At 72.4% G+C, this 54937-nt stretch carries 57 protein-coding genes (2 of these 57 running past the window's edge); 36 read left to right on the top strand and 21 right to left on the bottom strand.

Annotation, left to right across the window (positions count from 1 at the left end; all coding sequences use genetic code 11):
• On the top strand, window positions 1-135 hold the final stretch of the coding sequence (locus ACIRPH_RS10330) for a phytoene desaturase family protein (protein WP_402912044.1). 1329 nt of this gene lie to the left of the window's left edge; only the last 135 of its 1464 coding nucleotides appear in the window; its start codon lies off the left edge, out of view; its stop codon occupies window positions 133-135.
• A 74-nt stretch (window positions 136-209) separates the two neighbouring features.
• On the opposite strand, the gene ACIRPH_RS10325 is transcribed toward ACIRPH_RS10330, so the two are convergent.
• The 3 genes from ACIRPH_RS10325 to ACIRPH_RS10315 form a co-directional block, all read right to left on the bottom strand.
• On the bottom strand, window positions 210-1127 hold the full coding sequence (locus tag ACIRPH_RS10325) for a cupin domain-containing protein (RefSeq protein WP_402912041.1): 918 nt from the start codon (window positions 1125-1127) through the stop codon (window positions 210-212).
• Between the two features lie 70 nt (window positions 1128-1197).
• Window positions 1198-2106, bottom strand: coding sequence for a zinc-binding dehydrogenase (locus tag ACIRPH_RS10320; RefSeq protein ID WP_402912038.1), 909 nt, complete (start codon window positions 2104-2106; stop codon window positions 1198-1200).
• 709 nt (window positions 2107-2815) lie between these two features.
• A complete protein-coding gene (locus tag ACIRPH_RS10315) occupies window positions 2816-4048 on the bottom strand; it encodes an MFS transporter (protein WP_402912035.1) in 1233 nt (410 codons plus the stop codon).
• A gap of 120 nt (window positions 4049-4168) precedes the next feature.
• Between ACIRPH_RS10315 and ACIRPH_RS10310 the strand changes: the two genes are divergently transcribed.
• Window positions 4169-4726, top strand: coding sequence for a helix-turn-helix domain-containing protein (locus tag ACIRPH_RS10310; protein WP_402912032.1), 558 nt, complete (start codon window positions 4169-4171; stop codon window positions 4724-4726).
• Window positions 4727-5090: 364 nt separating this feature from the next.
• Here ACIRPH_RS10310 and ACIRPH_RS10305 read toward each other — a convergent pair whose 3' ends face one another.
• Entirely contained in the window at window positions 5091-5828 is a 738-nt protein-coding gene (locus ACIRPH_RS10305; RefSeq protein WP_402912029.1) for an NADPH-dependent F420 reductase, read from the bottom strand.
• 150 nt (window positions 5829-5978) lie between these two features.
• Between ACIRPH_RS10305 and ACIRPH_RS10300 the strand changes: the two genes are divergently transcribed.
• On the top strand, window positions 5979-6827 hold the full coding sequence (locus ACIRPH_RS10300) for a LysR family transcriptional regulator (protein WP_402912026.1): 849 nt from the start codon (window positions 5979-5981) through the stop codon (window positions 6825-6827).
• Between the two features lie 204 nt (window positions 6828-7031).
• Here ACIRPH_RS10300 and ACIRPH_RS10295 read toward each other — a convergent pair whose 3' ends face one another.
• The 3 genes from ACIRPH_RS10295 to ACIRPH_RS10285 are packed head-to-tail and all read right to left on the bottom strand — an operon-like array spanning window position 7032 to window position 9684.
• Window positions 7032-7691 (bottom strand): response regulator, encoded by a 660-nt coding sequence (locus ACIRPH_RS10295; RefSeq protein WP_402912023.1) that lies wholly within the window; start codon window positions 7689-7691, stop codon window positions 7032-7034.
• The gene (locus ACIRPH_RS10290) at window positions 7688-8851 is read right to left on the bottom strand and encodes a sensor histidine kinase (protein ID WP_402912020.1); all 1164 of its coding nucleotides are present in this window, start codon (window positions 8849-8851) and stop codon (window positions 7688-7690) included. The genes ACIRPH_RS10295 and ACIRPH_RS10290 overlap by 4 nt, the downstream gene beginning before the upstream one ends.
• Complete coding sequence (locus tag ACIRPH_RS10285) at window positions 8848-9684, bottom strand: lysostaphin resistance A-like protein (RefSeq protein WP_402912018.1); 837 nt, start codon at window positions 9682-9684, stop codon at window positions 8848-8850. Before ACIRPH_RS10285 ends, ACIRPH_RS10290 begins: the two co-directional genes overlap by 4 nt.
• Window positions 9685-10103: 419 nt before the next feature.
• On the opposite strand from ACIRPH_RS10285, the gene ACIRPH_RS10280 reads away from it, so the two are divergent.
• Entirely contained in the window at window positions 10104-10931 is an 828-nt protein-coding gene (locus ACIRPH_RS10280; RefSeq protein WP_402912015.1) for a helix-turn-helix transcriptional regulator, read from the top strand.
• A gap of 172 nt (window positions 10932-11103) precedes the next feature.
• Window positions 11104-13155, top strand: coding sequence for a HelD family protein (locus tag ACIRPH_RS10275; protein WP_402912013.1), 2052 nt, complete (start codon window positions 11104-11106; stop codon window positions 13153-13155).
• Window positions 13156-13233: 78 nt separating this feature from the next.
• On the opposite strand, the gene ACIRPH_RS10270 is transcribed toward ACIRPH_RS10275, so the two are convergent.
• Window positions 13234-14241, bottom strand: coding sequence for a helix-turn-helix transcriptional regulator (locus tag ACIRPH_RS10270; RefSeq protein WP_402913276.1), 1008 nt, complete (start codon window positions 14239-14241; stop codon window positions 13234-13236).
• A gap of 89 nt (window positions 14242-14330) precedes the next feature.
• On the opposite strand from ACIRPH_RS10270, the gene ACIRPH_RS10265 reads away from it, so the two are divergent.
• On the top strand, window positions 14331-15578 hold the full coding sequence (locus ACIRPH_RS10265; RefSeq protein ID WP_402912010.1) for an FAD-dependent oxidoreductase: 1248 nt from the start codon (window positions 14331-14333) through the stop codon (window positions 15576-15578).
• A 60-nt stretch (window positions 15579-15638) separates the two neighbouring features.
• Here ACIRPH_RS10265 and ACIRPH_RS10260 read toward each other — a convergent pair whose 3' ends face one another.
• Both ACIRPH_RS10260 and ACIRPH_RS10255 read right to left on the bottom strand, forming a co-directional pair.
• Entirely contained in the window at window positions 15639-16496 is an 858-nt protein-coding gene (locus ACIRPH_RS10260) for a maleylpyruvate isomerase family mycothiol-dependent enzyme (protein ID WP_402912007.1), read from the bottom strand.
• A 243-nt stretch (window positions 16497-16739) separates the two neighbouring features.
• A complete protein-coding gene (locus ACIRPH_RS10255) occupies window positions 16740-17606 on the bottom strand; it encodes a hypothetical protein (protein ID WP_402912004.1) in 867 nt (288 codons plus the stop codon).
• A 192-nt stretch (window positions 17607-17798) separates the two neighbouring features.
• Here ACIRPH_RS10255 and ACIRPH_RS10250 point away from each other — a divergent pair, with 192 nt between their 5' ends.
• Both ACIRPH_RS10250 and ACIRPH_RS10245 read left to right on the top strand, forming a co-directional pair.
• Complete coding sequence (locus ACIRPH_RS10250) at window positions 17799-17987, top strand: hypothetical protein (protein WP_402912002.1); 189 nt, start codon at window positions 17799-17801, stop codon at window positions 17985-17987.
• A 165-nt stretch (window positions 17988-18152) separates the two neighbouring features.
• Window positions 18153-18539 (top strand): hypothetical protein, encoded by a 387-nt coding sequence (locus ACIRPH_RS10245; protein WP_402911999.1) that lies wholly within the window; start codon window positions 18153-18155, stop codon window positions 18537-18539.
• A gap of 342 nt (window positions 18540-18881) precedes the next feature.
• Here ACIRPH_RS10245 and ACIRPH_RS10240 read toward each other — a convergent pair whose 3' ends face one another.
• Window positions 18882-19511, bottom strand: coding sequence for a TetR/AcrR family transcriptional regulator (locus tag ACIRPH_RS10240; protein ID WP_402911997.1), 630 nt, complete (start codon window positions 19509-19511; stop codon window positions 18882-18884).
• Window positions 19512-19581: 70 nt separating this feature from the next.
• Here ACIRPH_RS10240 and ACIRPH_RS10235 point away from each other — a divergent pair, with 70 nt between their 5' ends.
• Entirely contained in the window at window positions 19582-20454 is an 873-nt protein-coding gene (locus ACIRPH_RS10235; RefSeq protein WP_402911994.1) for a ketopantoate reductase family protein, read from the top strand.
• A gap of 107 nt (window positions 20455-20561) precedes the next feature.
• Here the strand turns inward: ACIRPH_RS10235 and ACIRPH_RS10230 are convergent, their stop codons facing one another.
• Complete coding sequence (locus ACIRPH_RS10230) at window positions 20562-21263, bottom strand: hypothetical protein (RefSeq protein ID WP_402911991.1); 702 nt, start codon at window positions 21261-21263, stop codon at window positions 20562-20564.
• Window positions 21264-21684: 421 nt separating this feature from the next.
• Between ACIRPH_RS10230 and ACIRPH_RS10225 the strand changes: the two genes are divergently transcribed.
• From ACIRPH_RS10225 to ACIRPH_RS10215, 3 genes are all read left to right on the top strand, one after another.
• A complete protein-coding gene (locus tag ACIRPH_RS10225; protein WP_402911989.1) occupies window positions 21685-22218 on the top strand; it encodes a hypothetical protein in 534 nt (177 codons plus the stop codon).
• Window positions 22219-22414: 196 nt separating this feature from the next.
• Window positions 22415-23128 carry a hypothetical protein gene (locus ACIRPH_RS10220; protein ID WP_402911988.1) on the top strand — a complete coding sequence of 238 codons (714 nt, stop codon included), beginning with the start codon at window positions 22415-22417 and terminating at the stop codon, window positions 23126-23128.
• A gap of 312 nt (window positions 23129-23440) precedes the next feature.
• Complete coding sequence (locus ACIRPH_RS10215; protein ID WP_402911986.1) at window positions 23441-24292, top strand: SAM-dependent methyltransferase; 852 nt, start codon at window positions 23441-23443, stop codon at window positions 24290-24292.
• 339 nt (window positions 24293-24631) lie between these two features.
• Here the strand turns inward: ACIRPH_RS10215 and ACIRPH_RS10210 are convergent, their stop codons facing one another.
• Complete coding sequence (locus ACIRPH_RS10210) at window positions 24632-25441, bottom strand: alpha/beta fold hydrolase (protein WP_402911983.1); 810 nt, start codon at window positions 25439-25441, stop codon at window positions 24632-24634.
• A gap of 272 nt (window positions 25442-25713) precedes the next feature.
• On the bottom strand, window positions 25714-26637 hold the full coding sequence (locus tag ACIRPH_RS10205; RefSeq protein ID WP_402911980.1) for a helix-turn-helix transcriptional regulator: 924 nt from the start codon (window positions 26635-26637) through the stop codon (window positions 25714-25716).
• 137 nt (window positions 26638-26774) lie between these two features.
• Between ACIRPH_RS10205 and ACIRPH_RS10200 the strand changes: the two genes are divergently transcribed.
• The 6 genes from ACIRPH_RS10200 (at window position 26775) to ACIRPH_RS10175 (ending at window position 32630) form a co-directional block, all read left to right on the top strand.
• Window positions 26775-28010 carry an MFS transporter gene (locus ACIRPH_RS10200; RefSeq protein WP_402911978.1) on the top strand — a complete coding sequence of 412 codons (1236 nt, stop codon included), beginning with the start codon at window positions 26775-26777 and terminating at the stop codon, window positions 28008-28010.
• A 64-nt stretch (window positions 28011-28074) separates the two neighbouring features.
• Window positions 28075-29118: a zinc-binding dehydrogenase gene (locus tag ACIRPH_RS10195; protein ID WP_402911976.1), complete on the top strand. Its 1044-nt coding sequence runs from the start codon at window positions 28075-28077 to the stop codon at window positions 29116-29118.
• Window positions 29119-29508: 390 nt separating this feature from the next.
• A complete protein-coding gene (locus ACIRPH_RS10190) occupies window positions 29509-30114 on the top strand; it encodes a hypothetical protein (RefSeq protein WP_402911973.1) in 606 nt (201 codons plus the stop codon).
• A gap of 729 nt (window positions 30115-30843) precedes the next feature.
• Window positions 30844-31056, top strand: a complete 213-nt coding sequence (locus ACIRPH_RS10185) for a hypothetical protein (RefSeq protein ID WP_402911971.1) — start codon at window positions 30844-30846, stop codon at window positions 31054-31056.
• A gap of 29 nt (window positions 31057-31085) precedes the next feature.
• Window positions 31086-31757, top strand: coding sequence for an enoyl-CoA hydratase-related protein (locus ACIRPH_RS10180; protein ID WP_402911968.1), 672 nt, complete (start codon window positions 31086-31088; stop codon window positions 31755-31757).
• 201 nt (window positions 31758-31958) lie between these two features.
• Entirely contained in the window at window positions 31959-32630 is a 672-nt protein-coding gene (locus ACIRPH_RS10175) for a histidine phosphatase family protein (protein WP_402911965.1), read from the top strand.
• Window positions 32631-32808: 178 nt separating this feature from the next.
• Here ACIRPH_RS10175 and ACIRPH_RS10170 read toward each other — a convergent pair whose 3' ends face one another.
• Window positions 32809-33336: a nuclear transport factor 2 family protein gene (locus ACIRPH_RS10170; RefSeq protein ID WP_402911963.1), complete on the bottom strand. Its 528-nt coding sequence runs from the start codon at window positions 33334-33336 to the stop codon at window positions 32809-32811.
• Between the two features lie 49 nt (window positions 33337-33385).
• On the opposite strand from ACIRPH_RS10170, the gene ACIRPH_RS10165 reads away from it, so the two are divergent.
• From ACIRPH_RS10165 to ACIRPH_RS10155, 3 genes are all read left to right on the top strand, one after another.
• The gene (locus tag ACIRPH_RS10165; protein ID WP_402911961.1) at window positions 33386-33979 is read left to right on the top strand and encodes a TetR/AcrR family transcriptional regulator; all 594 of its coding nucleotides are present in this window, start codon (window positions 33386-33388) and stop codon (window positions 33977-33979) included.
• A 184-nt stretch (window positions 33980-34163) separates the two neighbouring features.
• Window positions 34164-35177 carry a hypothetical protein gene (locus tag ACIRPH_RS10160; protein ID WP_402911958.1) on the top strand — a complete coding sequence of 338 codons (1014 nt, stop codon included), beginning with the start codon at window positions 34164-34166 and terminating at the stop codon, window positions 35175-35177.
• A 419-nt stretch (window positions 35178-35596) separates the two neighbouring features.
• Window positions 35597-35806 (top strand): hypothetical protein, encoded by a 210-nt coding sequence (locus ACIRPH_RS10155; protein WP_402911957.1) that lies wholly within the window; start codon window positions 35597-35599, stop codon window positions 35804-35806.
• Window positions 35807-36711: 905 nt separating this feature from the next.
• Here ACIRPH_RS10155 and gltS read toward each other — a convergent pair.
• The 3 genes from gltS to ACIRPH_RS10140 are packed head-to-tail and all read right to left on the bottom strand — an operon-like array spanning window position 36712 to window position 39592.
• The gene (gltS, locus tag ACIRPH_RS10150; protein ID WP_402911955.1) at window positions 36712-37911 is read right to left on the bottom strand and encodes a sodium/glutamate symporter; all 1200 of its coding nucleotides are present in this window, start codon (window positions 37909-37911) and stop codon (window positions 36712-36714) included.
• Entirely contained in the window at window positions 37908-38855 is a 948-nt protein-coding gene (hutG, locus tag ACIRPH_RS10145) for a formimidoylglutamase (protein ID WP_402911953.1), read from the bottom strand. The genes gltS and hutG overlap by 4 nt, the downstream gene beginning before the upstream one ends.
• A complete protein-coding gene (locus ACIRPH_RS10140) occupies window positions 38852-39592 on the bottom strand; it encodes an IclR family transcriptional regulator (protein WP_402911951.1) in 741 nt (246 codons plus the stop codon). Before ACIRPH_RS10140 ends, hutG begins: the two co-directional genes overlap by 4 nt.
• Window positions 39593-40297: 705 nt before the next feature.
• Here ACIRPH_RS10140 and ACIRPH_RS10135 point away from each other — a divergent pair.
• From ACIRPH_RS10135 to ACIRPH_RS10120, 4 genes are all read left to right on the top strand, one after another.
• Entirely contained in the window at window positions 40298-41347 is a 1050-nt protein-coding gene (locus ACIRPH_RS10135; RefSeq protein ID WP_402911949.1) for an STM4015 family protein, read from the top strand.
• A gap of 335 nt (window positions 41348-41682) precedes the next feature.
• Entirely contained in the window at window positions 41683-42435 is a 753-nt protein-coding gene (locus tag ACIRPH_RS10130) for a class I SAM-dependent methyltransferase (RefSeq protein WP_402911947.1), read from the top strand.
• A 536-nt stretch (window positions 42436-42971) separates the two neighbouring features.
• Window positions 42972-43547, top strand: a complete 576-nt coding sequence (locus tag ACIRPH_RS10125) for an isochorismatase family cysteine hydrolase (protein ID WP_402911945.1) — start codon at window positions 42972-42974, stop codon at window positions 43545-43547.
• Complete coding sequence (locus tag ACIRPH_RS10120; protein ID WP_402911943.1) at window positions 43544-44470, top strand: FAD-dependent oxidoreductase; 927 nt, start codon at window positions 43544-43546, stop codon at window positions 44468-44470. Before ACIRPH_RS10125 ends, ACIRPH_RS10120 begins: the two co-directional genes overlap by 4 nt.
• A gap of 488 nt (window positions 44471-44958) precedes the next feature.
• On the opposite strand, the gene ACIRPH_RS10115 is transcribed toward ACIRPH_RS10120, so the two are convergent.
• From ACIRPH_RS10115 to ACIRPH_RS10105, 3 genes are all read right to left on the bottom strand, one after another.
• Window positions 44959-45747, bottom strand: a complete 789-nt coding sequence (locus tag ACIRPH_RS10115; RefSeq protein WP_402911940.1) for an alpha/beta hydrolase — start codon at window positions 45745-45747, stop codon at window positions 44959-44961.
• Window positions 45748-45894: 147 nt separating this feature from the next.
• The gene (locus ACIRPH_RS10110; RefSeq protein WP_402911937.1) at window positions 45895-46074 is read right to left on the bottom strand and encodes a DUF397 domain-containing protein; all 180 of its coding nucleotides are present in this window, start codon (window positions 46072-46074) and stop codon (window positions 45895-45897) included.
• Between the two features lie 12 nt (window positions 46075-46086).
• On the bottom strand, window positions 46087-46935 hold the full coding sequence (locus ACIRPH_RS10105; RefSeq protein ID WP_402911935.1) for a helix-turn-helix domain-containing protein: 849 nt from the start codon (window positions 46933-46935) through the stop codon (window positions 46087-46089).
• A gap of 376 nt (window positions 46936-47311) precedes the next feature.
• Between ACIRPH_RS10105 and ACIRPH_RS10100 the strand changes: the two genes are divergently transcribed.
• From ACIRPH_RS10100 to ACIRPH_RS10050, 11 genes are all read left to right on the top strand, one after another.
• Window positions 47312-47857 (top strand): hypothetical protein, encoded by a 546-nt coding sequence (locus ACIRPH_RS10100; RefSeq protein ID WP_402911932.1) that lies wholly within the window; start codon window positions 47312-47314, stop codon window positions 47855-47857.
• Window positions 47857-48381, top strand: coding sequence for an ATP-binding protein (locus tag ACIRPH_RS10095; protein WP_402911929.1), 525 nt, complete (start codon window positions 47857-47859; stop codon window positions 48379-48381). Before ACIRPH_RS10100 ends, ACIRPH_RS10095 begins: the two co-directional genes overlap by 1 nt.
• A gap of 405 nt (window positions 48382-48786) precedes the next feature.
• Window positions 48787-49158, top strand: a complete 372-nt coding sequence (locus ACIRPH_RS10090) for a hypothetical protein (protein ID WP_402911927.1) — start codon at window positions 48787-48789, stop codon at window positions 49156-49158.
• 344 nt (window positions 49159-49502) lie between these two features.
• Entirely contained in the window at window positions 49503-49949 is a 447-nt protein-coding gene (locus tag ACIRPH_RS10085; RefSeq protein ID WP_402911925.1) for a hypothetical protein, read from the top strand.
• A gap of 21 nt (window positions 49950-49970) precedes the next feature.
• Window positions 49971-50591 (top strand): SAF domain-containing protein, encoded by a 621-nt coding sequence (locus ACIRPH_RS10080; protein WP_402911921.1) that lies wholly within the window; start codon window positions 49971-49973, stop codon window positions 50589-50591.
• Window positions 50592-50622: 31 nt separating this feature from the next.
• Window positions 50623-51456: a hypothetical protein gene (locus ACIRPH_RS10075; protein ID WP_402911919.1), complete on the top strand. Its 834-nt coding sequence runs from the start codon at window positions 50623-50625 to the stop codon at window positions 51454-51456.
• On the top strand, window positions 51453-52775 hold the full coding sequence (locus ACIRPH_RS10070; protein WP_402911916.1) for a CpaF family protein: 1323 nt from the start codon (window positions 51453-51455) through the stop codon (window positions 52773-52775). The genes ACIRPH_RS10075 and ACIRPH_RS10070 overlap by 4 nt, the downstream gene beginning before the upstream one ends.
• Window positions 52772-53617, top strand: coding sequence for a type II secretion system F family protein (locus ACIRPH_RS10065; RefSeq protein WP_402911914.1), 846 nt, complete (start codon window positions 52772-52774; stop codon window positions 53615-53617). Before ACIRPH_RS10070 ends, ACIRPH_RS10065 begins: the two co-directional genes overlap by 4 nt.
• Entirely contained in the window at window positions 53614-54492 is an 879-nt protein-coding gene (locus tag ACIRPH_RS10060) for a type II secretion system F family protein (RefSeq protein ID WP_402911912.1), read from the top strand. The genes ACIRPH_RS10065 and ACIRPH_RS10060 overlap by 4 nt, the downstream gene beginning before the upstream one ends.
• A gap of 20 nt (window positions 54493-54512) precedes the next feature.
• The gene (locus ACIRPH_RS10055) at window positions 54513-54716 is read left to right on the top strand and encodes a hypothetical protein (protein ID WP_402911910.1); all 204 of its coding nucleotides are present in this window, start codon (window positions 54513-54515) and stop codon (window positions 54714-54716) included.
• On the top strand, window positions 54713-54937 hold the 5' portion of the coding sequence (locus ACIRPH_RS10050) for a TadE family protein (protein WP_402911907.1). 162 nt of this gene lie beyond the right edge of the window; only the first 225 of its 387 coding nucleotides appear in the window; its start codon is at window positions 54713-54715; its stop codon lies beyond the right edge, outside the window. Before ACIRPH_RS10055 ends, ACIRPH_RS10050 begins: the two co-directional genes overlap by 4 nt.

The raw sequence follows: 54937 nt of genomic DNA, 5'->3' as shown, positions 1-54937 counted from the left end.
TACCTGTGCTCGGCGTCTGCCCCGCCCGGACCCGGTGTGCACGGCATGGGGGGCCACCTGGCCGCCAGGTCGGCGCTGCGCCGCGAGTTCGGCGTGCGCACGCCCCCGGCGCTGTCGCCGGCGCCCCCGGGGTAGGGGTGCGCCGGCGCGACGCCGGGCGCGGCCGCCCCGACACCCGCGCGAGTGCCGGAGGGGGCGCCCGCCCGCGATCACCGGCGAAATCGAGAACGGTACTCCCCGGGGGACGTGCCCCGGGCACGTCGGAAGGCACGGCTGAAGGCGTGCGGAGAGGCGTAGCCGACCGCGCCGGAGATCGACTCGACCGGCTCGTCGGTGTCGCGGAGCCGGACGGACGCCAGGTCGATGCGCCACTGCGTCACGTACGCGCCCGGCGTCTGTCCGAGGGCGGACCGGAAGTGCCTGGACAGCGTCGCCCGGGAGACGCTCGTCGCGGCTGCCAGGGCCTCCGTGGTCCAGGGGTGCCCCGGTCGGGCGTGGACGCATGCCAGGGCGTCGCGCACGACCGGATCACGCATCGCTCCCGGCCATGAGCCGGACCGCTCCTCCGGGTGGCGGGCCAGCCAGGCGCGTACGAACTGGACGAGCAGGAGGTCGACGATGCTGTCGACGGCGGCGGCGGTGCCGATCTGCGGCTGTGCGAGCTCCTCGGCGAGAAGTTCGGCGGTCCTTCCGAACTGCGTGTTCTGGCGGGCTGTGACGTGCATCGGCCGGGCGAGGGAGGCGAGCACCGGGGTGCTCACCTCCGGGTCCTGCTCATAGTGCAGGACGATCACCTCCGTCCGTACCGGCGCCGAGCCCAGCCGCAGGGCCCGGCCGTCGCCGAAGGACCGGGCCGCCGCCTCACGGTCGCAGGAACCCATGGCCGCGCCGGAGCCGCCGGCTATCCCGTGTGCGGTGCCCGGCGGCATCAGGACGGCGTCCCCGGCCTGTGCCTGAAGAGGCTTCTCGCCTGAGGTGTGCAGCCACATCGTGCCGCGGGAGACCACGTGCAGTGCCGCTCCGGGTGAGGAGTCCAGCCCCAGGCCCCAGGTTCCTCCGGCCTTCACCACGACCCCGAGCGCCCCGCGCGCACCCGAGACACGCAAGACCTCCGTCAACACGTCCATGGGTCCATTCTCGTCCGCGCCGCGGGCCGCCCGTCGGCGGGCGGTGGCGCCCGTGCCCTCGTTCGCAGCCTCAGGCCACGTCGAGGACGACCTTCCCGTGCACCTTCCGCGCGAACAGCGCCTGGACGGCGTCGTCCACGTCCCGCCAGTCGCCTCGCAGTCCGACCGGCGCCGAGAGCCTTCCGGCGGCCATGAGGTCCAGCAAGTCCGTCAGTTCCCCGCTGGTCGGTGCCATGTCGCCGTAGGTGGTGATGCTGCGGGGTTCGCCGAAGCCGAACAGGACCCCTGGCGGGAACGCGGTCTCCTGCCCCGAGGAGTAACCGACCAGGTGGATGGTGCCGCCCTCGGCGAGCGAGTTCCACGCCCGGGCCACCAGTGGCCCGCCGACCGTGTCCAGGACGAGGTCGAACCGGTCCCCGGTCTCGGCCAGGTCGGTCAGGACCTGGTCGGCGCCGAGTTCACGCAGTCCGGCGGCCCGGCCCGGCGAACCGACGAGTGCCGTCACCCGGGCGCCCGCCAGCGCCGCCAATTGGACGGCGAAGTGCCCGACACCCCCGCTGGCGCCGGTGACCAGGACGTCGCGCGCCAGCAGGGAACGCTTGCGCAGCACCCGGAGCGCGGTGACCCCGGCGATCCCCAGCGCGGCGGCGTCGGCCAGGTCCACGCCCTCGGGGACGGTGCCGAGCGAGGCGGGGCCGACCGCCACCCGCTCCGCCCACGCGTGGGGGGTCATTCCCAGTGCGACGCGCGTGCCTTCGGGCGGCCCCGAGCCGTCGGATGCGGCGCGCACCACGACGCCGGCCGCGTCGTGACCGTGCACGGCGCCGGCCGGCCACTGGCGCACGTAATTCAGCTCTCCGAAGTTGAGGCCGATGTGCCGTACCTCCACCAGCGCCTCACCGGCGGACGGTACGGGCTCATCGACATCGGCGAACCGGAGGGGACCGGCCTCGCCGTGAGCGACCACGAGGGCGCGCATAGGGTGTGCTTCCTTCTGTCGTCGATAAACCGGAATTCTCGGCGCGGCAATGGATCGAATACATGAGAACCGCACTGCCGACTTCTTGAAATCCTACGCAGGATCGGGGCGGCGGCCAGCCCCGTGAGAATCAATCAGTTGACGATCTGTGTCAGTGCGACTCACGGCGCGTCGAGCCCGGCGCCTCCCGGGTGGACGGCGCTGCGAGGGGCGAGGGACGGCAGGTCGGCCTGGTGGCCGGTCCCGGGGCATACGTCCGGGGCCGGTGCTCCGGCGGGGGCTTCGCGGTCGGCGGGGAACAGGGGACGCGGGCGCGGCGGGCGATCGGGTGGGTTCGGCGTCGGGCGGTGCCCGACTTCCGGTGGATCCGTTCGGCCGCCGCATCCTTTCCGCGCCGCCACGGTCAATGCGCGCACCGTGCTCCGGCGGTCGGTATCGCCCGCCACGGGCGCGATGGCCACGCTAGGGGATCCGTCGCAGTGCATTCCTTTATTCACCGCGAAAGCGCGTTCGTGGATCGTCGGTACGCGGAAGTCCGACATTCCGCGCAGAAAAGGAATCACTGCTGCCGGCGTCCCCCGCGCCCTCACGGTGAGGCCACGGGGCCGGGTGCGGCGACTCACCGGGCTGCGGGGCGACGACCGGACCCCGGTGCGGAGTCGGCCGACCGGAAGCCTGGCGGCCCGTGTCCGTCGGCGCCCCCGCGGCCTCAGGCGATGACGTCCTCGCGGCCGTCGACATGCGTCAGGGGCCTGGAACGGCGCCCACGGCGGGCGAGGACGGCGTGGAGCGCGGCCAGGCACGACGCGAGCAGCAGGAGCGTCGCGCTGCCGAGGAGCGCGGCCGGCAGGCCCCGGAGGGCGAGCAGGCCGCTGGTGGCGATGACGCCGAGCGAGTTCGCCGTGCGCAGGAAGGCGAACATCTCCGCCCGGCGTCCGGGCGGCGCGAGTTCGTCGATGACCAGCGAGTAGAACGTCCCCAGGAGCGGCAGGAAGAACCCCAGGAGCGCCGCTCCCGCGAGGGTCAGGGCGATGTGCCCTCCGGCGAGGATCACGCCGGAGGCCGCAGTGCTCATCACGAGGAAGAAGGCGACCTTCCAGCGCTCCGGCACACGGTTGCGGAGGCTGACCCAGACGCCGCCGGTCACGGCGCCGACGCACAGGACCGAGGCGAACAGGAACGCCCAGCCCGGGGCGAGCCCGAAGGAGAGGGCGAACGACACGGCGCCGACCTCGACGGCCGCGACCGCTGCGCCCCCCGCGGCCGCACAGAACAGCCAGAGGAGCACCTCGGCGGGGATCTGTTCGCCTGTACCGCCCGGTTGGCCGTCCTGCGGTCCGCGCGCCTGCGGGATCGGGGGCAGCAGGAGCATGGGCCCCACCCCGAGCACGGTGATCGCCGCCATCGCCCCGACGGGCGAGACCGCGCCGAGCAGGGAAGCGAGCACGGGGGACAGCACGAAGTTGATCTCGTTGAGCGTCGCGGCCACGCCCAGCGCCCGGGGCAGCCCGCCCGGGGAGACCAGGTGGTTGAGGAGGAGCCGCTGGTAGCCGTAGGCGGCTCCGTTGACGAGGCCCGCGGCGACGACCGCGGCGACGAGGAACGCGAACGGCGCCCCCACGGCCGCCAGCACGGTGACCGCGGCGAGCGCGGCCGTGCGCACGGCGATCAGGGCCCGGAGGTAGTGCACGCTGTTGAACCGCCTGCCCAGGCGCGAGACGGGGACGGCGCCCAGGACCTGGGCCGTGGTCATGGCGAAGACCATCGTGGCGCCGGACTCGACCGAGCCGGTGAGGGGGAGGGCCACCAGGCCGAAGGCGATGGGCGCTGCGGCCTGCGGCACGCCGAGGGTGCCGTAGGCGAGCTGCCACCGTAGGATTCTGGCCCTGGCCTGCGGCGTGCCCGTCTTCCGGGGCGGGGGGCTCACGTGCTTGCGGGTCATTCGCGCCTCTCAGCTTCGTCTGTGCACACGGCGGACGGGCCGGCCCGGCAACCGAACAAGCACGTGTGAGCATTATAGTGCTCACCTTGGATCCGTCCCGAGACACCGGCTGAGGAGCGCATGACCGAGCAGATCCGACCCGAGGTGGTCGTCCTCCTGGGCAACCGCATCCGTGCGGTGCGCCGGGGCCAGGACCTGAGCGTGGTGAAGCTCGCCGAACTCAGCGGTGTGAGCCGGCGGATGCTCACGCAGATCGAACTGGGCCAGGCCAACCCGAGCATCGCGACGGTCGACAGGATCGCCTCCGCGCTGGGCACGACGTTCCCGGCGCTCGCCGGCGTGCTGGAGGAGGGCTCACCCGACGGGGTCGAGGTGTGGTCGACGCCGAACGGGAGCTGGGCAAGCCTCCTGCAGGCGGTCCAGACGAGCCAGGTGTTCGTCGAGATGTGGAAGTGGCACCTGGTCGGGGGCGACCGCTACCACGTCTCTCCCGCCGCGGGCGCGCCCGAGACCATGGCCCACGTCCTCCAGGGCCGGCTCCTCGTCCGTTCGGGCTCGTCGGACCTGCGCGTCGACGCAGGGGGATCGGCGCGGATCGGGAACACCGAGGACCACACGTTCGAGGCGGTCACCGACGTCGCCGTCTTCCTGGGAGTGGTGACGATGCCCCGCCTGTGACCGGTCCACCGGCATCCCCGCCGCCCGGACGGCCGTCACCTCCACCGCTCCCGACACCCGCGCCGCCCGGGACCGGGCGGCGCGCCACGCCCGGGCCCGTCGCCGTCCCGCCCGCGCGGACCGGTCAGCTCCTCGACGCGGTCGCCCTCGCGCCGACGGCCGACGAGTGAACCGCGAGGGGAGCCGGCGTTCGCACGGAACGTACGTCGGCAAGGGGGCGAATACGGCCGGGCCGGGTCGGAACGTCGCTCTCCCGGCGGGCGCTGCGCGTGGCGGCCGGGCCCGCCCCCTGCCGTAGCGCCCGCATGGGGGCCGCGGAGGGGGCGGGCGGACGCCCGGCCGTGCCGCCGGGGCTGGTCACCCGCTAGGACATCCGGAAACCCGCGGGCCCCCGCACCGTGTCGGCGAGCTCCTCGATCCGGGCGGCGGACACGGGCACACCGGGCGCCCGCTGGACCCAGGCCACGAATTCCCCGGGAGTGAGGCCGGACGGCGGCCGTCCCACGTACGGGAGGGCGTACAACGGGGTGTTGGGTTCGCTGCGCCAGCTGTCGGCCAGCGTGCCGAGGTCCACCGTGTCGAAGCCCAGGACGTCCAGCAGGTCGGCCACCTCCTCCTTGGCGTCCGGGTCGTCGCCGGAAATCGGCACCGCGGTGCGGTCGGGGGCCCCGGCCGGGCGGAACAGCTCCGACAGCTGCTTGGGGCCGATGTTGTGCAGCGCCTTCACCACCCGGGCGTCCGCGAGGTGGCGCTGCACCAGTTCGCTGGAGGTCAGCTCGTCGCCGTCGAGTTCGGGCACGGCGAAGCCGGGATGCGGCGCGTAGTTCATCGGGTCGATCACGGTCTTGCCCGCGAGCTCCGCCCGGGGCAGCCGCTCGTGGGCGGCCAGCGGCACGGAGGCGATGACCAGGTCGCCGGCGATCGCCGCTTCGGCCGGGGTGGCCGCGCGGGCCCGCCCGCCGAGCTCCGCGACGGGACCGGCCAGCGTCCCGGGGCCGCGCGAGTTGCTCAGGACGACGTTCAGGCCGGCGTCGACGGCGCGGCGGGCGGCCCCGAGGCCGACCATGCCGGTGCCGATGACGCCGAGGGTTGTGGTGCTCACTCAGTTCTCCGTTCGCGTTTCCCGCGTCGCGGCCTCCGGCGGACGGGAGGACCGCTCCGGCGGGCTCGTATCCATCACAGCCGGAGCGGGCCCCGCGAACAATGACCACCGACGCCCGGCAGCGATCACATCGTGTGATAGATCAGGCGGATGGAACTGAGGGCGCTGCAGTACTTCGTGACCGTCGCCGAGGAGCTGCACTTCGGGCGTGCGGCGCAACGGCTGGGCATAGTGCAGCCGGCGGTGAGCCAGCAGGTCGCCCGGCTCGAACGCGAGCTCGGAGCGCGCCTGCTCGACCGCACCTCGCGCCGGGTACGGCTCACCCCGGCGGGCGAACGGGTGCTCGCCGAGGCCCGTAGGACCCTCGCCGCGGCGGCCCGCGTGCGGGTGGTCGCCGGAGAACCGGCGGCCGTCCTGCGGATCGGGGTCGCGTCCTGCGTCACCCGGCGGCTCGACCGGGCCCTGGGCCGCCTCGGCGACGGCGAACGCCCCGCCGAGCCGAGGCTGGTCGACCTGCCGGTGGCCGCGCGACTCGACGCCGTCCGCGACGGCGAGCTGGACCTCGCACTGGTGCGGGGCGCGTTCACCTCCGAGGAGATGACGGTCGTGCGCGCCTGGTCCGAGCCGCTGCACGCCGTGCTCGCGCGTGAACACCCCGCCGCCCGCAAGTCCGCGGTCGGCCTGCACGACCTCGATCCGCGGGGTCTGCGGGTTCCCGCCCGCGACAGCGACCCGCCGATGCACGACGCGATCCTCGCCGCCCTGCCCGTCGCCCCGCTGCGTCCGCCTGCCGGGGACATGCTCAACGTGCTGTTCGAGGTGGGCCGGGATCCCGGGGGCTGGACGCTGACGCCGGCCGAGCAGTTCGACGGGTCGCGCTCCGAACGGCTGCTCCAGGTGCCGCTCGACCCGCCGGTGACCGTCGACGGCCACGTCGTCACCTCACTGGCCACCCCGGAGCCGTGCGTGGCGGCGTACGTGGCCGCGTTCGCGGACTGAACCCCCGCCCCGGGTGGGTAGGTCCTGCCGGGAAGGAAGGCTGCGTCCCGCCCCGGGCCGGCGGCGGCACGCCGGGCTCGTCCGCCCGGCCCTCGGTCGCGGTGCTCCACCGCCCCGGGGAGGAGCCGGCCGGGCCGGACCCGGCAGGGGCCCGGGGACCTCCGCCCGGACCCGCCCCGCCCGTGCGCAGGGTCCGGCGCCGGCTCAGGTGACCAGCCCGTGCCGGTAGGCGTAGACCACCGCCTGGACCCGGTCGCGCAGGCCGAGCTTGGCCAGGATCCGCGAGACGAACGTCTTCACCGTCTCCTGGCTGATGAACAGGGCCGCGGCGATCTCGCCGTTGGACAGTCCGTCGGCGATCAGGCGCAGGACCTCCAGCTCGCGCGGGGTCAGCGGGACGTCGGCCGGCTCGGCCCGGGAGGGCCGGATCCGGGTGGCGAACCTGCCGACCAGCCGACGGGTGACGTCGGGGTCCAGCAGCGCCGCCCCGGTGGCCACGGTCCGGATGCCGTGCAGCAGCTGGGCCGGGGGCGCGTCCTTGAGCAGGAACCCGCTGGCGCCCGCGCGCAGCGCCTCGTAGACGTACTCGTCGAGGTTGAACGTCGTGACCACGAGGACCTTGACGGGATGCTCCACCCCGGCTCCGGCCAGGCGCCGCGTGGCCCCGATGCCGTCGAGCACGGGCATGCGCACGTCCATCACCACGACGTCGGGGCGCAGCCGCTCGGCGAGCTCGACCGCGGCCCCGCCGTCCCCGCACTCACCCACGGTCTCGAGGTCGGGCTGGGCGTCGATGATGGTGACCAGCCCGGTACGGATCAGCACCTGGTCGTCGCAGACCAGGACCCGGATCGGCGCGCTCATGCCCGGCCGCCCGCCGGGGCGCGGGCGGGGATGCGCGCGTCCACGGTGAACCCCCCGCCCTCGCGCGGACCCGCGGAGAACTCGCCGCCCAGGACCTCGACGCGTTCGCGCAGGCCGGCCAGGCCGCGCCCGCCGCCCCCGGCCGGGAGGCCCGAAGGCCCGGTGCGGTCGGTGGTGACGTTCACGGTGATCTCCTCGGGGCGGTGGCGCACGCGGACGGCGGTGGGGCTGCCGTGCGCGTACTTGAGGGCGTTGGTCAGGGCCTCCTGCACGACACGGTGCGCGACGAGGTCGGCGCTGCCGCGCGAGGAGGCGGGGACGCCCTCCTCGGTGAACTCCACCGGCTGTCCGGCTCCGCGGGTGCGCTCCACCACGGACAGCAGCCCTTCGTCGGTCCCGGGGGCGGGGGCGGAGTGTCCGGGGTCGAGGACGTCGAGCAGGTGGCGCATGTCGGTGATGGCCCTCCGGCCGGTGTCGGTGACCGCGGTCAGGGTCTCGTCCAGCCGCTCGGGCGCGGCCGTCAGGTAGCGGGCCGCCTCGGTCTGCACGACCATCGCGGTCACGTGGTGGGTCACGACGTCGTGCAGCTCGCGGGCGATGCGGGTGCGTTCTGCGGTGCGGGTGGCCTCGGCGACGAAGCGGCGGCGTTCGGCCTCGGCGGCGCGGGTGGAGCGCAGCCACGACCCGGTCCCCCAGAAGAAGGCCAGCGTCGCGTAGAAGGCCAGGTGGGAGAGGAGGGGCTCACCCGTGCCGACCTGGGACAGCGCGACAGCCAGCACCACGTGGGCCGCCGAGCCCACCACCACGGCGGTGAGCCGGTACCGGTGGAGGTGGGCGCCGGCGCTCAACAGTGCGACGGGCAACGCGGTGCCCGCGACCAGGTGGTAGCCGCTCAGCTGGTCGAGGGCGAAGCCGCAGGCCACCAGGGCCAGGGACAGGGCCGGCCACCGGCGCCGCCCTGCCAGGGGCAGGCACTGCAGGGCGGCCGCGAGCAGCCCCAGGGCGTCGAAGGGGCGGTCCGCCACGCCGCCGAACTCGGTCCCGTGGCCGTGCGTCGACGGGACGAGGGAGACGGAGAGGATCAGCAGGGCCAGGGGCAGGTCCTGGAGGGTGACGTCGAGCCGCCGCCACAGGCGGGAGAGCCGCTGGAGCGAGGTCACCGGGGAGGTGCGGCGGTGGTGGCGGGCCGCGCGTCGCGCCGACGCAGGGGGACGATCCGGCCGCGGCGGCGGGCGATCCACATGAACACCACGGTGGCGATGACGCAGAACACCACGGAGTACATGCTGCCCTCGGGGCCGAACCCGCCGCCGGTGATCAGGGTGTGGCCGGACATGGTGGCGTCCAGCAGCCCCGCGGGCGTGCCGTTGCCCGAGACCTCGGTGCCGAAGAGGGCGGATCCGGCGATGTTCCAGCCGAAGTGCAGGCCGATGGGCAGCCACAGGCTGCGGGTGGCGACGTAGGCGGCGGTGAGCATGCCGCCGGCCTCGATGGCGATGGCGACGGCACCCCACAGGGTGGCGTGCGGGTTGGCCATGTGCACGAGGCCGAAGGCCAGGCCGGTCAGTCCGAGGGAGATCCAGGTGCCGGCGCGCTCCTCGATGACGCGGAACAGCACACCGCGCCACATCAGCTCCTCGGTCACCGCGGCGGCGCCCATGAAGCCGACCAGGCCCAGGGCGCTCATCGGGGAGCCCAGACCGTGGACCTGGTAGCCGCCGAGGAAGGTGATGTTGGCGATGACCAGGGCGAACAGGCCGACCCCGAGGAGGGTGCCCCAGCCGGTGGCGGCGGTGGCCCCCTTCCAGGCCAGCTCGGTCACCTCGCGCTTCTCGGTGCGGCGCACCACCCACCGGTAGACGAACACCGAGACCACGGCGGTGAGGAGGCCCAGGGCCAGGGTGAGCCAGGTGTCGTCCTGGACCGCGAAGGCCGCCTGTCCGCCGAGGAAGGCGACCGCGGCGACGGCCAGGAGCTGCCAGAGAAGTCTCATGGGGGTCTTTCATGACATCGGTGCGGCAGGGGAGCCGCGACTGGTGAGAACGCTACTGACCTGGACGGGGCGGGGTCGTCACCACGGGGTGGACACCTGCGCGTAGCTCTTCCGGGGGACACGGGCCGCGCAACGGACCCGTGCCGTCCGACCCCGGCGGCGACGGGAGCGGTGCGCGGGCGCCTCGACCGGGCCTCACCCGGCGCGGGAAGCCTCTTGGCCCCGCAGATCCCGGACGGGGCGCCCGACGTGGTGAAGGGCATGCGGTGCCGCTCCGGGGGAGGGACTTCTCCCGGCGGCCGAGACGTTGGCGACTGCGCAAGATCGCGCAAACCGATCGGGGCGTCCCTGGCTAGCCTGGAAGGCACCGGCGGGTCGAACACCTGCTCACGCCGGGAGGAGGCCCACGCGAGGAGACCATGCGTTCCACCGATCACGCGGCGGCGGTCGATTTCATCGAACGTTTCCTGCACGCCGATCTGCGCCTGGACCGTGTCGCTGCGGGGGTCGGGTACTCCGCCCACCACCTGCACCGTTCGTTCCACCGCGGGCTCGGACTGACCGTCCACTCCTACGTCCGGCGCAGGAGGCTGACCGAGGCGGCGCGGGCGCTGGCCACGACGCCGGCCCCCGTCCTGGACATCGCGGTGGACCACGGGTTCGCCGGCCAGCAGTCCTTCACCCACGCCTTCTCGTCGTTCTACGGCCTGCCGCCCGCCAGGTGGCGGCGCACCCGGCGGTTCTTCCCGCTCCTGCTGCCGTACCGGTTCGACCGGGCCGAGTGGGGCTTCGGGCGCGAGGCCGACGGCTTCGAGGTCACCGACCGGATCGGCGCCGGCCGGCTCCTTCCGCTGTCGCTCGCGGCGGTCGACATGCTTCCGGTGTTCGACCCGGAACAGCACACCGCCGCCCTGGACGCACGGTCCGGTTCGCACCACGTGCTGACGGCCCACCGCGGGGGCCGGCCCGCGGCGGCGATGATCATCGATCCGGCGAACGGCCACATCGACTACCTGGCCGTGCACCCCCTGGCGCGCGGATCGTCGGCGGTGCGCACGCTCCTCCAGGAGGCCGGGGAGAGCCATCCGCGCCTGTCGGTGACGACCTTCCGCGAGGGCGACCGGGCCGACCTCGGCCACCGCCGAGCCCTGCTGGATCTGGGGTTTCGGCCCGCGTCCCTGAGCGTCGAGTTCGGCTACCCGACCCAGCGGTTCGAGCTCGTCCACACTCTACCTACCGATAGGTAGACTGGAGTTCGGGCGTGGTACCGCCGCCCGACCAGAGGACGCGAACCCTCCGCACACACGACACGGCGGCCCTCCGACGGGACGGCCGCCGCCCCGACCCGTGCCCGTGGCGCACCGCCACAGGTGCGGGCCGTCCCGCCTGCCATCCGCACCGAACCCCAGGAGCACCACTGTGACCCCAGCACCACCGGACCCGTATTCCGAGGAACGCGACCGCCTCGCCGCCACCCTGCACGGCCTGGAGGGCAGGATCGGGGCGCTGGCCGAGTCCCTCGGCTCCCACGACTCCGACTACCGCGAGGTCAAGACCTACATGGCGGAGAACCGGGGCGAGATCGACCCGGCCGAGATGTACCAGAACGAGATGATCCTGCGCGACATCGACGCCAGGGGCGCCCACGCCGTGCGCCTGCGCGAACGGCTGGAGTCGATGCGCAGCTCGCCCTACTTCGCCCGGCTCGACTTCACGGCGGACACGGCCGGCGCACCCGAGGCCCACTACATCGGACGCCAGGGGCTGCAGGACTCCGGCGGCACGGCGGTGGTGGACTGGCGCTCACCCCTCGGCGGGATGTTCTACGAGGCCGAGCCCGGCCGGGCCGAGTACGAGGCGCCTTCCGGACAGATCACCGGACGGATCGAGCGCAAGCGCCAGATCAAGATCGAGGACGGCGAGCTGCGGTTCGTCGTCGACACGGCGGACGCCATCCGCGACGACGTCCTGCTGGAGGAGATCGGGCGCACGAGCGACGCCCACATGCGCTCGATCATCGCCACGATCCAGCGCGAGCAGAACGCGATCATCCGCAACGAGTCGGACAGCACGCTCGTGATCCAGGGGGTCGCCGGCTCCGGGAAGACCTCCATCGCGCTGCACCGCATCGCCTACCTGCTGTTCCGGCAGCGCGGTCGGCTGAAGGCGCACAACATCGCCATCGTCTCCCCCAACGGGCTCTTCGCCGAGTACGTCTCCGAGGTGCTTCCCGAACTGGGCGAGGAGGCGGTCGTCGCCCTCGACCTCGCCGGCATCGCGCGCCGCCGGCTGGAGGGGCACCGGATGGGCTTCACCGACCCGGTCGACCCCGTCGAGCCGGGTGACGGCGCCGCGCACGAGCGGGCGCGCGCCAAGTCGACCCTGGCGTTCCACCGGTGGCTGGAGCAGGCCGTGGCCGAGGCGGTCCGGAACTGCTTCGTGCCCCGCGACCTGCGCGTCAGAAGCTTCCGGGTCGAGGCCGAGGAGCTGCGCACCCGGTTCGACCACATGGCGTCCGTGCCGGTCAGGGCGCGCCTTCGCGGGATCGCCGAACACCTCTGCCAGCGGGCCCGCCTGGAGGACCCCACCGCCGCCTCCCTGCCCAAGGTCGGGGAGGTGAACAAGGAACTCACCTCCATGCTGACCGTCAAGAGCACGCGGGCGCTCTACCGCGACCTGTACCGGCGCGCCGACGCTCCGACGGTCTTCCGGGCGCCGTCGGCGGGAACCCTGGAGTGGGCGGACGTGTACCCCTACCTCTTCGCCGCGGCCGCGTTCACGGGACTGGACACCGACAAGGAGATCCGGCACCTGGTGATCGACGAGATGCAGGACCACTCACCCACGCAGTACGCGGTGCTCCGGAAGCTCTACCGGTGCAACATGACCGTTCTCGGCGACGTGGCCCAGGCCCTGGGCAACACCGAGGACTACGCGCCGGAGGACCTCGGGGGGCTGTTCGAGGACGCACGCGTGATGGAGCTGAACCGCAGTTACCGCTCCACGAGCGAGATCATGGGGTTCGCCTCCGGCATCCGCGGCACCCACGTCACGACCATCGACCGCCACGGCGACGAACCCGGGGTGCTGGGCTTCGACACGTCCGTGGCGGAGGCCGGGTGGCTCGCCGAGGAGGTCGGCCGGTTCCGCGCCTCGCGGGAGGGACGGCTCGCGATCGTGACCCGGTCGCGCTCGCAGGCGCAGGACCTGCACCGGCTGTTGTCGGAGAAGCTGGAGGACCTCGCCCTGGCGACCGGCGGATCCCGGGGCGTGCTCGGCAACGACGTCACCGTGCTGCCCGTGGGCCTGGCCAAGGGGCTGGAGTTCGACGAGGTGATCGTCGCCCGGGCCTCGGCCGAGGAGTACGGCTCCGAGACCGACCGGTCGCTGCTCTACATCGCCTGCACCCGTGCCCTGCACCGGCTCACGGTGACCCACAGCGGTCGGCCGAGCCCGTACCTGCCGGTCTGAGGGCCGTTACCCGCCCGGACGTCCGGCCGGCCGGGGGCGGGCAAGGGCTTCGCGCACGCCGGGGTCCGTGCCCGCGCCCTACGCGGTCGGCCCCGTGACGGCGGACCACCGTTCGGCGAGGCGGTGGCAGGCGTCGACCAGCTCCGCGGGGGTCACCTCGGTGATCCCGGTGTCGAAGGTGGAGAGGATCCCGGCGACACCGGCCCACGACCACGCTCCCAGTGTGAGCCGGCAGTGGTCGGCGTCCAGGTGCTCGATGACCGACCCGCCGGGCGCCCAGCGGGCGACGACGCGGGCGGGCAGGGCGAGGCGCGCGGTTCCCATGCACGGCCAGTCGGTGGGGACGTCGCCCCGGTCGTGGCTGGTCATGACGAACCGGGCGACGTCACCCCCGGGGAGGGCGCGGTCGGTGAAGGGCTGCGTCGTCGGGCGGGGGACCAGCTGGTCCACACGGTGGACGCGCCAGGCCTCCTCGGCGAGGTCGTAGGCGACCAGGTACCAGCGCGCGGCCCACACGACCAGGTGATGGGGTTCCACGCGCCGGGCGGGGAGGAAGTCCCCGTCCCCGGGCAGGGCCCGCGACCCGTCGGCGCGCAGGGTCCGGACGGTGAGCACGTGCCGGTGGCGTACCGCTCGGCCGACCGCGGTGAGCGCGTCCGGGTCGACGGGCGGGGTGGGGAACTCCCAGTAGTTCTGCAACCTGGTCAGGTGCAAGGCCTCCATGGACGCCCGCACGCGGGCCGGCATCACCCGGGTGAGCGTCTCCAGCGCCCTGGCCGCGTCCTCGGCCAGGCCGAACACCGTGCTCGGAGCGGTCTGCAGGGCCACCGAGACCGCGAGCGCCTGATCGTCGTCGAACAGCAGAGGGGGGAGGGTGTGCCCGGAGCCGAGCCGGTACCCCCCGTCGGGGCCGCGGACGGTGGTGATCGGGTAGTCGAGTCCGCGCAGGGTCTCGATGTCGCGCCGTGCCGTGCGTTCGCTGACGCCGAGCCGGGACGCGAGTTCGCCCAGCGGCCACCGGCGCCGGGCCATGAGCAAGGAGAGGAGCCGCAGCGCCCGCCGTGAAGTATCCGCCACACGCCCCATTATGGGCAGTAGTGGACATTCGGTGGCCACTACATGGCCCATCCTCCTGCCTGACCGGGACCACCCCGGAACGGAGAAGGAGCGGAACCATGGTGCGTGTCGTCGTTGTCGGTGGCGGAATCGGCGGGCTCGCGGTGGGGGCCGGACTGCGCCGCCACGGGATCGAGGTGGCGGTGTTCGACCGCGACACCGACGTCGCGGCCACGGGCGGATACCACATCACACTCGACCAGCGGGCCCAGACGGCGCTGCGGGAGCTGCTCCCGCCGGAGGCCTTCGAGCGGCTGCTGGCGTCGTCCTCGGCGCTGCGGCTGCGCGACCGCGACGCGTTCTGGGACCGGCGCGGCCGCCTGCTGGGACACGGCCCGGACCTCGGCGCCGACCCGGGCGTGGACATCGACCGCATCACCCTGCGCACACTGCTCGCCGAAGCGGTCGGCGACGACCTCCACCTGGGCCGGACGGCGACCGGGGTCGGCCACGACGACCACGGGACGCCGCGTGTCGAGTTCGCCGACGCCGCACCCGCCACCGGCGACCTGCTGGTCGGAGCGGACGGCACCCACTCCCTGGTGGCCCGGCACCTGGCCGGCGGCCCCACGAACACCCCGGCGGGCATCATCGGCTTCTCCGGACGGACACCGCTCCCCTCGCTGAGCCGGAGCGAGCGGGAACGGCTGGGGCCGCGATCGGGCCTGGCGCTCGGCGGCCACGGCGCCGCACTCTACGTGGGCTACCTCGACCCCGTCGGCAAAGCCGCACTGGACAGGCCCGAACTGTGCATGGCGCTCACCACGGGCCCCACCTACATCTGGGGGGCCATGCTCCCCGAGTCCCCCGCCACCGACGCCCTGCGCGGCCTGCACGGCGAAGACCTGCAGGCGGCGCTGAAGGCCCGGTTCATCGAGCTGGGCTGGAGCGAGCACGTGCTCGAGGTCCTCGACCGCGCCGAGCCCGGCACCGTGGCCGCGTTCCGCTTCAACGCCGCGTCACCGCGGGCACGGGAGCTCGCACCGTGGCCCGCCGGCCGGATCACGGCGCTGGGGGACGCGGTCCACGCCACCCCGCCGACCGCCGGCATGGGGGCCGGCGCCGCCATCCGCGACGCGGCCGACCTGGTCGGGAACCTCGGCGGGACCGGATCCGACCCCGCCGAGCTCACTGCGGCCGTCGACCGGTTCGAGGCGGCCATGCGCCGCCGGGGCAGCGAGGTCATCACCCGGGGGATGATGACCGTCCGCTGGATCCTGGCCACCGACACCGTGCTCGGCGCGGCCGCCACCACCCTCACCACCCCGCTCCTGGCCGCCGCTGCCCGGCTGTTCCACCGCCGCTGAGGACCGGCCTGCGCCGGCGGACGGGCACCCTCGTCTGTCCGCCGGCGTCGGGCCGGGACGTCAGTGGACGACGGAGACGATCCGGCAGGCGGCCCCGGCCAGGCGGGTGTCGCCCTCGACGCGGGCGCGGGCCAGGGCGGTGTCCGGCTCGATGCCGCGGGTGCAGAGCCGCCAGGCGGTCTCGGCGTCCAGGTGGAGGGTCGCGGCCGGGTTCCGGGCGCCGGGCTCGGCCAGGGACCAGCGGTCCCCGGTGGCCGTGGCGGTCCACAGGCCGCCGGCCGGTCCGTCGACGTCCACCCGGACCTGGGTTCCCACCGGTGCGTCGACCTCGCGCAGGGTGTGGGGCAGGGCCCGCATGAAGGTGTCCAGGACCAGCGCCAGGGACCGGGGCTCGGGATCGGTGTCCTGGCCGGCGGCGTGGCGGATCTGCTGGCGGTGGGTCCAGAACTCGGTGAGCTCGCGGGCGCTGTCCAGCCACATGGGCGCCGGGTCGACACCGGCCCAGGACACCCCCGTCGACGGGGCGTCCGGGTCCGCCGCCTCGAAGAAGCGGACGACCTGGTGGCCGATCAACCCCAGGGTGTCCGTGAGCGCGGCCGGGCTCACCCGGCGGTGGGCCTCCACCCATTCCTGGTTGATGCGGTGGATGAACGCCTCCAGCGTCTCGCTCGCGGAGGGGGAGGGCCCCTCCCGGTGGCCGTCGCGGCCGCGGGCGAGACGCCCGTAGCAGTCGCCGAGCAGGTGCGCGGCGAGATCGCGCACGGTCCATCCCGGCACCGCCTCCGCACGCCAGTCGGCGGGCGTCAGCCCCCGCAGCGTGGCCGTCAGCGCGGCGTGCTCGGGGGCGAAGAAGCGCCGTGCGTCGATCGGGGCGCCGAACCAGGAGTGGTCCGGCAGGCCGCTGGGCTGGGAGGTCATGCCCGTAGCCTGCCACGCGCGGGGCCGTTCCTCCATCGGATATCCCGCCGTCGCGCCATCCCTGGAGACGTCGGGCCCCTACGGGGCCGGGGAGGCTCACGACAGGTTGTGGCGGTGTATCGACCGGTTCTGGCCTCTGGTAAATGCAGTTAACAGTGCAGTCAGATCGCCCCCGGTCGTCGCCGGAGAGCCTCCGTTGCCCTGGATATTTCCGATCACCATGCGAGTCCCTGGATGGCGCATTCAGTTTGGCCAGTCGGGTGTAATCCTCGAAATTTCGCTCAAGGGGGTCATCCATGCGAACGAGTCGATAGATGGGCCTCCTTGAAACAACCCCAATGCGAATCCTGAATCACTATATACAGCCGCACCGCCAAACCCCCAACCATTCTCGGTTGATGGGATTTCCAATTGCCATGACCCGTCTTCACTCCGGGGTCCCACTACGGTCCCAGTCTTCCACAGGCCGCCAAACTCGGGGAAGCCGTAGATCCTTACACGCTCTCCCTCTGTTGGATTCTTCCAGCTTGCGTATGGTCGCCCGATCGACACACCGACAGGCTGGAGGACAGCCAGGCCATCCAGGTCAGAGGAAGAAGTCCACGCCAGATCCGCATGGAATTCGACTTTGTGATCGATTGAGTGAACCCGAATTGTTTCACTCTCTTTCGTTATTACGTCTACGACGAATTTGGCTGTGAGAACTCTCCCGTCTCTCAGGACGACCCCTGCCCCTATGGGATCGTCCCCTATTGATATCCGAGCGCGTGAAATCGACGGAGGGGACGACCGCAGGGTGCCGTCGAATTCAGCTGTTCGGTACCTCTTGAGATGCTCCCCTACTTCATTCTCCACATCGTCAACACCCATTGCCCGTTCTCCGAGCCAGCGTGCAAGGCTCTCAGCCTGCCAGAGCGTTGGCCAGACGCGTCCGTTCAGAACTTTGGAGACGAGATCCCGGTTCATCGTGGCTCGGAAATCGCCCTCAGACAGGCCGTGGCTGATCATGCGCACACTCGGCCGGTCAGCTTCTCGGTACAGCGCATGGAGGCCTTCGAGGAAGGTCCGGCGAGGCCCCTCGGGGAACTCGCCGACCGACGGTAGCTCCACGCCCCGCGCACCTCTACCCGACATGTTCGCTCCTCCTGTCACGATGTGTCAGAAAGTGTCATTCCCACAGTAGGCGCATCGGACTCCCACGCCAGGTCATCGCCCTGTGTTCGGCCATGTGTCAGAAAGATGTGAGGCACTCCTCGTGTGACCCCTTAATGAGAGCGACGGATGACCGAAGAAGGAGGGGACATGATCGAGATGCGCGCGGCGCTGATCCTGGTGGCCAGCATGGGGTGCGCGGCCCTGGCGGGGGCTTTGCGATTGGCGGCGGGGGCCTCCTGGCCCGACGCGCTGCTCGCGGCCGGGGCCGCATTCGGTGCGGCGCTGGGCGTCCTGGTACTGGTCGTCAAGCACGACCGTTCACCGGGAGAGCCGTGAGGAGCCCTCGGGGTCGAGGAGGATTGCTGCAGGATTAAGCGGTAGAGCCGTGACCTGCCCATTTAGGCCCCAGCCGAAGGCTGTTGCCAGCCCGCGATCGTTGTACGGAAGATGTGACCGTCACATCGATCCCGGTATCTCCTGCCCTGTGGACAAAGGATTCCCATGCGAAAAACTCTGGTCTCACTCGTCACGGCCACCACCTTCCTCGGCGCCTTGGTGGCCATTTCCCCCGCCTCAGCGGCAGCACAGGCAGCAGGACCGAACCGGGTCCAGGTCTCGGCTACCTGCTACACCGCCAACACCGACCTCTACTGCGACAACCGAGCTCCCTCGAATCTGTACCAGCACCGCAGGACCACCAGTGCGGTCGTCGACGTCCTGGAGACCTCCTTCAGCTGGTTCCAGTGCTGGGGACGCGGGGACAGCCACGCTGGTGGCAACAATGTCTGGTACTGGACCCAGGGCGACCGAAACGGTCGTTTCGGCAATATCCCGGCAGTCAACGTATTCACCACGGTCGACCCGCCCGCCGGAATCAACCAGTGCTGAACAAGCTGTCCGGGCCGAGTTCTTCCACGACAGCAGGTGTGGTTGAGGTAGCGCGCGTTGTGGTTCGGAAGTTCCCCACGCCCTCGGCAACAGGCGCCGGGGGCGTGATTTTCCTCAACCTCACCTCTGATAAGTGAACCTTGCCGGCAGGTCGGCAACCCAGGACGGCTGGTTCGGGCGCGCGGCGGCCCCTGTGCCGTGCCACGTGGCACGGGGGGCGTCGTGGTCGGTCCGTGGCCTTCGGCGGGGTCTGCCGCCAACGGCGGCGGCAATCCCCGCCGCCCCTCGGTGCCGCCCCGGGGCGCCCCGGTGGCGACGGTCGGCCGCGGCCGTTCCTGGGTGTCAGGTCCCCGTCGGTGGTGCGCTCATCGCCGCGGTCAGGAACGTGATCGCCCAGTGCCGGGCCGCCTCACCCGCTGCCGGGGACGCGCAGCCGGGGGAGGGCCGCTGGTAGACCTCGGCGCGGTCCACGGCCGTCACGGCGAGGATCCCCCGCATCCGGAACCGCAGTTCCTCGGGGGAGAGGCCGGGCAGTGCGCGTCCGAAGGCCGCCAGGTAGCGCTCGCGGACCGTGTCCTCGGCCGCGCCGGTCCAGCCGCGCACCTCCTCGGCGGGGTCACCGAGGATCGTCACGATCAGCCGGGACGTCCGGGCGCCGCCCTCGTCGCCGGCCTGCATCTCGTCGAACAGCGGCCCCGCGAACGCCTCCACCAGATCGGCGACCGCGGGGTCGGGAGTCCTGGCGAGCAGTCGGTCGAGCCCGGCGCCCTGCGCGGCGTTGATGGGCTCGACCACGCGGCGGGCGACCGCGGCCATGAGTTCCGCCTTCGAGCCGAAGTGGTACCCGACGGCGGCCAGGTTCGCCCCGGCGAGGTCGGTGATCGCGCGGACCGAGGTGCCGCGGTAGCCGCGCTCGGCGAAGAGGTGTTCGGCCGCGTCGAGGAGCTGGGTGCGGGTTTCAGGTGACGCCATGTCTGCGTACACTACAGACGTTTGATTCAAACGAACGTTTGATTGAAACCTGAGTGCGGAGGAGACCGCCATGAAACTGCTCGTGTACGGCGCCGGGGTTCTCGGCAGCCTGTTCGCCGCCCGTCTGCATGAGGCCGGGCACGACGTCGCGCTCCTGGCGCGGGGCGAGCGCCTGGCCGCCCTGCGCAGACACGGCGTGCAGCTCGCCGAGGAGGACGGACCGGCCGTCAGGCGGGTGCCGGTGCCGGTGGTCGAGCACCCGGACGGCGGGTACGACCTGACCGCGGTCCTGGTCCGCGCCCATCAGGTGGACGCGGTGCTGGAGTCGCTCGCCGGTCTCCAGGGCGACGTGCTGTTCCTGCACAACTGGGCGGGCGGCCCGGAGCCGCTGGGCTCGGTGATCGGCCACGAGCGGGTGCTGCTCGGCTTCGGCACGGACGGCGGCACGATGGACGGCGACGTGGTCCGCCACCGCGCCGACAGCTTCATCACCCGCCGGGTGGCGATGCCGATCGGTGAACCCGACGGCCGGACCACCCCGCGACTCGAACGGATCGTGCGGACGTTCCGCACCGCCGGGATCAACGCCAGGGCCGAGCCGAGGATGGATGCCTGGCTCAAGACACATGCCGCGTTCGCGATGCCGCTCGAACAGGCGGTGTACACGGCGGGCGGTCCGGCGGCGCTGGCCGACGACCCGGACGCGGTCCGCGGCATGCTCCGCCTCATACGGCAGAACCTCGCCGCCATGTCGACGCCGCCGGTCCCTCGCGGGTTCTCCGCGTTGCGAGTCCTGCCGGAAGGACCGCTCGTGGCCGTGCTGCGGCGCTTCCTGCGAAGCCCGACGGCCGTGCACAGCGGACTCAGCAACGCCTCGCCCGCGACGGCGGCCGAAATCGCGCGGCTGGCCGAACAGATCCGCGCCCATGCGAAAGACCGGTAGGCGGCTGCGTTTCTTCCGTCGGATCACATGCGCGGGGGCGGACCGAGTGCGGTGGAAGGGGGCGACGGCGCGCTCGAAGGGATGGATATCGGCGGGCGGGACGGCGATCAGTCCCCGCCGCCCCCGCCGTCGCCCCCGTCACCGGAGCCGCCGCTGTAGCCCGCGCCGCCGCTGCGGTCGATGCCGTGCTTGCGCTTGTACGCCCGCCACTCCCGCTGCTGCCGGTTCCACACCTGCCTGCTCATCCCCTTGGGACGCCGGGGAGTGTTCTGGTCCTCTCCGCCCACGAGGATCATGAACCCGAGTGTCACGACGATCGTCACGACCACGGCTACCAGGGTCAGGAGACCCTCGAGAATCGCGCCGACCGTGCCGACCACGGCGCCGACCACCTCCTGGGCGTCTGGATGGGTGACGGCCCCGATCAGGGACAGGAACGCGGCCCCGGCGGCAGCCCACAACGCGATGGTCAGGAGGTCGCGGATGCGGTTCCGGTGGCGGGCCCCGTCCAGGTAGTCGGTCGCCCAGACACATCCGACGCAGACGAGCGCGTACACGGCCAGTATCGCCAGGAAGCCCTTCGTGCCGGTGCTCTCCGGCTGCGCGTGCGCGTGGCCGAGCAGGATCAGGGTCATGGCCGCGCTGCCGCCGGAGGTCGCCGCCGCCACCTGCGTGAGTGTGTCGTCGCGGTCCTTGAGGAGCTTTTCCTGGGAGGCACTGACCATCTTGCTGTAGGAGCCGACCACGACCCACAGCAGCCAGGCGGACGCGAGCGCGCACCCGGTCACGATCAGCAACATCTCCGGCATGGCGGTCCTCCGCGGAGTGACGGTGGTCCGCTCCCTACCCGCCCCCGCCCCGGCGACGACCGACGGCGGTGGCCGGATCAGGACACCGGCCGACCCCGAGCCGGGGCCGCGTCGGCGATCCATGCCGACGCAGGCAGGCCGAACAGGCTCGGAGGCCGGTCCCGGCGTTCGCACGGGACCGCCGCCTCGCCGACCCGTGTCGTCCGGGTCGCGCCGACGGAGGACGCGCTGGTGTACCCGGAGGCGAGGGCCTCGGCCGCGCCGCAGGGCGGTGGCTCCCCCGGAGGCGTGAGGTCGGTCCGCGGTTCTCCTTCTCGAGAGGGAGGCACCGACGACGGGGTCCGTGTTGGCTTGGGCAATGACCTCCTCCGCTGCGCCCACAGCTGATCGTTCCCCTGTCCCTCCACCACCCGGCGCTGCCGTGACCGCGATCGGTCTGCTGATGGCCCTGTGGTGCGTCGGGTTCGCCGTCTTCAACGTCGTCTTCGAGATCACCGACCGTTTCGATGACGGCGCCTATGCCGACTACAGCTCCGCGATCACCGTGATGAACTGGCTTGTCGTCGGGCTGAAGGCGCTGGGGGCGGCCGTGGCGCTGCTGTCGGTCGCCAAGCGCCCGACGTTCGTCCCTACCGCTCTCCTGGCCGTGTCGGTGTGGGCGGTTTTCGCGACGCTCGGCCTGTACGCCACGGGCAGTGTCGTACAGGTGGTCGGCATGGTTTCCGGTCTGGCGGGCGGGTCCGACCTGATCGACGCCGCCGGTGTCGGCTACGTGCTCCTCTTCCTGCTGGCCGCGGCCGGTTTCGGGGTCCTGGCGGTCTCCCACTCCCGGCGGCACGGCCTCCGGAAGGGGTTCGCCGTCCTCGGAGTGCTCGGCGCACCCGCCGTGCTGGGCCTCGTCCTGCTGGCCGTCCCGGCGCTGCTGGCCGCCCTCGGCCTCATGCCGGCACCCTGACGACCCCTGACCGGCTTTCACCGTCCGAGGACGACCGGGACGGGGAGAACGCGAACCCGCGTCCACCGGGCGGCTGCGCTCGACGCGCGGCCCCGGCACGGATGTCCTCGCCGGGGCCGTCCGGCTTGCGGGCGGCCCCGCACTCGGTGACACTCTTCTCTTCTGGCCGATACCCCACCGAGGACGGACACACGAGATGATCACCAGCCGACGGCACCGGGGACTCTGGGTGGCAGCCGGCCTGGGGCTGGCACTCACCGGCTGCCTCCGTCCGGCTCCGCTCGAACCGTCCGGCCCCAGCGCCTTCCCACCGTGCTCGGACATCAACGGCCGGCTGATCGCCGATGTGGACAACGACGGCCACCCCGACCGCATCTCCGGCACCGAGGGAATGGGCGCCGACCTGGCCATCGCCTTCGGCGAGGAATCCGGGTTCGCGGAACCGCGGACCACGGGAGTCCTGCTCGGAAGCGCACGTGAGGAAGAGGAGGAGGTCGTGGCGGCGGTGGCCGACTTCGACGGCGACGGGTGGCTCGACCTGGCGATCGCGGCGACCGCCCCCGTCCTAGGAGACGACCCGGTCCCCTCCAGGGTGGCCGAACTGCGCCTGGGGCCCTTCTCGGACCGGGGGACCGGACAGCGCACCGACGAACTGGACCTGGGAACCACGTTCGGCCTGCGCGTGGTCGACTTCGACGACGACGAACACCCCGACCTCGCCTCGTACCACTACGACGGGGACGGCGTGTACGGGACGGGCGCCCTGCTGGGCGGTGAAGACGGGCTGAGCGACCAGGACGCACGCTTCGCCGACTTCGACTTCCCCGGCTACAACCTTCCCCGGGCAGGACCCGAAGAACACCTTCCCCCCTCGGCCTCGGACCGGTTCCACCCGGCCTGCGACGCCTGACCAGGGCACGCTCACCATCTGACCCACTGCGGCACCGGCCTCGCCACCAGGCCTGGCGAGGATCGACCGGCGGCCCGGCGGCCCGGCGGCCCGGCGGCCCGGCGGCCCGGCGGCCCGGTGGCCCCGCGGCCGACCAGGTCGAGAGCCCGAGGAACAGTCCGGACCGTCACCGGTCCCCGTGGGGCTCATCCGCTGGGTACGATGACCGGCATGTCCTCCTGAACGTGTGCACAGCCCTTCTCCACCGCCGGGCCCGGGTGAGTCGCCCCGGTCGTCCCCGCCGGTGGTCCCACACGTACCCGGAGGAACCCCGTGAACTCCCTCTTCGCCGCCCTGTCCGCCATGGCCGAGCGCCCCGCTCCCTACGCCCGCCTCACCACGGCGGACCTGTGGACCGACCCGCACATCTCCGAGCGCATGCTCGCCAACCACCTCGCCCCCGAGGTCGAGGCCGCCTCCCACCGGGGCGAGTTCGTCGACCGCGCCACGGAATGGATGGTCGGGCACTTCGGCCTGGGGGCCGGTTCCCGCGTGGCCGACCTCGGCTGCGGCCCGGGTCTGTACACCACCCGCCTGGCGCGCGCCGGAGCGCACGTGCTGGGGGTGGACTTCGCCCGGCTCTCCGTCGACCACGCCGAGAGGACCGCGCGGGCGGAGGGCCTGGACGCCCACCACCTGTGCCGCGACTACCTGTCCCTGGACCTGGGGGAGCGCTTCGACCTGATCGTGATGGTGATGCGCGACTACTGCGCGATGGCGCCCGGGGACCGTTCCCGGCTGCTCGGGGTGGTTCGCCGACACCTCGCCGACGGAGGCGTCTTCCTGTTCGACGTGGACGCAGAACCGGCACTGGACCCGGTCCGCGAGGAGGCTGTCTACGCCCCCGACCTCATGGGCGGGTTCTGGGCGGACCGTCCCTACCACGGCTTCCGACACACCTTCCGGTACGACGGCGAGCGGGTGGGCCTGGACCGCTACGACATCGTCACGGCGGATGACACGAGGGTCTTCTACAACTGGGTCCGCTACTTCACGCCCGACACGCTCGCCGCCGAGCTGGCCGACAGCGGATTCGGGATCGCTGAGGTGCACGGCGACCTGGCGGGCGCCCCCCACGATCCGGCTTCGGGGCAGTTCGCCGTGGCGGCCCGCCTGTCGTCCTGACCGCCCAGGGGGAGGACCGGTCCGGGTCCTGGCGGTAGGACCCGCCTGTGTCGGGCCCCGGCCGGAGGTTCCGGGCGGGGCCTGCCGCGCCCTCTGCGGTCTTGGCGGGGAGGGCCGGGACCGAAGGCGGCGCGAGCGCCCACCCGGCGCCGCACCACGTGCGGCCTGCCTGGAACCTCTCGTTCCCCGGAGCCGCACTCCACCAGGGCAGACGGCCCGGACCGCCGGTCCGCTCCGCACGGCCGGACCGGCCTGCCCCCGCACAGCGGGAACGTCGCACCACGGCCCTTCCCCGGCTCGCTCGGCGAGGAATCGTCCGCCCTCGCACCGGACGGAGCGTCAGGCCCGCGTCGCCTCCAGCACCTCGTCGAGCGCCTGGAGGACCGCCTCGGGCTGCTCGTGGGGGATCTGGTGGCCGGCCCGCTCGGCGACGGCCACCCGGCCCTGCGGGGACTGCTCGGCCAGGGCGCGGTGGTCGGCGTCCAGGTGCTCCAGGTGTGCCCGGGGCATACGCGGACGTCTGCCCGCCGTCACGACGCGCACGGGTACCGGTGGCAACCCGACCTCCCGCCGTACCCGGGCGGTCTCCTCCATGGCCTGCGGCATCCCGGCCAGGACGGTCGCCAGCTCGCGCAGCTCCTGCGCGTTCGGGCCGCCGAACGCGGCACGCAGGCGCAGCGTCCGTGACACCGCACCGAACGACAGGCGGCGTACCGGGCCCGGGCCCGGAGGGGTTCCGGCGGCGGTCGGGTCCACGAACACCAGCCCCGACACGTCCTCGGGGTGGCGGGCGGCGTGGACCTGGGTGACGAGCCCGCCGTAGGACCAGCCGAGGAAGACCGCGGGCAGTTCCAGGCCCAGGGCGTGCACGAGCCGGTGCAGGCCGTCGGCCGCCTCGGTGACGGTGGCGGCCTGCGTTCCGCCGGACCGGCCGACGCCGGCGCGGTCGTAGGTCACCACGGTGGCCCGCTCGGCCAGCATCCGTTCCAGGTCCCGCCCCCAGGCGCCCACGCCCTGGCCGGAGCCCCCGCTCTCCAGGACCACCGTGGGGCCCTCGCCGACGATGCGTACGCACAGCGCGTGCCCGCCCACGTCGACGGTGATCGGCGTCGGTGCGCCGCTGTTTCCGGAACCCTCGCCGTCCGCCATGGAGTCAACCTATGTTGACTCGCGCCAGTGGTCAATTCCAGTTGACTTCCTTGGGCGTGCGGAGGCCCCGTGCGCCGGAAGACGGCGGGGGAGAACCATCAGGGGGCGCGGCGGCCCCGCTCCGCCCCTCGGCCGACGGCGGGACCGGCCGCCAAGCAGGGCGGAGACGCGGTGCGGCCGCTCGGTCCGTGTGCCCCCGGAAGCCCCCGGCGGTCCGCTTCCGCGAACGAAGGACTGCGGAAACTCGCCCCGCCCCGAGGACCTCCCGGGCGTCAGTTCCGGCCCGGGCCGGTCTCGGGAGCGGTCAGCGGATCCCGGCTCTCCCGCCCGTGGGCCGTGCGGGGCGCGGACCAGCTCGCGAGGAGCTTGAGCCGTTCCTCGTGCGCGGTCCCCGGCTCGGCGGTGTAGAGCGACAGGTCGTGCACGGCCTGCGGCGAGGTCGGCAGGTCCAGGGACCGGAAGGTCAGCTCCAGATCGCCCGCCTGCGGGTGGTGCAGGCGTTTGACGCCGTCGTGGCGGATGCGCACGTCGTGCGAGGCCCACAGGGCGCGGAAGTCGTCGCTGAGGGTCGACAGCTCCCCGATGAGCTCCCGCAGCGCCCGGTCGTGGGGTTCGCGTCCGGCCTCGGCGCGCAGCAGCGCCACGGTCATCGCGGCCCCCGCCCGCCAGTCCGCGAAGAAGTCGCGGGAGGCCGGGTCGAGGAAGTGGTAGCGGGCGAAGTTGGCCCGCCCGTGGGCGGCCGTCGTCGGGCTGGCGAACATCGGCGCGTGCAGGGCCCTGGCGAGGGCGTTCGTCGCGACCACGTCGAGTCGGCCGTTGCGCACGAACGCCGCCGACATCGTGACGGAGTCCAGCATCCACTGCACGGGCGGCGCGAGGGCGACCTCGCGGCGGCGGGTCGCCTTGCGGTGGGCCGGACGTGCGGCGCGGGCCAGGTCGAACAGGTGGGTGCGCTCCTCGTCGTCGAGGCGCAGCGCGTGGGAGACCGCGTCGAGCACCTCTTCGGACACACCCGCGATGTGGCCCTTCTCCAGACGGGTGTACCACTCGATGCTCACACCGGCCAGGACGGCGACCTCCTCACGACGCAGCCCGGGGACACGGCGGCGGGTACCGGGGGGAAGCCCCACCTGTTCCGGGGACAACTTGGCCCGTCGACTGGCGAGGAAGCCCCTGATGTCCGCGCGATTGTCCATGCCGTCCACGATAGGCGCAGGTGAGCGCCTCAGGGGGGTTGAGGTTGTACCCCCATGAACGCAACCTTCTCCGTGTCGGCGGCGGCCGGTGAAGTGGGTGGTGACAGCGAAGGCACCACCACGACACGAGGTTCGCCATGCACGACGAAGCCACACGGGTCTCCCGTCAGAGCCGTTCGTCCCGTCTCCCCTTCGTCGTCCACGCCCTGGCGCTGGGAACGTTCCTGATGCTCACGACGGAGTTCGTCGTGGCCGGGATCCTGCCCGACATCGCCGCCGACGTGCGGGTGAGCGTCGCCCGGGCGGGCATGCTCATCACCGTTTTCGCGGTCGGCATGATCGTGGGCGCACCGCTCATGGCCATGCTGACCCTGCGGATGCCCCAGCGGGTGACGCTCGTGCTCGCCCTGGGCGTGTTCGCCCTCGGGCACGTGATCGTCGCCGTCGGCTCCGACTTCGGGGTACTGCTCGCCGCACGCTTCCTCACGGCGCTGGCGACCGGTGCGTTCTGGGCCGTGGCCGCGGTGGTCGCCACCCGCGTCGCCGGCCCGGGCGCGGGCTCGCGGGCCGTGGGCGTCGTCAACGCCGGAGGGATGCTCGCAACTGTCCTGGGCGTTCCGCTCGGCGCGTTCGCCGGACAGCTCGTCGGCTGGCGCGGCACGTTCTGGGCGCTGGCGGTGCTCGCGGTCGCCGCGATGCCGGTGATCGCCCGCCACGTCCCCCGCGGCGGCGCCGGGCACCGGTCGGTGTCGATCCGCTCGGAGCTGGCCGCCCTGCGCTCCGGACGACTGTGGCTGGTGTTGGCGGCCTGCGCGGCCACGACCGGCGGTGTCCTGGCCGCGTACTCCTACGTCACCCCGCTGCTCACCGGGCAGACGGGCGTCCCCGCCGACCTCGTTCCACTGGTGCTGGCCGGTTTCGGCCTCGGCTCGCTCCTCGGGTCCGTCCTGGGCGGCCGGCTCGGCGACACCCGCCCGCACACGGTGACGATCGTCGCGCCGGCGGCGACCGCCCTGATCCTGTTGACGCTCTGCCTCGTCTCCAGCGCGCCGATCCCCACGACGATCCTCCTCGTCCTGCTCGGACTGTTCGGCCTCGGCGCGAACCCGGTGCTGATCTCGCTGGCGGTCCGCTACGCCGCCCACGCGCCCACCCTGGGGTCCTCCCTCGGCGTCGCGGCCTTCAACTCCGGCACCGCGGCCGCCTCCTGGATCGGCGGCATCGCCCTCGGCACCGGCCTGGGCACCACGGGCCCTCTCGCCGTCGGAACGGCCATCGCCGCCCTGACGCTCATCCCCGCGACCGCACTGGCCGTGCTCCATCGCCGCCGTGACACGGCGGCGCGCCCCGGGGCCGCGAACGCCCTGTCCTGACCCGCACACCTCCGCCGCACCCGGCGGTTCCCGGTGAAGAGCACCACCGAAAGAGAGAGCGACCATGCGCGCCACCCTCATGTACCGAGCCGGAGACGTCCGCGTCGAGAACGTGCCCGACTCCCGGATCAAGCACTCCACCGACGCCCTGGTCCGCATCACCGCGTCCTGTGTCTGCGGCAGCGACCTGCACCCCTACCGCTCCATGACCGCCGCCGAGGGCCCCGCCCGGATGGGGCACGAACTCATCGGCGTGGTCGAGGAGGTCGGCCCGGACGTGGCCACGCTCACCCGGGGCGACCTGGTCGTCTCGCCGTTCGCGGTCTCCGACGACGTGTGCGCGTTCTGCCGGGAGAACCTGCAGACCTCCTGCTCCCACCACGAGGCCGGCTTCTGGGACGGCATCCCCGACGAGGGCGGCCAGGCCGAGGCGGTCCGTGTGCCGCTGGCCGACGGCACCCTGGTGAAGCTGCCGGTCGCGCCCGACTCGGCCCTGATCCCCTCGCTGCTCACCCTGGCCGACGTGCTGGGCACCGGCTACCACGCAGCCAGGGCCGCAGGCGTGGCCCCCGGTCAGAACGTCACCGTGATCGGTGACGGAGCGGTGGGCCTGATGGCGGTGCTCTCGGCCAAGCGCCTGGGGGCCGAGCAGATCGTCCTCATGGGCCGCCACACCGACCGCACCGACCTGGGCCGGGAGTTCGGCGCGACCGACGTCGTCGCCGAGCGCGGCGAGGAGGGCATCGCCAGGGTCCGCGAGCTCACCGGCGGCCACGGCTCGCACGCCGTCCTCGAAGCGGTCGGACACATGCCCGCCTACGAGCAGGCGCTCGGTGTGGTGCGCCCCGGCGGCGTGATCAGCCGTGTGGGCGTCCCGCAGTACGAGCAGGCGCCGGTCGGCTTCGCGAGCCTGTTCCGGCACAACATCCGCCTGGCGGGCGGGCCCGCACCGGTACGCGCCTACATCGAGGAGCTGCTGCCCGACATCCTGGACGGGACCATCGAGCCGGGCAGGGTCTTCGACGCCGCCACCGACCTGGACGGCGTGCCCGCGGGCTACAGGGACATGGACGACCGCAGGAGCCTGAAGGTCCTCATCAGGCCCTGACGCACAGCTCGCCGGGTCCGCCCACGGCCGTGGGCGGACCCGGGCCCTGCCCTGTCCGGTCCCCGACGGGAACCGGACGGGGCGCTCCTGTCGGCCGCCCCGGCGGGGCCATGTTTGGGGGTTCCACGGCCTCGGGGTGAGTTCTCCGTTCTGTGCCGCACGCCTTGAGCCACTTGTCCGTAGCGTCCCGGGTGCGGCGCACTCCCACCCGTGGGGGAGCCCTATGCCCGGAAAGGTGGCCCACGGGGCCGGGAAGAGCCGCGGTCGCGGGGCGACGGTGCGCAGCGCCGTCCCGGAGCCGGCGATTCCGGCCCGCTTTCGTGTGACGGGGAACGGACACCGGCCACCGTGCGTCACAGAGGTCATCAGAACTGAAGAAGGGTGACGCCCGTGAGTCAGGTGCCCAGCGAAGTCGTGCTCAAGACCAACCGGGGCAAGGCCTGGATCATCCTGGGCCTCGTCGCGGCCTCCTCGGTTTTCGCGACCGTCAACATGGGCGTCGAGCTCGGGGCCGGGGCGGCATGGTTCACGGGAGTCGTGTGCGCCGCGATCATTCTTTTCGGGATCGGGCAGCTGTTCCTCGGCAAGACCGCCGTGACGGAGCACGAGCTCGTGACGCGGGGGCTGTTCTGGCACCGGCGCATTCCGCGGGAACAGGCCGTGCGCGTGGTTCGGGTGACCATCAAGGAGCCCAGTACGTCGGCGTGGGACAGCCTGTACGTGCTCGACGCGCGCGGTAGGAGGCTGTTCTACGTCAGCGACGCCATGAGCACGACCGCGGAAGTGGACCGAGTCGTGGAGGTCCTCGGTCTGCCCTGTGAGCGTCTGGAGGGACAGCGCACCTTCGCCGAGCTGGCCCGGACCCACGGCCACATGATGTCGTGGGTGGAGCGCAACCAGAAGGCGATGGTGCTCATCGTCATCGGTTCCCTGTTCCTGCTCTGCGTGGTCATCTTCCTGGTCATGGCTGTGCTGGACGCGCTGGGCTACGTGTAGCCCGATCGGAGGGACGGCAGCTGCCCGGACGGTCGCTGACCGAGACCCCCGGCGCTCCCTGCGGGACGGCGGACACCCAGACGAGGCCGTGTTCGGCGGCGGCCGTACCGGGCCGCCGCGCTCGGGGCAGACGCTTCCGAACGTGCCCGCGAGCCGTTGCGTGCCGAACCGCGGACCGACCCCGACCGGATCGCCGCCCGCGGCTACGGCACCGGCGGCGACATCGGGCTGGAACTCGGGCGCGACGGCGTCGACCTGCTCGCAGAGTGCCTCGCGCTGAAGGGGCGACCCGGTCGGCGGCGGAGGGCGTCCCCGATTCCGCCGGCGGGCAGGGACGGGCGCCGGTGACCCTGGGGCAGGAGGGGCGTCCTCGGGAACGGTCGCCAGGCCGAGGAGCAGGCGGATCCACATGGTGCGGTGGGGCTTGACGACGAGTTCGCCCTCCACACGGGCCACAGGGGATACCGCCCTTCTTCAGTTTTAGACGTCTTTGTGGCGCACGGGGCCCGGTTTCCGTTCCCTGTGGACCGATGTGTTCCGGGGCGAGGCGGACGGGGTTCGGCCGTCGGGGGCGCGCGGTCCCGGGGCCGGCCTCTCTGCTCTATGCTGTCCGTCATAAGTTACTTGCCGGTAGCATCCCGGGTGCGGCGCATACCCACCAGCGGGGGAGTCCTACGCCCGGAGAGGTGGCACATGGGGCCGGGAGAGAGCCGCGGTCGCGAGGCGACGGTGCGCAGTGGCGTACTGTCCCCGAGCTGCGGGCTGCCCGCGCCGCGCAGCGAGCGCCCGGACGCCTCCGCCGCCGTCGAGGGCGCAGCGGTCATGCGCCGCGCCGGGCACGACACCGCGCCGCTCCGAGCCTCCGGCGAGGAGGGCCACGACCCGCCGACCCGTGTTCCGCACCCGCACCGGACCACCGGTGAGGGGCGGTCCCGCCCCTGACACCGTCCGCCACCACGACAAGGAGCACCATGCCCACACTCGAACGCCACGACGAGGTCCTCGTTCTGGACCTGGGCGACGGCGAGAACCGCTTCCACCCGGACTGGATCGCCTCGGTCAACGCCGCCCTGGACGAGGCCGAGCAGGTCCAGGGTCCCCGCGCCCTGGTCACCGCCGCCACCGGGAAGTTCTACTCCAACGGCCTGGACCTGGACTGGCTCATGGCCAACGCCGACCACTACGAGGGCTACGTCGCCGACGTCCACCAGCTGTTCGCGCGCATGCTGGCCCTGCCGATGCCCACGGTGGCGGCCCTGCAGGGCCACACCTTCGCCGCCGGCGCCATGTTCTCCCTCGCCCACGACCTGCGCGTGATGCGCGCCGACCGCGGCTTCTGGTGCCTGCCCGAGGCCGACATCAACATCCCCTTCACCCCGGGCATGTCGGCGCTCATCCAGGCGCGTCTGGCTCCGCAGACCGCCCACGAGGCCATGCTGACCGCCCGCCGCTACGGCGGCCACGACGCCGAGGCGGCCGGCATCGTGGACCGGGCCGTGTCCGAGCAGGACGTGCGCCCCACCGCCGTCGAACTGGCCCGCTCCCTGGCCGCCAAGGACGCCGCCACCATGGGCACCATCAAGACCCGCATGTACGCCCCCGTCCTGGACGTGCTGAGGGACAGGAACGCCCCCCTCAGCTGAGGCCGCAGGGGAGGACGCGCCCGGCCCCGGGACCGCACGGCACGGACCCGGGGCCGGGGCCGGGGCGGGCGAGCGGCAGCGCACGGCCGCGCCGACCCCGGGCCCCGGGGCGGGTTGCCGGAACCCGCCGACACGGGCCTGTCGCACGGATGCCAGAGTGGGACCACCACGACCGCCTTCTCTGGAGACCGATCCGTTCACATGCGCTTGCTGCTCGTCCGCCACGGCCAGACCCCGTCCAACCTCAAGCACCTCCTGGACACGGCAGAACCGGGTCCGGGGCTGACCCCGCTGGGCCAGCAGCAGGCGGCGGCCCTCCCCGAAGTCCTGGCGGGCGAGGAGATCGACGCCCTCTACGCCTCCACGCTGATCCGCACCCAGCTCACCGCCGCACCGCTCGCGGCCGGCACGGGGCTCGAGGTCCGGGTGCGGGACGGCATCCGGGAGCTGGCCGCCGGAGATCTGGAGATGCGGGGTGACGAGCTCGCCGCCGAGACGTACCTGAGCACCGCCTTCGCCTGGTCCGCGGGGGACACCGGGCTCCGCATGCCGGGCGGGGAGAACGGGGTGGAGGCCCTCCGGCGCTTCGACGCCGTGGTCGAGGAGGCCGCGGCCACCGGGGCGCGGACGGTGGCCATGGTCAGCCACGGCGCCGTCATCCGCATGTGGGTGGCGGCCCGCGCCGAGAACGTCGACGTCGCGTTCGCGTCGGCCCACGTACTGGAGAACACCGGTGTCGTCGTCCTCTCCGGCACCCCCGCCGAAGGGTGGCGCGCGCAGACGTGGATGGGCAAGACCGTCGGTCCCGACAGCAGCGTTCCCGGAGCGGACAGCGGTCCCGCCGGGGAGGCCGTGGACGGCGTCGAGGCCTGACCGGCTTTCCGGAGGGCCGCCGGCCGGGGCTTCCGTGCGTTCCGACTGCAGCGGTCCTGCCGGGGCCGGAGGCTCTCGCCGCCCTTGCCCCGGCGGACACTGCTCCTGCGCCGCCCGTTCGCGGTCGCACCGTGTCCGTCACGCGTCCCGCGGAGCGGCGGTGCGGGGTGTCCGCCCGTCAGCTGCCCGCGTGGGCTCGCGCGGGCTCGGCCTCCGGGGTCAGGGCCGCCTGGAAGACGCCGAAGTTCCCGGTCATCCACAGGGCCGTCAGCTTGACCCCGCAGATCCGCCAGCCGTCCGGGGTCCGCTCGAACCGGTTCGTGTAGTACCCGTAGACGGTCTGGTCGCTGTCGCCGGTGCTGTTCGGCAGGTGGTGGCCGGCCCGGACGTAGGCGACGCACGTGGCGTGATCGTCGTCGTCGAAGGTGACCACGTGGTTCGTGATCATGTGCTGCGTCGCCGTGAACGACTCCATCCTCGGCGCGGTTGCCCCGACCCAGTCGTCGGCCGCGAGGCGGACGGCGGGTTGGCCGAAGCCGTCGCTGAAGTCGACCTCGACCTCGTCGGTGAAGCAGCTCCGGAACAGCTCCCAGTCGCGGGAGTCGGTCCCCGTGGCGTAGCGGAGCTGGACGTCGCTGATCTCGGCGCGGTCCAGCAGACGGCGCAGGCGGTTCCCGTCGACGGGCAATTCGTGTGACTGTGTCATGCGAACACTGTGGGACATTGATGTGACGCTGTCAAGTAGAATGTGCCCCATGGTGACGCGAACCGAAGCAGCCGCGGCGACCCGCAGCGCCCTCGTGCGCGCCGCATCCGAACTGCTCGACGAGGGGGGACCCGACGCGGTGACGCTCCGGGGGGTGGGGGCCCGCGCCGGGGTCTCGCGCGGCGCCCCCTACGGGCACTTCGAGAACAAGGAGCACCTGCTGACCCGGCTCGCCATCGACGCCTGGAACTCCCTGGCGGACAAGGTGGAACAGCTGCGGTCCGCCCCGGACGCGAACCCGGGCGAACGGCTCGAGCTCGCCGTGCTGGAGCTCATCGGGGTCGGCCGACGCCAACCGCACCTGTACGCGCTGATGTTCAGCGCCCCGGTGGACGACCCGGAGGCAGCCGGGGCCGCGAGCCGCCTGGAGAACGCGTTCCTCGCCATCGTCGCCGACGTGGTCGGCGAAGCGGACGCCCTCCGCTACAGCGCACTGCTGATGGCGAGCGCGCACGGCATCGCCGGGCTGGAGCTCAGCGGCCACCTGGCGAAGGAGAAGTGGAAGACCGACGGGGACCAGCTCGTGCGCATGATGATCGACTCCATCCGGTCCGGCTCCGGGAACACCGACGCACGCGCCTGAGGCACGGGCGGTTCCAACCGCCGAGCGGTCCGGTCACCGGCGGTCCCGGCACCTGCATGAGCGGGCCGGGGCCCCAGCCGACGACGGACGGGACGGCTGCGGGGGCGGATCGCCCCGGCGGACGGCCGGTGCGAACCTCCCGGCCCGCGCGGGACTCTCACCGGTATCCGTGAAGGGGAGGGGCATGGCGGGCGTCGGGGAAAGCGTGGACGGATACCGGATCGTGGGCGACCTCGGCGCGGATCCCCGAGGCGAGCACTTCCGGGCGGTGGACGTCGGGGGCGCACCGCATGTGCTCACGCTCGTGTCGGACGAGACGGCGCGCACACCCGGGTTCCGCGAACGGCTGGGACGGTCGGTGGCTCTGTCGCTGCGGGTGTCCTCCTTCTCCCTGCTGACGGCGGTGGACGCCGACCCGTGGGCCGACACGCCGTGGGTCGCCTTCCGGGACGCCGGGCACGCCGAACCCCTGAGCGAGCGGATCGCCGGCGGGGACCTGCTCGCGGACCGGGAGCTGTACCGGTTCGCCGTGCACACCGTCACCGCGCTGGCGGTCCTGCACGCCGAGGGCGTCGTCCACCACGGGGTCACCGGGGAGGACGTCCTGGTGGGCGCGGACGGCGCGGTCGTCGTCGACCGTGTTCTCGCCCGGGCGGTGGAGAGCACCGCCGACGGCAGCCGGTCTTTCCTGACGCCGCAGCAGTCGGAGTCGGAGCGGCGGGGCGCCGGCCGGGGCACCCGCGCCGACGACGTCTTCGGGTGGGCGGCGACCGTGGTCAGGGCGGCCACGGGGAGGCCGGCGTCCCCCGGGCCGACGTCCTCCGGGACGGCCGCCCGCGCGGTGACGGGGCGACCGGACCTGGAGGGGGTGCCCCGACCGCTGTCGTCGGTGCTGGAAGTCTGCCTGGCCGGCGAGCCCGGGCGCCGGCCCGGCGCGCACCGGGTGCTGGCGGTCCTGCTCGGATACACGGGGGAGGACGTGCGTCCCGAACTGGGGGAGCTCCACGAGCGGTCCCTCCGGTTCGGGGCCAGGAAGAGGTGGATGCCCCTGGAGGTCGACCTCGGCGCCCTGGACGGCGGGTTCAGGGCCCGTGCCCGGGAGGTGCGGAGGCGAGATGCGGCGTTTGAGCCGGAGAACCCCGGTGGACTGAACCTCATCTGGCAGCCGCCGGACATGGACGGCGGCGACGGGGACTGAACCGGCGCAGCGGCCGCGCCCGGCCTCGGCCGGGACCGCTCACCGTACGGCCGCCCCCACCGCGGTGCGGGTCGGTACTGGCATGTACCGGGTCCGGCTCCCGGGAACGTCTTCCGGCGCACCGTGGCCCACAACGCCATCGACGACGGCCGGGACCTCTGTACCAGGTCCGGCACCGGCCCCATCGGCGCCGTGACCGTCGAGGACTTCCTCGCCTTCGGGAACGACGCCCTCGGCGACGGTTCCCGGGCGGGCACCCGCTTCCGCCCCGTCCAGCCGCCGTCCGCCCCCCCCCCCCCCGGCGGGGGGGGGGGGCGGGGGCCCGCCCGCCCCCCCCCCCCCCCCCCCGCGGCCCCCCCCCCCCCCGCCGGGGGGGGGGGGGTGTGGGGGGCGCGGCCCGGGAGCAGACCACGAAGAACGTGAACGCCCCGTACATCGAGATGCTCAGGGTGTACTCGTCGACGTCCCCGGTCTCCTCGTCCAGCGCCTGGCACGTGAACGGCGCGTCCGTGTCGGGCTCGCCGCGCACGAGGTCGGCCTCCATGTCGCAGAGCACGTACTCGGTGTCCGCCTGCACGCGCAGGGTGTCCTCGACCGTCTCGCGGATCAGCGGCCCGTCCACGAGCTGAGGCTGGTAGGAGACGAGGATGCCGGAGGACTCCACCGTGATCGTGTACTCGAACTCCTCCCCGAGGAAGTTCACCGTGCACGTGGCGGTCTCCCCCTCGGTGCCCGCGATCTCCGGGCACTCGGAGGTGGCGTCCGGGTCCACGACCGACGCGAAGACGGAGACCTGCTCCAGGGCCTCCCAGGCGATGCGGTCGCCCAGCGGCGCGGAGCTGTCGGGCTCGGCGGGCAGGTCCTCCTCGGTCACCTCCGGCTCGGCGTCGGGGATCGGGCCCTGGTTGAAGTCGGCGGTGTCGACCTGCGGGGTCTCCTCCTCGGTCACCTCGGCGACCTCCGGGGCCGCTTCCGGCTCGGGGTCGGCCCCGCCGCACGCGGCGAGGACGAGGGCGGATCCGGCGGCGGCCACGCCCAGGGCGATGCGGCGCGTGAGGGCAGGGTTCAGCATGTGTACCTCGGGGGTTCGGTGGAGGATGGGAGTCCCGCGTGACGCAGAAGGCTCATGTAAAGGGAGTGCTCAGAGACCGGATTTGTTGCACGCCGACACCATGTTGTGACCCAAGACACCCCCGCGGCACCCCGGGCGATGCCCGCTCCACAGCCGTCCCTGGCCCCGCCCGACCTGACCGAACCTCCCGAAGGCCGGTCGCCCCGCCGGGCCCTTCCAGACGCCCAGTCGGCCCGGCGCGCCCATCGCCCGGTCCAGGAACACCGACAGCGGGATCGCCCCGTCCGCGACCGTCCAGGCGTCGAGGCGGCAGATCGCCGACGCCTCTCCGGCCCGGATGCCCTTCGGTCCCTTCCCCCTCCAGGGCGTTCCGCGGCCCCCCGCCCCGGAGCGGGTCCCCGGCCCGAACGACGAGGGGTCCCAGGGCCGGCGACCCTGGAACCCCTCGGGAGGCGGCCCCGGTCAGGCCACCGCGTTGATGCACCACACGATCCACGGCAGTGCCACGATGTCGATCAGCACCGCACCGGCCAGCGGGACGATCAGGAAGGCCTTCTCCGAACGGACCCCGAAACGCCGGTTGAAGGCGTCCATGTTCGCCATCGCGTTGGGGGTGCCGCCCAGACCGTGGCCGACCATGCCGGCCGCCATCGTCGCGGCGTCGTAGCCCTTCCCGAGCATGCGGAACACGACCAGCGCGACGAACAGCAGCAGGACGATCACCTGGACCGCGAGGAGCAGCACCAGCGGCAGGGCCAGCGCGTACAGGTCCCAGATCCGCAGGCCCATCATGGCCATGGTGAGGAACAGGCCGAGCGACAGCGACGACACCAGCGACAGGGCGCCCTGGTGCATGCGCAGCCCGAACCGGTCACCGACGTTGCGCGCGACGGCCGCCACCACCATGGCGCCCACGTACGCGGGCAGCACGAAACCGGTCGTCTCGCTGAACCACGTGCCCAGCGCGACCCCGGCCACCATCACCACGCCGATCAGCACGGCGGTGTTCACCAGCGGGCCGTAGCCCAGCGGCTCCTCCTTCTCCTCCGTCTCGACGGCGGCGGACGCGGCGGTGTCGGCGGCCGCGGGCACCTCCACCTTGTGGCGCCGCATCAGCCAGGAGGCCATCGGACCGCCCAGCAGACCGCCCGCGACCAGGCCGAAGGTGGCCGCGGCGATCGCGATCGCGGTGGCGCCGTCGGTGCCCAGGGCCTCGGCCGTGGGGCCGAACGCCGCCGCGGCGCCGTGGCCGCCCTCCAGGGCGACGGCACCGGCCATTACGCCCAGCACCGGGTCGATGCCCAGAGCCGTGGCCATGCCGATGCCCACCACGTTCTGGAGGATCGCCAGGGTCCAGCACGCCAGCAGGTAGACGATCAGCAGCTTGCCGCCCTTGCGGAGCAGGCTGACGCTGGCGCCGAGACCGATGGTGGTGAAGAACGCGATCATCGCGGGTTCTTGCAGCGTGGTGTCCAGCTCCAGCTGGGCCACGCCGGTCTCCCGCAGCGCCAGGACGGCCAGCGCGAACGCGAAACCGCCGATCACCGGGCCGGGGATGCTGAACCGCTGGAGGAAGCCGATGTGGCGCCGGGCGAACTCGCCCAGGAGCAGCAGGACGACGGCCAGGGTGGTGGTCTGGATCAGGTCCAGGGAGATGTTCACGAGTTCCGTCCTCTGGCCGCGAGTACGCGGTCCACCATGCGTGCGGCGACGCGCGCGGTCCGGCCGTCCACGTCCAGGGACGGGTTGAGCTCGGCCACGTCGAACAGGGCCAGCCGTCCCGAGGCGGCGACCTCCTCGACCACGGCCTGCACCACCTCGGTCGGGACGCCGAGCGGCGAGGGGGCGCTCACCCCGGGCGCCACCCACGCGGGCAGGGCGTCCAGGTCGAGCGTCAGGTAGACGTCGTCCACCGTGTCCAGGAAGGAGCGGACGAAGGCCAGCACCTGCTCCAGACGGGCGGCGGTGCACCGGTCGTCGGTGAGGTACTCGACGCCGAGCCGGTCGGCGCGGTCGAACAGCACGGGGGTGTTCCCGGCCTCGTTGATCCCGACGACGGCGTACCGGAAGTCGCGACCCCGGGCCCGCTCGGCCTCGGCGATCTGGAGGAACGGCGTTCCGGAGGTGGGCTCCGGCTCCTCGCGCAGGTCGAAGTGGGCGTCGATGTTGAGCACGCCCAGAGTGCGGGTCCGGTCCGACCCCAGGCCCTCGTCCAGGCCCAGGTAGCTGGCGTAGGCGACCTCGTGGCCGCCACCGAGCACGACGGGGAAGTGCCCGGCCGCCATGGCCCCGGCCACCACCGAGCCCAGCGAGCGCTGGCCGGCCTCCAGGTCGCCGTCGTCCACGCGGACGTCCCCGGCGTCGTACAGCGCCTCGTCCCGGTGCAGGGCGAGCGGGGCGAGCGCGCGGCGCAGGGCGGCGGGGCCCTCGGCGGCGCCGGTGCGGCCCCTGTTCCTGCGCACGCCCTCGTCGGAGGCGAAGCCGACGATCGCGGTTCCGGCCGGGCCGGCGTCGTCGAGCGGGCGCACGGCGGTGTGCCAGCGCCGGTGCTCGGGGCCGGGGCCGTCGTCGCGCCCGGTCCAGACGGGGGGATCCACCCTGTTCAAATCGTTCCTCCACTCAGGTCACGCGCCGCCTCTTTGACGAGGCGGACGTAGTAGGGGCGCCGGCGCTCGGTCACCGCCGCCGGGGCCATCACGGTGACGACCCCGTTCAGGGATCCCGAGCCGCCGAGGACGGGGGCGCTCGCGCCCCACACGCCCTCGTCGAGGGCGCTCTCGCTGACCGCCACGCCCTGCTCCCGTACCAGGGGGTGCGCGGCCTCCAGGGCCCGCACCCGTTCGTCGGGGAGCCGGTAGGCGGCGTACACCTCGCGGCGCCGCGACTCGGGGAGGTGGGCCAGCAGCGCCTCGGCCGTGGCCCCGCGCAGCAGCGGCTGCGCGGCTCCGCGTGTGTAGCAGCAGCGCAGCACCCGGGCCCCCTCGACCGCGTCCACGCACAGGGCCTCGGTGCCGACCGGCACCATGAAGGCCGCGAGCTCGCCGGACTCGTGCGAGAGACGTTCCAGCCGTGGGCCGATGGCGGTGCGCTCCAGCGCGCCGTTGCGGTACTTCTCCGCGAACCGGACCGCCACGGGGCCGGCCCCGTAGGCGGTGCCGACACGCTGCACGAACCCGGTCGCGGACAGCCGGTCCAGCATCCGGTAGACGGTGCTGACCGGGATGCCGGTGGCCTCGGAGACCTCCGAGGCGGTGGCGTGCTCCGCTTCGGCGAAGACCATCAGCACGCCGAGCAGGCGGTCGGTGGTCCGCCCCGCGTTGCCGGACGTCGCGTCGGCTGACATGGCGCCCCCTCTCCCGGACCGGTCCAGCTCCGAGCGGCGCTCGGGACCGGCTCACTCTATGGATCGGACAAAAGGTATGAAAAGGGCAAATTCTCACCCAATGAGAAAGCTACGTTCCGATCCGCGCCCGGGGGTCCGACCGGTTCTGTGAGGTTGCGCCCATCCGCCGCCCCCGGCGGGGGACACGGAAAAAGGCCCTGTTGAGCAGGGCCTTCGTCGGATGTCCGAGGGGGCGTCGACCCCCCTCGCGGACCGGTCCTCGTACTCGGTGACCGTCTCGACGACGCCCTCGACGACCCGGACCTCGGCCGTGGCGGAGGGCCCGTTCGCCAGGCGGCGTCGAACTCGTCGAGGTCGCAGATGACGTCGCCGGTGTCGGGGTCCTGGCCACCCCCGGCGCAGGCGTGGACGCCGGCGTAGATCACGGTGTCCTCGGCCACGAAGAACGCCGTTCCGTCGATCATGTACTCACCCGGGGCGACGTACTCCAGCTCGCCCCGCACGACGGCGGATCCCTCGGGGGTCCCGGCGGCGCCGTCGGGGGCCGAGCAGGGCCGCTCACGCGTGCCGCCGCGGCTCACCGGAGACCGGGCCCGCGCCAGACCTCGGACGGACCGGCCTCCTCGACCGCGACCGCTGCTCCGGCCTGTCCGCGCGCACTGCTAGACATGTCGCACACCCCTGGGCCAGCACGGAAGAGACATCATGATCCGCGAACACCTCACCGAGTACGCCGGGCTCCCCGTGGTCGAGTTCCTCGACCGGGACGCGGAGGCGCACTACCTCCGGGAGGCCTCCTACAGCGCGCGCAGGAACAAGGTGGAGGCCCCGGCCTCCACCCCGCACCGCCAGAGGATGGACGAGGCCAGGCTCGACCCGGGCTCGGTGGCGTGGCGGCTCCGGCTCTCCAGCTACACCGAGGAGTTCGTCCCCTACCTGGACAGGTTCGTCGAAGAGGTGGACACCTCCCGGGTGGTCGCGCTGGTGATCGGCGACTGGGGGTTCGAGGAGGGCAGCGACATCTCCTCCCGCGAGCTCCGGGACGCCCTGATCGCCCACGCCCCGGCCCTGCCCGCCCTGCGCTCGCTCTTCCTCGGCGACATCACGTTCGAGGAGAACGAGATCTCCTGGATCCAGCACTCCGACATGGCCCCGCTGCTGGCCGCCTACCCGTACCTGGAGGAGTTCACCGTCCGCGGGGTCGGCGAGACCTACGAGGGGGCCGAAAGACTCGCCCTGCACGTGCCCGAACACGGCGCCCTGCGCTCGCTCACCCTCCAGAGCGGCGGCCTGCCCGCCGAGGTGGTGCGCCAGGTCCTGACCTCGGGGCTGCCCGCGCTGGAGCGCCTGGAGCTGTGGCTGGGCGTGGAGGACTACGGCGGCGACGCCACCCCCGACGACCTGGCGCCCCTGCTGTCCGGAGAGGCCATGCCCGGGCTCGGACACCTGGGCCTGCGCAACTCCAGCAGCACCGGGGAATGGGTGCGGGCCCTGGCCCAGGCCCCCGTCACGGCCCGCCTGTCCTCGGTCGACCTGTCCCTGGGCACCCTGTGCGAGGACGACGTCGAGGACCTGCTCGCCGCCGTGCCGGCGTTCTCCCACCTGGAGCGCCTGGACCTGCACCACCACTACCTGGGCGAGGAGGCCACCGAGCGGGTGCGGGCGGCCTTCGCGCAGGCGGGGGTGGAGATCGACGTCTCCGACCCGCAGGAGGCCCGTCAGAAGGACGACTACTACCCGGCCGTCGGCGAGTGAGCGCGGACCGGCGCCGGAACGGCTGAGTCCGCGCCGCCGACCGCTGCTCCCACCCCCGCCGCCTCCGTCGGCACGGCGGGGGAGAGCACACCGGTGCTCAGGAACAGGGGCGAGCCTCCCGGACCCGGGGATCGGCCGCCGTGGTCGGCAGTGCTCCCACCTCGGTCACGGTCGCCACGGCGGTCGGCTCTCGTGTCCCACGGTGTTGACGCTGCCGCCCGGGCATGGGCCAGGGCCCGGCTCCTGGGCGTGAGCCGTTCCTGAGGGACACGAAACACCACCGGCCGGAAGAAAGCCGGTGCACCGCTTGGCGCCACCTGGCAGGCTCACACGGTATGGCACACGACGAACCCCGCCTCGGAGACGCCTTCGGGCTCACCCTTCAACGCTGCTGGGCTGCCGACGTCGCACCGGGAGCCGTCTGCGAGGTCATCGAGCGCGACGACGGCCACATCAACGCGGCCTGCGCCGGCCGCTACTTCACCCCGGCCGACGCCCTGGCCCCGCTCGACCGGGAGGCCGTGGACCTGGCCGAGGGCAGGATCCTGGACGTGGGCGTCGGCGCCGGACGCCACGCCCTGGCCCTCCAGGCCTCGGGCAAGGACGTGGTCGGCCTCGACCCCTCGCCCGGCGCGGTTGAGGTCGCCCGCCACCGTGGTGTGGACGCCCGCCTGGGCTCCATCGCCACCCCACCCGCGGACATCGGCCGCTTCGACGCTCTCCTGCTCCTGGGAAACAACCTGGGACTCCTCCAAGGACCTGAGCGGGCCCCCGATGTCCTCGCACACCTGGCGTCCCTGGCCAGGCCGGGAGCCCTCCTGATCGGCACCGGCATGGACCCGAGCACCACTGACGTCGACCACCGCGCCTACCAGGAGCGCAACCGGCGCTCCGGACGGCTCCCGGGGCAGATTCGCATGCGCAACAGGCAGGGGGTGCTGGCAACGGACTGGTTCGACTACCTCCTGGCCGGCGTGGACGACCTGCGCGCACTGGTCCGTCGGTCCCCGTGGCACGTGGTCTCCGTTCGGGAGGAAGGGCGCAACTACCTGGCAGTCCTCAGGCTGGGGCGGGGAGAGAAAGGGTAGCCGCAGGACAACTCCTGTCGTCTCAACTCCTGGAAGCTGTGCTGCCTGGCAGAGTGCCCCGGTCAGGCGACGCCAGCTGAAATCCTCGGGCAGCCCTCCGTCGTGTCCAGACCTGGTTCTGAGCCGCTTACCGGGTCTTGTGGAACCGTGCTGGAAGCCGCAGCCGTGTTACGCGCTCAGCTCGTACGTAGGGCACTGTGGTCCGGCGTGGCCTTCCACGCCCTCGCGCCCGAACGCGCCCTGTCGATCGACGAACTTCTCACGTGCGAACTCACCGTGCAGGCCCTGTGGTGCTTCTGCCGCAGGGTCGAAGTGATGATGGAACAGGGCCAGGACCCGGTCATGCCCGAACCCTATGGGTGGCGTTTCCTGCGCGCGGCGCACTCCCGACTCGTCACCGCGCGCTCAAGAGACCGCGCAGCACCGCCTGATGCGCGAGGCTGTCGTAGGGACCAGCGGCCTCACCGAACGGCTCCGAGCGCCCCAGGAGGCGCTGCGGGAAACCCACACCGACACCGTGGAAAGGCGGTAATGGCATGGACATCACACGCCAGGCACTCATCGTCGTCGACGTCCAGAACGGATTCCTCAACGACCACAGCCGCCCGATGCTGACGACACTGTCACGGCTGGTGGCCGCATGGACCCTTTCAGGACGGCCCGTCGTGTTCACCCGCTACATCAACCATCCGGGCAGCCCCTTCGACCGTCTCCTGAACTGGACCCGACTTCAGGAACCACCGGAGACCGACATCGCCACTGAGATCGCCCACCACACCGCCGACGCAGCCGCGGTGATCGACAAGCACGGGTACTCGTGCTTCACCGACGACTTCCACGCCCTCCTCGGCAAGCAGGAATGGCGGGACCTTTACTTCTGCGGTGTGGCCACGGAGAGCTGCGTCCTCAAATCAGCAGTGGACGCTTTCGAACTCGGACTGGTCCCCCGCATCGTCACCGACGCCTCGGCCAGCGACGCCGGAGCCCACGTGCACGAGGCCGGACTCACCGTCGCACGACGCTTCATCGGCGCACACCACCTGGTCACCACTGAACAGGTGCTCTCCGAACTCACCCCCACCACGGCCTCAGGGACGAGGGTGGCTACATGACCCCCGCGCCGACCGCCCATGTCGACCTTCTCGTCATCGGCGGCGGCCCCGCCGGCTGCGCCGCCGCCCTCATGGCCGACAGTTTGGGCCTGCGTACCGTCCTGGTGGAAAAGGAACCCGTGCTGTGCCAGAAACTCCGCCACATCGGGGACCTGACCAACGTCCCCGGAGGCCACACCACCGGCCGCGACCTGGCTGACGCGATCACCAGCGACATCGCCCGCACCCGTCACTGCGATCTGCTTCTCGAGCACCAGGTGGCGCATCTGAAAGGAACCGACACCCACCTCGAGGCCACTCTCACCACAGGAGAGAGCATCACTGCGCTGCACACCGTGGTCTGCACCGGTGTGGCCCCCCTCTCCACGGGCGAGGCCGACTGGATCACCGCGCCGCCCGACTTCGTCCCACGCCCCCTGTGGGAGGCAAAACCCACCCTGGCAGGACAGGCCCCCCGGTACGTCCTCGTGCTCGGTGCCGACCGACCCCTGGGTACTCACCTCCGGGCCCACCCTCATTCTCGCGATCGCTTCCTCGTCGTCTATCCGCCCGCGGACGCCTACAAGACAGACGAGGTCCGTGATGATCCCCGAGTCCACCTCCTGCCGACGCACCACGTAGCCCTGGACGAAGGAGACCACCTCCGGGTCGAAGTCATCGATCACCACGGGCGGTCGACATCCTGGTCGGCCGATGTCGCCTTCACCAATATCGGCGGACGGCCAAACCCGCCCGCTACGGGAGTCAGCACAGCCCCTGACGGCTACTGTCCATCCGGGGAGCAACATGCACGCGTCCACATCGCGGGCGATCTGCGCTCGGCACGCTTCCAACGCATCACGACCGCCATGGGCTCGGGCAGTGAGGCAGCCCTCGTCGTCTACTACGCTGCTCAGACAACACCGGAAGAGCGATTCCGGTGACTCCAGGAGTCATAGCCGCGCAGCCTTGACAGTGGTCGAGCACGTCGGCGCGATCGCTCGGGAGAAGGTTTCCGCTCGCCGTGCTCACTACCGGACGAAGGTGGGTTCCACCGGGGCGACAGGAACGCCTGCCCGAATGCCGTGCGGACGTTGACCGGATGTCCTCTCTTTCGCGATAGTTCCGGACATGACCGATGGCCAACTCTCCGAGGTGAACGACCTCGTCGGGATTCGCGGACACGTGACCGGCGGCTTCGCGGTCCGGGGGCCCTGGCCGACACCCCGGTCATCGTGAACGCGGTCTGTCCCGGTGTCACCGCGACCGCACCCGGTGCCGAGCCCCTGGGCGCACGCCCCGTCGAGGCCAGCGCCCCCGGTGTCGTATGGGCCGCAAGCCTGCCCGACGACGGCCGCGCGGCGGGTTCTTCCGCGCTCGCCGATGAGGCAGCCGTTCGCCATCTCCACCGGGCCGTACAGAGAACGAAGACTCAAGCGCTCTCCCGGGAACGGGCGCTGAGCCAGGCCACGGAAACCCTGATCGCCTCGTCCTCGCGCTCCGCCGAGTCGAAGCCGTGGTCGGAACCGCGGATGGTGTGGAAGTCGGTCCTCGGCCGTGACAGAGCCGCCTCGCGGGCGATCTCATAGGAGACGTAGCTGTCCTGGTCACCGTGGACCACGAGCGCAGGGGGCGAGGACTCGGTGAAGGCGCTCAAGGGATCGTAGAGGCCGAACTCCCTCCATATGACGCGGCCGATGGGGAAACCTCCGTCGATCAGCAAACATCCGTGTTCATCCAACGCGCGCTGCTGATTCTGGTTGAAGTTTGCGTGGCCCCAGGGCAGTTCCGGTTCGAGGAACGTGCGCGTCAAATCGAGTACGGGATTCCACAGGACGAGTGAGTCGATCCCCTTTTGGAATGAGGAAATAAGGAGTGAGGCAGAGACCGCCCCGAAGCTCGCGGCCACGAGGGAAAGGGGAGGAGGAAGTTCCTTCCTGGCGTGGTCGATGGCGGCCTGTAGGTCCAGGGTTTCGCCGGCGATCGTCACACCTCGGGGACTCCCCGAGCTCTTGCCGTGTCCCCGATAGGAGAAACGGATCACGGTGAATCCGGCCTCTGTGAGTGCCTCCGCCAGACGCACGAACATGCCACCCTCATCCTTGTCCACGGTGATCCCGTGCGCCTGGATGATCGTCCCCTTGGCGGTGCCTCCCCCATGTGGGTGCAGGGAGGCGTCCAAGCGAACGCCGTCGCCCGTAAGCAGATCGAAGGAACGCATGGTGCTGAACTTTCTTACATAGGGGTTAATAGTTCAGAAGCGGTGTCTGCTGATCTGGGGTGCACCGGTACCTTGGTTTTTGCTTCTCGCAGTGAAACTCGGCGATCGGCGTTCGCTCCATGAATTTTCCACCGCGGAGTTCTCCGGCTAATTCCTCGAGATCGTCCCCAGGAGGGCCGCCCATGAGAGGGCGTCGAACTCGATGTGCCCGAGTCTGCGGTTCTGGGTGTCGCGCACTGCCGTGCCCGCCTCGGTCTTGGCGACCTCGACACACGCGGATTCATTGGCGCTGTAGGAGGACTTGCGGAACTCCGGGGTTGAGTACACGAGGTGCCTTCGCTAGTCGGTGATCAGGTTTTTCAACAGCTCGATCGAGTCGGCTTGGGAGAGAGCGTTCGCGGCGACGCTGTCGAGCGCAGTGCGGTATTCGGCGACCTGGGAGGGGTGCTCCAGGTAGACACCGTGGCCACGAGTCTCCAGGTACACGATGTTCGGGTCCAAGTCGTGCTCGAAGTCCAGAATGACTGTCGATCCGTGCATGCAGCCGTGCAGACCGACGTCCAACGGTAGGACTTGAAGCGTGACGGTGTTCGTGGCCTTCGCGATCTCGAGCAGATGGGTGAGCTGTTCGTGGGCGAGGTCGGGCACCGAGGCCACGCGCATGAGGGCGGCTTGGTCGATCACGCACCGAAGCTCGGGAGCGTTCGGCTTGGTGAGGAGCTTCTGACGCTCCATCCGGGCATCGACGATACGGCTGATCTCGTCCTCTGTCCGGGTGAGCGCCGCACGTGCCGAGGCCGCGGCGTAGTCGGCGGTCTGGAGCAGTCCGGGCACGACGATGGGGTGGAAGGCCGAGATGCGGCTCGCCAGAGCCTCGAGACCGATGTAACCGTCGTCGAGGACGTCGTCGTACGCCTGCCACCAGGGCTTCTCGCGTGCCTGGAGTCTGAGGGAAAGAAGCGCTTCCCGTCGGGAGGTTTCCTTCACCTCGTAGAGATCCATGAGGGCGTTGAGGGCACTCACGTCGGGCACTGACATGCGAGTGCCCTCCATGTGGTTCAGGCGACCTGACGACCAGCCGAGCGCGAGCCTGGCCTCTTCGACGGTCATTCCCCTCGCTTCGCGCATGCGGCGCAACTCGGCGGAGAGGCGACGCTGGCCGATGGTCGCTGGTTTCCGTGGTGCCACGTCTCCACCTTCGCTGGTAGGTGCCCTCTGGATCATAGATCTCCCGCTCAGACGTGGGCATATCAGTCAGTCTGACGATGTCCTATTGACGGGTCAGTCTGACGGGGTCAATATGGTCACTAGGGCTCACGGTAGGTGACCAAGTGGATTCAGGATGTCCGCTGCACCTGCCGCGCAGGTGGGACTGTTCTGACCACCTTCGGAAGAGCGGTGAGGACCGTCATGAAGAAGCGCTCCGATGCCCGTTGTAGGGCCTTCGCGGGCTCCCTCTCCGCGCCTCGTTGAACACCTGATCAGAGAAAGAAGACGCCCCGCGTCAGTGCGTAGGACCACTGGCGCGGGGCTTGATCACCACCTGAGAACGCAGGAGGAGACCATGGAACACCCTAGTGGGCGACACCGCAGGCCCCGCCACAGCGCGGCCGGTCGGATGTGGGTCATCGCCGCCGCGCTGATCGCCGTGGCGTTGACCTACGTCCTCGTCCCCCGGAAGGCACAGAAGGCGCGGGCCGCGATCGCGCAGACGCCCCACCGTTCCGCGCTGTCGGCGGGAGTGCCCCGACGCGTACTGCGGGAGAGTCCGCCGAAGCCGTCGGAACCCCTGGAGAAGCAGGCGCAGATGAGTCCGAAGGCGCTGAACTCCCAGCGTTGGGGGAGCGGCTACCACCAGGAACACATCAGGAGCATGACCGATGGCAACGGCCGCTGGCCGGATCCGGACGAGGTCGCGGGCACCCTCGTGCGCCCCTACCTGCCGTCGGTCGCGGAGCAGAGCGCGCCCAGGATTCCCCGGCCTCGGATCCCTGCAGGCGATCCTCTTGTCGAGCCCCGTGGCGGAGGAGAAGCGGACGATCCGGAGGACCTCAGCGAGCTCGCGGCAGTGGTCCGGGTCTACCTCGACGGGGTCGGGGGAGCGTCGTGATGAACCCCCTTCCCTCGCCGTGCTCGACCACGGCTCCGGAACTGTCTCCGCCCAAGACGGTGTCCACCTGGTGGGAGCACCGCTCCTACCCTTCGGAACTCGCCTCCGCCGGCGAGGTCCGTGCGCACCTGCGGACCGATCTGCAGGGGTTCGCGTGCGACCTGGTCGACAGTGTCGTCCTGTGCGCGGCCGAGTTGGTCGCCAACGCGGTCAAGTACGCACCCGGCGGCGACAGCGTTCTCCGAGCCCTGGCACTCGTGGACGAGCACACCCTGTGGCTGGCGATCGTCGACGGAGGCGGCGGAGCGAGCGTTCCCCGCATCCCGACCGGGCGCAGCGATGCGGAGTGGGAATGGGCAGAAGGTCAGCGCGGCCTGGTGCTCGTGGACGCCCTCGCGGAGCGTTGGGGCCACTACCGGGTGGGTCCGGGGCGGCAGGGCATGGGCCTGGGTGTCTGGGCCTCCTTCTCTGTGGCATTCGGGCAGGTCCCACTCGGGCTGCCGAGGTTCCGCCTCGCGGACTGACCGGGTGGTGATCACGGTGGGCGGTGTCCGAATGGGACGCCGCCCACCGTCGCGCACAGACGTCGTTCCGATGGCATTCCGCCTGCTGGGGCAGTGTTTTCGCAGGTAGAAGACTTGGACATCGGGGGTCGGTGAGCTTGCCGACAGTTTTCGGCGCTGCCATCCATTGAGAACGACTTGTGCGGAGGGTAACCGAGGGGCTACGTTCTCCTTGATCACTAAGAGTGATCATCATGACACTCCAAGGAGTCTTTTGTGGTGCGTCGCTTCTCCCTGCCCGCCTTGGGGTTGGTGCTGGTCACGGGATGCTCCGTCGGAGTAGGCGAAAGTCCCGAACCGGTCGTTCAGTCGTCCGTGGCAGCTGCGGAATCGGAAGGTCCGGAAGGCACTCCGGAGGAAGAGGCCGTGGCGGTCTACCTGGATTTCTGGGACGCCATCGTTCTGGCCTCGGCCGAGATGGACCCGAAGCACCCGGCTCTGGAGGAACACGCGGTCGGACAAGCTCTGGAGCTGGCTCAGGACGGCGTGCAAGGGGTGACAGACGCAGGCCTCGGCATGGAAGGCGAGCCGGTCCCGAACCCGGAGGTGATCTCTGTTGGGCCAACGGACGAACCGCGGACAGTCGTGATCAGGGATTGCCAGGGGGCAGGGGACTGGAGGGTCGTGGGGGAGGCCGAGCCTCGGTCGCGCAATGTTCGTGTGGACGCCAAGCTCCAACGGGACCTGTTCGACTGGTGGGTTGTCGACATGCAGGTCTGGGGGAACGACACATGCTGACCCCAATCAGCATTGTCGCTGCCGGGGTCGCCATCCCTTTGCTCGCCGTAACACCTGCGTTGCCGCTCCCTAAGGAACCGGATTTCAACGGGGACGTTGCCTGTGAGAAGACCGGCTGTGCGGCTTTTGCCGAATCAGCCCAGCCTGGAGGCGGATCCGGCGGCGGCACCACCCACCCCCGCCCTGCCGACGGCGCCCCGGTCGCCGTCTCCGCCGAGTCGCCCTGCGTCGAGTGGGACCGCGAGGCCCCCGGGTGGTCGTGCGGCGCCTCCACCCGTTCCGGACCGGGCGGTGGCGGCGCGGCCGTCGATCCCCGGACCTCCGCGGAGCGCGCGCGGGCGTCGATGGTCCTGCCCGACCCGACGTTGGGTTCCTCGCCGGCGGCCGAGACGGTCGTGGGCTTCCCGCTCTGGCTGTGGGTGGACCGCTCCGGCTGGGAGCCGGTCAGCGCGACCGCTGCCGTCTCCACGGGTTCGGTGACGGTGACGGCGACCCCGGACGGGGCCCGCTGGGCCATGGGCGACGGTACGACCCTCGACTGCCCGGGGCCGGGCACCGCGTTCGTCCCGGACCGCCACGACGCGGACGCCCCGTCGCCGGACTGCGGTCACACCTATACCCGTGCCTCCCGGGGGCAGCCCGCGGGGCGGTTCCCGGTCGCCGTGACGGTGGCCTGGTCGGTGGAGTGGTCGACCACCGCCGGTGGTGGCGGAACCCTCGACCCGCTGACGACGAGCGCCTCCCGCCCGGTGCGGGTGGCCGAGGTCCACGCGCTGGTCACCGACGGCTGAGTGCGCAGAGACGGAGAGAACGTGACGACGACGTTGTCCGGACCCCACGTGTCCGAACGGAAGACGGGGAGGTCCCGGCTGTCCCTGCCGCGCCGCAAGGGCTGGAAGCGGCCCTTCGCCGGGGTCGCGGCGGTGGTCGTCGGCGGGGTGGTCGCGGCGTGGGCGGCGGGGCACGAGGAGGAGCGCGTCCCCATGCTCGTCACCGCGGAGGACGTCGCCGCCGGTGAGGCCCTGACCATTGCGGACCTGCGGATCGTTCCGGCCCTGGGGGTGGAGGACCTCGATCTGGCGCCGGTCGACGAGGCCCTCGGGGGCCGCGTGGCGATCCCGGTTCCGGCGGGCACGGTGCTGACCGGGGCGATGCTCGCCGACACCTCGGGCTGGCCGGGTCCCGGCCAGGCGGTGGTGGCGGTGCAGACCCAGCCGGGCATGCTTCCGGCCTCGGCGCGGGAGGGCGCTCTGCTGCTGGTGCTCGGCGCCGGGGAGGGAGGTCCCCACACCGTGCGGCTGCACTCGTTGGGGGAGGAGGGCGAGCTCGCGGGTTCCCGTGTGGTGGAGCTCGTGGTCGCCGAGGACGAGGTGGCCGAGGTGGTCGGGGCGGTGGACGAGGGCGTGCGGATGGCGCTCATGTCCGCGCGGTAGGGCGACGGACACAAGAACGAGGGGGAGAAGCATGATCATCGCGGTCTGTTCGCTGTCGGGGGCGCCGGGGGTCACGACGCTGGCCACGGCTTTGGCGGCGGTGTGGCCCACCGGTCCGCTCACGGTTCCGGTGCTGGTGGAGGCCGATGCGAGCGGGGGCGACCTGGCGGCCTGGCACCGGCTCGCCGGGCGTCCGGGGCTGGTCTCGCTGGCGGCCTCGGTGCGGGCGGGCACGGACCCGTCCCCGCTGCAGGAGCCGGGGACGCACGGGGTCCTGCTCCGGCACGGCGCCGAGCTCCCCGGCGGTCTTCGGGCGGTGACCGCGCCGACGACCGCGCACGAGGCCTCAGCGGTGGTGGCGGCGCTGGCGCACCGGAGCCAGGTCCTGCGGAGCGGTGTGAGCGTGGTGGATCTGGGGCGGGTGATGCCCGGGACCGCCGGCGCGCACCTGCTGTCCCTGGCGGACGCGGCGGTCTTCACCGTGGCGGGTGAGGACGCCGCGCAGATCCACCGGCTCGCCCGGTGCCGGGACGTCCTGGACGCGCTGGCCGAGAACGGGACGTCGGTCGGTGTGGCGGTGCGCGGCTCCCGGTTCCCCGCCGCGGAGGTCTCGGCGGTGACCGGCCACCCGGTGTGGGCGGAGGTGCCGCACGATCCCGCCGGTGCGGCCTTCCTGCGGGGGGAGTCCTTCCGGCCCCGCGGGCTCCGGGAGCGTTTCGCCGCCTGGTCGCACGCCCGCCAGGACCCGGAGACGGTGGACTGGATGCCGCTGTTGGCGTGCGCCCGGCGTCTGGCCAACCATGTCGACGACCTGCCCCCCGCGCCGGTGCCCCTGGGGCGCCGGACGGAGGTGGCCGCGGCGTGAACCCCACGATCCACGCCCCGCGGGCGCTCCCCCCGCACGGCGCGCGGGAACACCTGGAGGGGCTGGCCCGCCGGCTGGCCGACCGGGTCACCGACGCCCTGGTCCGCCAGGACGCCGACACCGCCGCCGAGCACGGCCGCGGGGCGCAGCGCGAGCGGGCCGACGCGATGCTCTCCGCCCTGCTGGAGGAGCACGCCTGCCACGCCCTGACCGGTGCCGCCCGCCCCCTGGCCGAGCAGGACGAGGCGTGGGTCCACGCCCGCGCCCTGGCGCAGGTCTGCGGGCTGGGCCCGCTGGAGCTCCTGCTCGGCGAGGCCGGTGTGCGCGACATCCACATCAACGGCACCCGCGTGTGGGTCGACCTCGGCGACGGCCGACGCGAGGAGCGCCCGCCGGTCACCTCCTCCGACGCCGAGCTCGTCGCCCTGGTGCAGCGCCTGGCCGGGCGGGCCCCGGGAGGGGAGCGCCGCTTCGACGCCTCGGCGCCGCTGCTCAGCATGGAGCTCGGCGACGGCGCCCGCCTGTCCGCGGTCATGGGGGTCTCCCGGCGTCCGGCGGTCACGATCCGCCGCCACCCCGAGCGCGAACTCACCCTCACCGACCTGACCGCGTCGGGGATGCTCACCCGCCCGGTGCGCTCCCTGCTCACCGCGGCCGTGCGTGCCCGCCTGAACCTGGTGATCGGCGGGGCGACCGGCTCGGGCAAGACCACCCTGCTGCGCGCCCTGGCCCGCCGGATCCCGCCCTTCGAGCGCGTCGTCACCATCGAGGACGCCTTCGAGCTGGGCCTGGACTCCGACGCCGACCTCAACTGCCTGGCACTCCAGGGCAGGCCGCCCAACACCGAGGGGGCCGGGGAGATCACCCTGGCCGATCTGGTCCGGCACGCCCTGCGGATGTCCCCGGACCGGGTGATCGTCGGTGAGACCCGCGGCCAGGAGACCGTGGCGCTCCTGCACGCGATGACGATGGGCACCGACGGGTCCATGGCCACCGTCCACGCCTCCTCCTCCGCGCAGATCCTCACCAAGCTCGCCACCTACGCCAACCAGGCCGGGGAGCGGCTCTCCCTGGAGGAGGGCGCGGTGCTGATCTCCTCCGCCGTCCACCTGGCCGTGCACATCGACACCGACGACCGCGGCAACGGGCACGTGTCCAGCGTCCGCGAGGTCGTGGGGGTCGACGGCCCCCAGGTGGTGACCAACGAGCTCTACGCCGTGGAACACGGCGGGTTCACCGCCTCGCCGAGCCCGCAGTACGCCCGCAAGCTCCTGCGCGCCGGCCTGGACCCGGCCACCCTGTTCGGGGAGGCGACGTGACCGCGGTCCTGACCGCGAGCCTGGGCGGGGCCGCGGTCGGCCTGGGCCTGGTGCTCCTGCTGCCCGCGCTCACCTCCGGCCTGCCCGGGGTGCGCGAGCGCCTGGAACGGGGCCGCCACCTGTGGTGGAAGGCCGCCGCGGCGGCCGGGGCGGGGATGCTCACCTGGGGCATCACCGGCTGGCCCGTCGCCGCGGCGCTGGCCGCCGGGGCCGCGTGGTGGCTGCCCGCCGTCCTGGGCCCGGACCGGGCCACCCCCGCCGAGGTCGCACGCATCGAGGCCGTGGCGGGCTGGACCGAGCAGCTCCGCGACCTGATCACCGCCTCCTCCGGGCTGCGGCAGGCGGTCCGGGCCTCCGCGGGCATCGCCCCCGCCGCCGTCCGGGACGACGTCCGCACCCTGTCCCGCGACCTCGCCGCCGGGGCGGACCCGGAGGAGGCGCTCACCGCCTTCGCCCGCCGCGTCGGCAACGAGACCGCCGACCTGGTCGCCACCGCGCTGTCCATGGCCTCCCAGCGCCACGCCGCCGACCTGGGGCCGCTCCTCACCGGCCTGGCCGAAGCCGCCCGCGACCGCGCGGCCATGCTCGTGCGCACCTCCGCGACCCGGGCCCGCACCCGCACCTCGGTCCGCATCATCGTCACCACCGCGGCCGCCATGGTCGTCGGCATGGCCGTCCTCAACGGCCCCTACTTCGCCCCGTTCGACTCGACCGCCGGCCAGCTCGTCCTCGCACTGATCGGCGCCGCATGGGCCGCGGCGCTGGGGTGGCTGACGCGCCTGTCGAACCCGCCGCGCACGCAACGCGTGCTCGCGGCCCACCCGCAGGAGGCAAGGACATGAACACCCTCATCGCCGGGCTCGGCGGCGCCACGGCCGGCGCCGGCCTGTACTGGACCGTGTGGACCCTGCGCCGCCCCACCCTCGCCGAACTCCTCCCCCCGCCGGAGGAGCAACAGGAGCGGCCCGCGCCCGTCGGCCCCCTGCGGGCGGTGACGGCCGCCGGCGCGGGGGCCCTCGCCCGCACCGGGTGGCCGGGGGAGCGCACCGGGCGCGACTTGGCCGCCTGCGGTACCGACGCCGACGTCCACCGGATGGACACCAGCGTCGCCGCCCTCGCCGGCCTGGCCCTGGGGGTGCTCGCGTTCGGCGCCGCGGCGCCGCCGCAGTCCCCGCTTCCGGCCCACTACGCCCTGGGCCTGGCCGCCTGCCTGGTGGTCCTGGGGGCGTGGACCCCGACCCTGGTCCTGCGCCGCAGGGCGGCCCGCCACCGCGAAGAGCTGTGCGCCGCCACCTCCGTCATCGCCGACCTGGTCGGCGTCGCCCTCGCCGGGGGAGCGGGCGTCACCGAGGCGCTCGCCGCCGCCACCCGGCGGGGCCACGGGACCGCCTTCACCCGCATCCGGCGGTGCCTGCACGAGGCCAACCTGCGCACCCGCCCGCCCTGGGACGCCCTGGCCGAGCTCGCCGAACGCACCGGTGTGCGCGACCTGGACGAACTCGCCTCCTCCATCCGCCTGGCGGGGACCGACGGCGCCCGCGTGCGCGCCTCGGTCCGCGCCAAGGCCGCCGCCCTGCGCATCCACCGGCTCGCCGCCCTCGAAGGTGAGGCCCACCGGGCCACCGAGCGCATGACCCTGCCCGTCATGCTCCTGGTCCTCGGGTTCCTCCTGCTCATGGGCTATCCCGCCATCGTGCACGTCACCACCGGATTCTGAACCCAGGAAGGCCCGCGCCCGTGAACCAGGCCCTGCGCCGAGCACTCACCGCACTCGTCCACGGCGGACGGGGCGGCCGCCGTGCCGGCGACCGCGGATCAGGCACCACCGAGTACGTGCTGGTCCTGGTCGTCACCATCGGCATCGCCACCGCCGTCGGAGCCATCCTCACCCCGATGATCACCGAGAGCGCCCAGTCCATCGACCTGGGCGTCGACCCGTGAAACGCCTCGCCGGCCGCGACGACCGGGGCGGCGCCGACGTCCTGTTCGCCGTCCCGCTGATGTTCGCGATGCTGCTCGGCATCCTCCAGTACGGGCTGTGGACCCACGCCCACCACCGCGCCCAGGCCGTCGCCACCGAGGCCCTCGCGGCCGGGCGCGCCTTCGACGGCAGCGCACGGCAGGGGCGGGAACGCGGCCACGCCATGGTCCAGGACCTGGGC

Origin of the sequence: Nocardiopsis sp. NPDC101807 (assembly GCF_044766605.1) — a bacterium.
Taxonomy (GTDB): Bacteria; Actinomycetota; Actinomycetes; order Streptosporangiales; family Streptosporangiaceae; genus Nocardiopsis; species Nocardiopsis tropica.
This window is presented reverse-complemented; position numbering and strand designations above follow the sequence as displayed.

Excerpts from the sequence above, each read along its gene's own strand:
- ACIRPH_RS10325 (WP_402912041.1), bottom strand. The coding sequence starts at position 1,127 with ATGGACGTGTTGACGGAGGTCTTGCGTGTCTCGGGTGCGCGCGGGGCG.
- ACIRPH_RS10320 (WP_402912038.1), bottom strand. The coding sequence starts at position 2,106 with ATGCGCGCCCTCGTGGTCGCTCACGGCGAGGCCGGTCCCCTCCGGTTC.
- ACIRPH_RS10315 (WP_402912035.1), bottom strand. The coding sequence starts at position 4,048 with ATGACCCGCAAGCACGTGAGCCCCCCGCCCCGGAAGACGGGCACGCCG.
- ACIRPH_RS10310 (WP_402912032.1), top strand. The coding sequence starts at position 4,169 with ATGACCGAGCAGATCCGACCCGAGGTGGTCGTCCTCCTGGGCAACCGC.
- ACIRPH_RS10300 (WP_402912026.1), top strand. The coding sequence starts at position 5,979 with ATGGAACTGAGGGCGCTGCAGTACTTCGTGACCGTCGCCGAGGAGCTG.
- ACIRPH_RS10295 (WP_402912023.1), bottom strand. The coding sequence starts at position 7,691 with ATGAGCGCGCCGATCCGGGTCCTGGTCTGCGACGACCAGGTGCTGATC.
- ACIRPH_RS10285 (WP_402912018.1), bottom strand. The coding sequence starts at position 9,684 with ATGAGACTTCTCTGGCAGCTCCTGGCCGTCGCCGCGGTCGCCTTCCTC.
- ACIRPH_RS10280 (WP_402912015.1), top strand. The coding sequence starts at position 10,104 with ATGCGTTCCACCGATCACGCGGCGGCGGTCGATTTCATCGAACGTTTC.
- ACIRPH_RS10270 (WP_402913276.1), bottom strand. The coding sequence starts at position 14,241 with ATGGGGCGTGTGGCGGATACTTCACGGCGGGCGCTGCGGCTCCTCTCC.
- ACIRPH_RS10265 (WP_402912010.1), top strand. The coding sequence starts at position 14,331 with ATGGTGCGTGTCGTCGTTGTCGGTGGCGGAATCGGCGGGCTCGCGGTG.
- ACIRPH_RS10260 (WP_402912007.1), bottom strand. The coding sequence starts at position 16,496 with ATGACCTCCCAGCCCAGCGGCCTGCCGGACCACTCCTGGTTCGGCGCC.
- ACIRPH_RS10250 (WP_402912002.1), top strand. The coding sequence starts at position 17,799 with ATGATCGAGATGCGCGCGGCGCTGATCCTGGTGGCCAGCATGGGGTGC.
- ACIRPH_RS10245 (WP_402911999.1), top strand. The coding sequence starts at position 18,153 with ATGCGAAAAACTCTGGTCTCACTCGTCACGGCCACCACCTTCCTCGGC.
- ACIRPH_RS10240 (WP_402911997.1), bottom strand. The coding sequence starts at position 19,511 with ATGGCGTCACCTGAAACCCGCACCCAGCTCCTCGACGCGGCCGAACAC.
- ACIRPH_RS10235 (WP_402911994.1), top strand. The coding sequence starts at position 19,582 with ATGAAACTGCTCGTGTACGGCGCCGGGGTTCTCGGCAGCCTGTTCGCC.
- ACIRPH_RS10230 (WP_402911991.1), bottom strand. The coding sequence starts at position 21,263 with ATGCCGGAGATGTTGCTGATCGTGACCGGGTGCGCGCTCGCGTCCGCC.
- ACIRPH_RS10220 (WP_402911988.1), top strand. The coding sequence starts at position 22,415 with ATGATCACCAGCCGACGGCACCGGGGACTCTGGGTGGCAGCCGGCCTG.
- ACIRPH_RS10210 (WP_402911983.1), bottom strand. The coding sequence starts at position 25,441 with ATGGCGGACGGCGAGGGTTCCGGAAACAGCGGCGCACCGACGCCGATC.
- ACIRPH_RS10205 (WP_402911980.1), bottom strand. The coding sequence starts at position 26,637 with ATGGACAATCGCGCGGACATCAGGGGCTTCCTCGCCAGTCGACGGGCC.
- ACIRPH_RS10200 (WP_402911978.1), top strand. The coding sequence starts at position 26,775 with ATGCACGACGAAGCCACACGGGTCTCCCGTCAGAGCCGTTCGTCCCGT.
- ACIRPH_RS10195 (WP_402911976.1), top strand. The coding sequence starts at position 28,075 with ATGCGCGCCACCCTCATGTACCGAGCCGGAGACGTCCGCGTCGAGAAC.
- ACIRPH_RS10180 (WP_402911968.1), top strand. The coding sequence starts at position 31,086 with ATGCCCACACTCGAACGCCACGACGAGGTCCTCGTTCTGGACCTGGGC.
- ACIRPH_RS10175 (WP_402911965.1), top strand. The coding sequence starts at position 31,959 with ATGCGCTTGCTGCTCGTCCGCCACGGCCAGACCCCGTCCAACCTCAAG.
- ACIRPH_RS10170 (WP_402911963.1), bottom strand. The coding sequence starts at position 33,336 with ATGACACAGTCACACGAATTGCCCGTCGACGGGAACCGCCTGCGCCGT.
- ACIRPH_RS10165 (WP_402911961.1), top strand. The coding sequence starts at position 33,386 with ATGGTGACGCGAACCGAAGCAGCCGCGGCGACCCGCAGCGCCCTCGTG.
- ACIRPH_RS10160 (WP_402911958.1), top strand. The coding sequence starts at position 34,164 with ATGGCGGGCGTCGGGGAAAGCGTGGACGGATACCGGATCGTGGGCGAC.
- ACIRPH_RS10140 (WP_402911951.1), bottom strand. The coding sequence starts at position 39,592 with ATGTCAGCCGACGCGACGTCCGGCAACGCGGGGCGGACCACCGACCGC.
- ACIRPH_RS10135 (WP_402911949.1), top strand. The coding sequence starts at position 40,298 with ATGATCCGCGAACACCTCACCGAGTACGCCGGGCTCCCCGTGGTCGAG.
- ACIRPH_RS10130 (WP_402911947.1), top strand. The coding sequence starts at position 41,683 with ATGGCACACGACGAACCCCGCCTCGGAGACGCCTTCGGGCTCACCCTT.
- ACIRPH_RS10125 (WP_402911945.1), top strand. The coding sequence starts at position 42,972 with ATGGACATCACACGCCAGGCACTCATCGTCGTCGACGTCCAGAACGGA.
- ACIRPH_RS10120 (WP_402911943.1), top strand. The coding sequence starts at position 43,544 with ATGACCCCCGCGCCGACCGCCCATGTCGACCTTCTCGTCATCGGCGGC.
- ACIRPH_RS10115 (WP_402911940.1), bottom strand. The coding sequence starts at position 45,747 with ATGCGTTCCTTCGATCTGCTTACGGGCGACGGCGTTCGCTTGGACGCC.
- ACIRPH_RS10100 (WP_402911932.1), top strand. The coding sequence starts at position 47,312 with ATGGAACACCCTAGTGGGCGACACCGCAGGCCCCGCCACAGCGCGGCC.
- ACIRPH_RS10095 (WP_402911929.1), top strand. The coding sequence starts at position 47,857 with ATGAACCCCCTTCCCTCGCCGTGCTCGACCACGGCTCCGGAACTGTCT.
- ACIRPH_RS10085 (WP_402911925.1), top strand. The coding sequence starts at position 49,503 with ATGGTCCTGCCCGACCCGACGTTGGGTTCCTCGCCGGCGGCCGAGACG.
- ACIRPH_RS10075 (WP_402911919.1), top strand. The coding sequence starts at position 50,623 with ATGATCATCGCGGTCTGTTCGCTGTCGGGGGCGCCGGGGGTCACGACG.
- ACIRPH_RS10060 (WP_402911912.1), top strand. The coding sequence starts at position 53,614 with ATGAACACCCTCATCGCCGGGCTCGGCGGCGCCACGGCCGGCGCCGGC.